The organism is Mesorhizobium sp. WSM4312, from assembly GCF_002294875.1.
Taxonomy (GTDB): Bacteria; Pseudomonadota; Alphaproteobacteria; order Rhizobiales; family Rhizobiaceae; genus Mesorhizobium.
Map to the genome: position 1 here is coordinate 114178 of NZ_NSFU01000002.1, position 57322 is coordinate 171499.

General features: G+C 63.8%; 54 protein-coding genes (2 of these 54 running past the window's edge). 32 read left to right on the top strand and 22 right to left on the bottom strand.

Going from position 1 to position 57322, the window contains the following annotated elements; genetic code table 11:
- Both CK228_RS03835 and CK228_RS03840 read right to left on the bottom strand, forming a co-directional pair.
- Positions 1–853 carry the 5' portion of a peptidoglycan-binding protein gene (locus CK228_RS03835; RefSeq protein ID WP_095786960.1) on the bottom strand. 542 nt of this gene lie to the left of the window's left edge, so the window shows 853 of its 1395 coding nt (coding positions 1–853); it begins with the start codon at positions 851–853; its stop codon lies off the left edge, out of view.
- Between the two features lie 208 nt (positions 854–1061).
- Complete coding sequence (locus CK228_RS03840; RefSeq protein WP_179295802.1) at positions 1062–2615, bottom strand: heme peroxidase family protein; 1554 nt, start codon at positions 2613–2615, stop codon at positions 1062–1064.
- Positions 2616–3070: 455 nt separating this feature from the next.
- On the opposite strand from CK228_RS03840, the gene CK228_RS03845 reads away from it, so the two are divergent.
- Together CK228_RS03845 and CK228_RS03850 are read left to right on the top strand one after the other, a co-directional pair.
- Positions 3071–4429, top strand: a complete 1359-nt coding sequence (locus CK228_RS03845; protein ID WP_245437963.1) for a YcaO-like family protein — start codon at positions 3071–3073, stop codon at positions 4427–4429.
- Positions 4430–4452: 23 nt separating this feature from the next.
- Positions 4453–6519, top strand: a complete 2067-nt coding sequence (locus CK228_RS03850; protein WP_095786963.1) for a BTAD domain-containing putative transcriptional regulator — start codon at positions 4453–4455, stop codon at positions 6517–6519.
- On the opposite strand, the gene CK228_RS03855 is transcribed toward CK228_RS03850, so the two are convergent.
- Both CK228_RS03855 and CK228_RS03860 read right to left on the bottom strand, forming a co-directional pair.
- On the bottom strand, positions 6481–6882 hold the full coding sequence (locus CK228_RS03855) for a hypothetical protein (RefSeq protein WP_095772636.1): 402 nt from the start codon (positions 6880–6882) through the stop codon (positions 6481–6483). The genes CK228_RS03850 and CK228_RS03855 overlap by 39 nt on opposite strands.
- A 2-nt stretch (positions 6883–6884) precedes the next feature.
- On the bottom strand, positions 6885–8624 hold the full coding sequence (locus tag CK228_RS03860; protein ID WP_095786964.1) for a peroxidase family protein: 1740 nt from the start codon (positions 8622–8624) through the stop codon (positions 6885–6887).
- 258 nt (positions 8625–8882) lie between these two features.
- Between CK228_RS03860 and CK228_RS03865 the strand changes: the two genes are divergently transcribed.
- Both CK228_RS03865 and CK228_RS03870 read left to right on the top strand, forming a co-directional pair.
- Positions 8883–9266, top strand: a complete 384-nt coding sequence (locus CK228_RS03865; RefSeq protein ID WP_095786965.1) for a VOC family protein — start codon at positions 8883–8885, stop codon at positions 9264–9266.
- A gap of 53 nt (positions 9267–9319) precedes the next feature.
- On the top strand, positions 9320–9907 hold the full coding sequence (locus CK228_RS03870) for a GNAT family N-acetyltransferase (protein WP_245437964.1): 588 nt from the start codon (positions 9320–9322) through the stop codon (positions 9905–9907).
- An 18-nt stretch (positions 9908–9925) separates the two neighbouring features.
- Here CK228_RS03870 and CK228_RS03875 read toward each other — a convergent pair whose 3' ends face one another.
- Positions 9926–10966, bottom strand: coding sequence for an aminopeptidase (locus tag CK228_RS03875; RefSeq protein ID WP_095786966.1), 1041 nt, complete (start codon positions 10964–10966; stop codon positions 9926–9928).
- 322 nt (positions 10967–11288) lie between these two features.
- Here CK228_RS03875 and CK228_RS03880 point away from each other — a divergent pair, with 322 nt between their 5' ends.
- From CK228_RS03880 to CK228_RS03895, 4 genes are all read left to right on the top strand, one after another.
- Positions 11289–11918: a rod-binding protein gene (locus CK228_RS03880; RefSeq protein ID WP_179295803.1), complete on the top strand. Its 630-nt coding sequence runs from the start codon at positions 11289–11291 to the stop codon at positions 11916–11918.
- Positions 11919–11931: 13 nt separating this feature from the next.
- Positions 11932–12357: a hypothetical protein gene (locus tag CK228_RS03885; RefSeq protein WP_095786967.1), complete on the top strand. Its 426-nt coding sequence runs from the start codon at positions 11932–11934 to the stop codon at positions 12355–12357.
- A 27-nt stretch (positions 12358–12384) separates the two neighbouring features.
- On the top strand, positions 12385–12921 hold the full coding sequence (locus CK228_RS03890; RefSeq protein ID WP_095772630.1) for a hypothetical protein: 537 nt from the start codon (positions 12385–12387) through the stop codon (positions 12919–12921).
- A gap of 182 nt (positions 12922–13103) precedes the next feature.
- Entirely contained in the window at positions 13104–13388 is a 285-nt protein-coding gene (locus tag CK228_RS03895) for an SCP2 sterol-binding domain-containing protein (RefSeq protein WP_019861010.1), read from the top strand.
- Positions 13389–13475: 87 nt separating this feature from the next.
- On the opposite strand, the gene CK228_RS03900 is transcribed toward CK228_RS03895, so the two are convergent.
- Positions 13476–14045 carry an N-acetyltransferase gene (locus CK228_RS03900; RefSeq protein ID WP_095786968.1) on the bottom strand — a complete coding sequence of 190 codons (570 nt, stop codon included), beginning with the start codon at positions 14043–14045 and terminating at the stop codon, positions 13476–13478.
- 151 nt (positions 14046–14196) lie between these two features.
- Positions 14197–15330: an ornithine/lysine decarboxylase gene (gene odc2, locus CK228_RS03905; RefSeq protein WP_095786969.1), complete on the bottom strand. Its 1134-nt coding sequence runs from the start codon at positions 15328–15330 to the stop codon at positions 14197–14199.
- Between the two features lie 541 nt (positions 15331–15871).
- On the opposite strand from odc2, the gene CK228_RS03910 reads away from it, so the two are divergent.
- From CK228_RS03910 to CK228_RS03925, 4 genes are all read left to right on the top strand, one after another.
- Entirely contained in the window at positions 15872–17068 is a 1197-nt protein-coding gene (locus CK228_RS03910; RefSeq protein WP_095786970.1) for an amidase, read from the top strand.
- A 3-nt stretch (positions 17069–17071) separates the two neighbouring features.
- The gene (locus CK228_RS03915; protein WP_095772626.1) at positions 17072–17971 is read left to right on the top strand and encodes a LysR family transcriptional regulator; all 900 of its coding nucleotides are present in this window, start codon (positions 17072–17074) and stop codon (positions 17969–17971) included.
- Between the two features lie 200 nt (positions 17972–18171).
- Complete coding sequence (locus CK228_RS03920; protein ID WP_095772625.1) at positions 18172–18840, top strand: DUF1007 family protein; 669 nt, start codon at positions 18172–18174, stop codon at positions 18838–18840.
- Positions 18837–20078, top strand: coding sequence for a nickel/cobalt transporter (locus CK228_RS03925; protein ID WP_095786971.1), 1242 nt, complete (start codon positions 18837–18839; stop codon positions 20076–20078). The genes CK228_RS03920 and CK228_RS03925 overlap by 4 nt, the downstream gene beginning before the upstream one ends.
- 42 nt (positions 20079–20120) lie before the next feature.
- Here the strand turns inward: CK228_RS03925 and denD are convergent, their stop codons facing one another.
- The 4 genes from denD to CK228_RS03945 all read right to left on the bottom strand — a co-directional run bounded on the left by denD (position 20121) and on the right by CK228_RS03945 (position 23102).
- Positions 20121–21098, bottom strand: a complete 978-nt coding sequence (gene denD, locus CK228_RS03930; RefSeq protein WP_095786972.1) for a D-erythronate dehydrogenase — start codon at positions 21096–21098, stop codon at positions 20121–20123.
- A 12-nt stretch (positions 21099–21110) separates the two neighbouring features.
- The gene (locus tag CK228_RS03935; protein WP_095786973.1) at positions 21111–21323 is read right to left on the bottom strand and encodes a hypothetical protein; all 213 of its coding nucleotides are present in this window, start codon (positions 21321–21323) and stop codon (positions 21111–21113) included.
- An 82-nt stretch (positions 21324–21405) separates the two neighbouring features.
- Positions 21406–22383: a cation diffusion facilitator family transporter gene (locus CK228_RS03940; RefSeq protein WP_095786974.1), complete on the bottom strand. Its 978-nt coding sequence runs from the start codon at positions 22381–22383 to the stop codon at positions 21406–21408.
- A 32-nt stretch (positions 22384–22415) separates the two neighbouring features.
- A complete protein-coding gene (locus CK228_RS03945; protein WP_095786975.1) occupies positions 22416–23102 on the bottom strand; it encodes a GNAT family protein in 687 nt (228 codons plus the stop codon).
- An 83-nt stretch (positions 23103–23185) separates the two neighbouring features.
- Here CK228_RS03945 and CK228_RS03950 point away from each other — a divergent pair, with 83 nt between their 5' ends.
- On the top strand, positions 23186–24370 hold the full coding sequence (locus CK228_RS03950) for a pyridoxal phosphate-dependent aminotransferase (protein ID WP_095786976.1): 1185 nt from the start codon (positions 23186–23188) through the stop codon (positions 24368–24370).
- Positions 24371–24522: 152 nt separating this feature from the next.
- On the top strand, positions 24523–24897 hold the full coding sequence (locus CK228_RS03955) for a YciI family protein (RefSeq protein ID WP_095786977.1): 375 nt from the start codon (positions 24523–24525) through the stop codon (positions 24895–24897).
- A 33-nt stretch (positions 24898–24930) separates the two neighbouring features.
- On the opposite strand, the gene CK228_RS03960 is transcribed toward CK228_RS03955, so the two are convergent.
- The 3 genes from CK228_RS03960 to CK228_RS03970 all read right to left on the bottom strand — a co-directional run bounded on the left by CK228_RS03960 (position 24931) and on the right by CK228_RS03970 (position 27772).
- Positions 24931–25686 carry an SDR family oxidoreductase gene (locus CK228_RS03960; RefSeq protein ID WP_010911332.1) on the bottom strand — a complete coding sequence of 252 codons (756 nt, stop codon included), beginning with the start codon at positions 25684–25686 and terminating at the stop codon, positions 24931–24933.
- Between the two features lie 299 nt (positions 25687–25985).
- Positions 25986–26726: a tellurite resistance TerB family protein gene (locus tag CK228_RS03965; RefSeq protein ID WP_095786978.1), complete on the bottom strand. Its 741-nt coding sequence runs from the start codon at positions 26724–26726 to the stop codon at positions 25986–25988.
- Between the two features lie 116 nt (positions 26727–26842).
- A complete protein-coding gene (locus CK228_RS03970) occupies positions 26843–27772 on the bottom strand; it encodes a rhodanese-related sulfurtransferase (RefSeq protein ID WP_095786979.1) in 930 nt (309 codons plus the stop codon).
- A gap of 191 nt (positions 27773–27963) precedes the next feature.
- On the opposite strand from CK228_RS03970, the gene CK228_RS03975 reads away from it, so the two are divergent.
- Complete coding sequence (locus tag CK228_RS03975) at positions 27964–28602, top strand: 2-dehydro-3-deoxy-phosphogluconate aldolase (RefSeq protein WP_095787130.1); 639 nt, start codon at positions 27964–27966, stop codon at positions 28600–28602.
- A gap of 11 nt (positions 28603–28613) precedes the next feature.
- Here the strand turns inward: CK228_RS03975 and CK228_RS03980 are convergent, their stop codons facing one another.
- Positions 28614–29363 carry an SDR family NAD(P)-dependent oxidoreductase gene (locus CK228_RS03980; RefSeq protein ID WP_095786980.1) on the bottom strand — a complete coding sequence of 250 codons (750 nt, stop codon included), beginning with the start codon at positions 29361–29363 and terminating at the stop codon, positions 28614–28616.
- 130 nt (positions 29364–29493) lie between these two features.
- On the opposite strand from CK228_RS03980, the gene CK228_RS03985 reads away from it, so the two are divergent.
- Positions 29494–30387 (top strand): AraC family transcriptional regulator, encoded by an 894-nt coding sequence (locus tag CK228_RS03985; protein ID WP_095786981.1) that lies wholly within the window; start codon positions 29494–29496, stop codon positions 30385–30387.
- A 101-nt stretch (positions 30388–30488) separates the two neighbouring features.
- On the opposite strand, the gene CK228_RS35170 is transcribed toward CK228_RS03985, so the two are convergent.
- The 3 genes from CK228_RS35170 to CK228_RS04000 all read right to left on the bottom strand — a co-directional run bounded on the left by CK228_RS35170 (position 30489) and on the right by CK228_RS04000 (position 34686).
- Entirely contained in the window at positions 30489–30665 is a 177-nt protein-coding gene (locus CK228_RS35170) for a hypothetical protein (RefSeq protein WP_095772735.1), read from the bottom strand.
- A 177-nt stretch (positions 30666–30842) separates the two neighbouring features.
- Positions 30843–32660, bottom strand: a complete 1818-nt coding sequence (locus CK228_RS03995) for a DUF882 domain-containing protein (RefSeq protein ID WP_245318107.1) — start codon at positions 32658–32660, stop codon at positions 30843–30845.
- 490 nt (positions 32661–33150) lie between these two features.
- On the bottom strand, positions 33151–34686 hold the full coding sequence (locus CK228_RS04000) for a sigma-54 dependent transcriptional regulator (RefSeq protein WP_095787131.1): 1536 nt from the start codon (positions 34684–34686) through the stop codon (positions 33151–33153).
- 159 nt (positions 34687–34845) lie between these two features.
- On the opposite strand from CK228_RS04000, the gene CK228_RS04005 reads away from it, so the two are divergent.
- From CK228_RS04005 to CK228_RS04065, 13 genes are all read left to right on the top strand, one after another.
- Positions 34846–36684, top strand: a complete 1839-nt coding sequence (locus tag CK228_RS04005; RefSeq protein WP_179295804.1) for a M3 family oligoendopeptidase — start codon at positions 34846–34848, stop codon at positions 36682–36684.
- A 361-nt stretch (positions 36685–37045) separates the two neighbouring features.
- Positions 37046–37798 (top strand): proton-conducting membrane transporter, encoded by a 753-nt coding sequence (locus CK228_RS04010; protein ID WP_095772615.1) that lies wholly within the window; start codon positions 37046–37048, stop codon positions 37796–37798.
- A gap of 171 nt (positions 37799–37969) precedes the next feature.
- The gene (locus CK228_RS04015; protein ID WP_095786983.1) at positions 37970–39115 is read left to right on the top strand and encodes an aminodeoxychorismate synthase component I; all 1146 of its coding nucleotides are present in this window, start codon (positions 37970–37972) and stop codon (positions 39113–39115) included.
- Entirely contained in the window at positions 39064–39726 is a 663-nt protein-coding gene (locus CK228_RS04020; protein WP_095772613.1) for an aminotransferase class IV family protein, read from the top strand. The genes CK228_RS04015 and CK228_RS04020 overlap by 52 nt, the downstream gene beginning before the upstream one ends.
- A gap of 13 nt (positions 39727–39739) precedes the next feature.
- Positions 39740–40027 carry a YciI family protein gene (locus CK228_RS04025; protein ID WP_095772612.1) on the top strand — a complete coding sequence of 96 codons (288 nt, stop codon included), beginning with the start codon at positions 39740–39742 and terminating at the stop codon, positions 40025–40027.
- A complete protein-coding gene (locus CK228_RS04030; RefSeq protein WP_095786984.1) occupies positions 40024–40962 on the top strand; it encodes a DUF3445 domain-containing protein in 939 nt (312 codons plus the stop codon). The genes CK228_RS04025 and CK228_RS04030 overlap by 4 nt, the downstream gene beginning before the upstream one ends.
- Positions 40963–41093: 131 nt before the next feature.
- Positions 41094–42539: a homospermidine synthase gene (locus CK228_RS04035; RefSeq protein WP_095786985.1), complete on the top strand. Its 1446-nt coding sequence runs from the start codon at positions 41094–41096 to the stop codon at positions 42537–42539.
- Between the two features lie 182 nt (positions 42540–42721).
- Complete coding sequence (locus CK228_RS04040) at positions 42722–43099, top strand: hypothetical protein (RefSeq protein WP_095772609.1); 378 nt, start codon at positions 42722–42724, stop codon at positions 43097–43099.
- Positions 43100–43289: 190 nt separating this feature from the next.
- Positions 43290–45440: a bifunctional UDP-sugar hydrolase/5'-nucleotidase gene (locus tag CK228_RS04045; RefSeq protein WP_095786986.1), complete on the top strand. Its 2151-nt coding sequence runs from the start codon at positions 43290–43292 to the stop codon at positions 45438–45440.
- 145 nt (positions 45441–45585) lie between these two features.
- Entirely contained in the window at positions 45586–46650 is a 1065-nt protein-coding gene (gene hemH / locus CK228_RS04050; protein WP_095786987.1) for a ferrochelatase, read from the top strand.
- 155 nt (positions 46651–46805) lie between these two features.
- Positions 46806–48017 carry an FAD-binding oxidoreductase gene (locus tag CK228_RS04055; RefSeq protein ID WP_095786988.1) on the top strand — a complete coding sequence of 404 codons (1212 nt, stop codon included), beginning with the start codon at positions 46806–46808 and terminating at the stop codon, positions 48015–48017.
- A 121-nt stretch (positions 48018–48138) separates the two neighbouring features.
- Positions 48139–49089, top strand: a complete 951-nt coding sequence (locus tag CK228_RS04060; RefSeq protein ID WP_095772605.1) for an SPFH domain-containing protein — start codon at positions 48139–48141, stop codon at positions 49087–49089.
- Between the two features lie 20 nt (positions 49090–49109).
- Entirely contained in the window at positions 49110–49574 is a 465-nt protein-coding gene (locus CK228_RS04065) for an NfeD family protein (RefSeq protein ID WP_095786989.1), read from the top strand.
- A 253-nt stretch (positions 49575–49827) separates the two neighbouring features.
- Here CK228_RS04065 and CK228_RS04070 read toward each other — a convergent pair whose 3' ends face one another.
- Positions 49828–50829 carry a KpsF/GutQ family sugar-phosphate isomerase gene (locus CK228_RS04070; RefSeq protein WP_095786990.1) on the bottom strand — a complete coding sequence of 334 codons (1002 nt, stop codon included), beginning with the start codon at positions 50827–50829 and terminating at the stop codon, positions 49828–49830.
- A gap of 207 nt (positions 50830–51036) precedes the next feature.
- Between CK228_RS04070 and CK228_RS04075 the strand changes: the two genes are divergently transcribed.
- Positions 51037–52818, top strand: a complete 1782-nt coding sequence (locus CK228_RS04075) for an outer membrane beta-barrel protein (RefSeq protein ID WP_179295805.1) — start codon at positions 51037–51039, stop codon at positions 52816–52818.
- Between the two features lie 52 nt (positions 52819–52870).
- Here CK228_RS04075 and galU read toward each other — a convergent pair whose 3' ends face one another.
- Positions 52871–53785, bottom strand: a complete 915-nt coding sequence (gene galU / locus CK228_RS04080) for a UTP--glucose-1-phosphate uridylyltransferase GalU (RefSeq protein ID WP_179295816.1) — start codon at positions 53783–53785, stop codon at positions 52871–52873.
- Positions 53786–53988: 203 nt separating this feature from the next.
- On the opposite strand from galU, the gene CK228_RS04085 reads away from it, so the two are divergent.
- Positions 53989–55212: a lytic murein transglycosylase gene (locus CK228_RS04085; protein WP_095787133.1), complete on the top strand. Its 1224-nt coding sequence runs from the start codon at positions 53989–53991 to the stop codon at positions 55210–55212.
- On the opposite strand, the gene CK228_RS35175 is transcribed toward CK228_RS04085, so the two are convergent.
- Positions 55199–55402, bottom strand: coding sequence for a hypothetical protein (locus CK228_RS35175; RefSeq protein WP_179295797.1), 204 nt, complete (start codon positions 55400–55402; stop codon positions 55199–55201). The genes CK228_RS04085 and CK228_RS35175 overlap by 14 nt on opposite strands.
- On the opposite strand from CK228_RS35175, the gene CK228_RS04090 reads away from it, so the two are divergent.
- On the top strand, positions 55338–56570 hold the full coding sequence (locus CK228_RS04090) for a DUF459 domain-containing protein (protein WP_095786992.1): 1233 nt from the start codon (positions 55338–55340) through the stop codon (positions 56568–56570). The genes CK228_RS35175 and CK228_RS04090 overlap by 65 nt on opposite strands.
- Before the next feature lie 31 nt (positions 56571–56601).
- Here CK228_RS04090 and CK228_RS04095 read toward each other — a convergent pair whose 3' ends face one another.
- Positions 56602–57322, bottom strand: the 3' portion of a protein-coding gene (locus tag CK228_RS04095) for a glutamate synthase subunit beta (protein ID WP_095786993.1). The gene runs 734 nt beyond the window's last position; the window shows 721 of its 1455 coding nt (coding positions 735–1455); its start codon lies beyond the right edge, outside the window — the gene reads right to left on this strand; its stop codon occupies positions 56602–56604.

Genomic DNA, 57322 nt, shown 5'->3' on the forward strand with positions numbered 1-57322 from the left:
GCTTCTCGCGAATATCACTTGCGGCGCCATCCGGGCTGGGCTGCAGCTGCCGGTCGATCGCCGCAATCGTAAGAGGATCTGCTAACCCCGTATCGTCCAGTCCGTTTTGTTGTTGAAAGCGCGACAGAGCTGTCCTGGTCAAAGGTCCGCTCCGCCCGTCTTCTACCAATTGCGGGTCTGCCCCCAGAGCGTTCAATGAATGCTGAAGCCAGACGACATCCTTTGCCATCTCATCGTCTGGTTCCAAGCCCGGCGAACCGCCGTTTGAACCGATGCTGATTGTTGGGTCAAGGCTGAGGAGAGCCTTCAAGATCACTGCCGTCCCGAGCTGCGTATCCGCAAAATTGGGGTCGAAAACATGGTCTTTGACATACTTGCCGGCTCGCGCCTCGGGCGGCCCGTACAAGGTGGAGCCACCGTAAAGGTACGGAGAATTCACACCTTTTCCGTGGTAGCCAAAACCATTGAACCCCTCGAGCCTGAACAGAGTTCGCGCAATCCCCCAATCGCTGGCGCCTACAAAGCCCTCCAGCCGCAAAGCGTCCAACGCTCCGTCGACAAAAGCGTTCGGCCCGGTGAATGGCCCACGGCCCTTCGGAACAATGGTGGTACGTTGGCCAAGAGGCTGGCCATTGCCGAGATAAGTGCCGAAATTCAGCGAAGACTCACGGTAGTGACAGAGGCCGACAAACCACCATGGAACACCCGTCCGGCTTTCGATCTGAGCATAAATCGTCTTGCCATCCAGAATGCGCTTGGCTTCCTTTTTGACGACGCTGGCTCGGTTGGATCGGATTTCCAGCCTCTCCCAGTTGCGCTCATATCCCTCTTTATATTCATCAAAGAGTCCCATTGCCCATATCCCCTTCGAGTAGTGATTGACCAAATTCGACTAACGCTAAACCTCCGCCAAACTGGAAAGCCGGGCACACCTTTGTCAGGCGCCGGCAGGGGCGGACATCTCAAGAATCTCCGCCCTGCTTCGCCCCCGCCGAATTGTCGAAGATTGTCACGACATATCCGGTCGTCCCCTGACTTCACCCGCTGCCAAGGACTGGTTGTCACCGGTAGTGAAGCGGCGGCCCCATGCCGAGCCCGTAGGAGACCAGGTCCTTCAGTCTGAAGCCTGCCCCGCTCACAGGCTTCCACAAAGGATCGAGCGACAGGTAAGACCTGCCGTCGCCAAACAGCAATCCGAGGAAGACCTCCGCCACAATCCGGCCGCCCACCGGTCCAAGCTGCGGCGTGGAACGTGTGCCGCCGCCTGTAATCGGGATAGCCATGTTGGTCTTGTGTGTTGCCGCTTCGGCAAGGACATAGGTCCAAAGTGGGCAGTTGTCGGCGAAGGCCTTGCCGTCGCCACCCTTGGCTGTGACGGCATCGATGATCGGGCCTACGACATCACCATCCTCGGGAGCGTCCACAGCCTTGCCGATTATGATGTCCGCATCGGCCAGGGGCTCGATGGCCATGGCACGTGCGACGCTCTGGCCGGACGGCAGGCCGAGGAGCCAGCCCCGCAAGAGATTGCGCTCGCCGAGGGAGGCCGGCGGGTCACCCGCCACAGCTTTCGGCAGATCGTGCAGGAAACCGACGAGGGATGTGTCGATCCTGTAGGCAAATTGCAGCCGACGCACGTTGGCAGGATCTCCAGTCTCGGGATCCGATCCCCCTGCGCGCTTGTCAATGTCGATAAATCGACCCCAGTCCAGGGCGCGACCCGGCTTCATCGTCTGGAAGCCGGTAAGCGCCTCCTCATGCGGCTTGCCGGCGCGTGGGAAGATCGGCAGCAGCTTGTCGTCGTTCAGCCGATAACCGGGCCTTACCATCGAATGGCCAAGCCTGTAGGCGGCGACCGAAAACTCGACTGGCATGAACGGCAGGTTGCGCCAGTGATAGTACCGCAATCGCTTTTGATCGAAGCGGCCGTCCGTCTTGAGTGCGTCAAGGATCGGTTGCGAAACGATCCTGGCGAGGAAGTCATTCACGACAACATACTGGTAGTGGAAGCGGACGAGCTGCTGGACCGCTTCAAAATCCACGCCCGGATTGTCATCGACCATCCGGTTGTGCACGTTGAGCATCAGCCCTTGCAGTTGCGAAACCAGACTGTTTTCATCGTTGCGGGGGTCGCCGATGATTGCGCGTCCGGCGAAGCGCGGCAGATCGTGTCCGGGCTGGCCACCGGCTCCTGTCATTGCATCGCCGTGGCGGAAGCGGCCTTCTTTCGTATACATGTAAGGCTGGTCGGCGGGACCCCGGCCATAGACATTATCCAGATTAAAGCTCGGCGTGCGGAAATCCACCAGCCCATCGGGATCCAGCGATTTACGCAAGGTGCTGACGGGATCGAAGGTGATGTCGTGATCAACGAACTGGCCAAAATAGGTATAGAGGGCAGGAATCCCGCTTTCCTCGGCGTCGAGCCCATCTTTCGGCTCGTCAATATCAGCAGACATGGCGGCGCCGAGCGCCTTGAGGTTGCGACGGTTGTCATCGTCGTTTGCCCCGAACGTTGCGGGTGCCAGATTTCGGAACATGCGGCCGAAGCGGCCTTCGAACAACGGCGATCGTGTCGCATCAATGCCACGGGGCGGGGTGCCATGCGCTGCCATTTTTGATCTCCTGTCTTGTCGAATTTCTGATCCGAGGATGGCCTTGTGTCGACGAAGCCGCTTCGCCCTTCCGAGTGGGCCGCGAGGCACAGGCCGGCCCCATCCGGTCATGGCCCCGCGGCGCCGCTCCCGGGAGGAAACCCGGAATGGGCCTTGTGTCGAAGAAGCCGCTTCGCCCTTCCCAGTGGGCCGCGAGGCACAGACCGGCCCCATCCGGTCATGGCCCCGCGGCGCCGCTCCCGGGAGGAAATGAATTGGCGCCGATTTTCCATCGTCTCGTCCGGTGCGGGTCGTTCAGCTCCGGGGCAGTCGAGATGACGTCTCGGAAACAACCATTAGACCAGCTAGCGTGAAATCAGCGTGAGATGACCGCCATCTTCGGCGCTCGCGTTTTTCAGAGATCGCTTTGCCTTGCCTGCGACGCTTGTTGACCCGATCAAAATCGTGAGGCGAAAGTGGCAGCCAGGAGTGAGAAGGCTTTCTTCAACAGCGAGGATGGTGAATTGACCGCCGCGAATGCGTTTGAACTGGCAGCGCGATTTTGTTCAAAGCCGCAAGATTTGGCACCTGACCAGGCTGCAATGGCACGCGGGTTGCTCACCTCACTTGGGTACTTTGGCTCCCGCGACACAGATCCCGACCCGGTAGTGGTCAACAACCGACAAGGACTACTGTTGGCCGCAGCGAATTTTGGCAATCTGTTCCGCTTGCACGCCCGCCACGCACCGGGGCTGCACTTTTTTGGTGCGCAGGTACATCGCAGTTGGAGAGATTCGGCCTCACCCACTTCGGCGAGCTTCAGCGGTGTCGGCCTCACCCCGGGGCGCGCATTCGAGGCCTGCATCGGCGAGGGCATCGAATATCATAGCGAATGGCAAGTGCCGCACGGGACGACGCACGGCACGCCAGTAGATGGTGTAAGTCATTGGCAGGACATTCGGCTGGCTGAACACCTCGACGATTTCCAGGTGCAATCCGGTTTCGGTGAAAGTGACCGATGGGTGCCCGTGCGCCGGCTGGACGACGGTCGGCAGGGCTATCTGCCCGAGACACTTTTCATTCGCGGCGCAAACCGAAGCGCCTGGGTAACCAGTTGCGGATGCGCCGCAGGGATAACCCACGAGGCTGCCCTGACCTCGGCGCTGCTGGAAGCAATCGAGCGCGATGCGGTTGCCGCCTGGTGGCGCAGCAGGCGCGGCGGCCGGTTGATCGGACTGGAAGCGCTTGCTGGCGCGGGCGTGCTCGATCTGCTTGCGCGGATAAGGCAGGAGAAGCTCGGCAGATGCACCCAGTTTCTCGACATATCGGGTGAGTTTCCCGCGCCTGTAATCGCGGCGCTATCCTTCGACGCGGATGGTCGCGGCCTGGCAGTCGGGCTGGCTTGCAGGCTGGACGCGGGCAACGCCCTGAGGGCGGCGCTGCTGGAAATGTGCCAGATGGAACTGGCTCTCGATCTGGCGGCAATGAAACGCGCAGAACAGGGGGTTGAGAGGCTCGACGAGGTCGACCGCCTGCAGGCGGCGCGCGCCGAGACCCCTGGCGCAATCGACACGGGCCTCGTCTCACACCTGTCCAGTGGCGTGCTGATGCACAAAAATGATGAAAGGGACTTGAATTTCGTATCCTTGGTTGGCGAAATGCTTAAGAAGCAATACCGCATATACGCAGCGGATCTGACCACGCCGATGTTTGACATTCCCGTCGCCAAAGTCTTCGTCCCAGGGCTACAGCCATTTCCGTCGCCGTTCCAGTCGCGTCGGCTTCGTTCCCTCATTGACCAGGCCGGCCCGAGCGGCCGCGCCGATCTTATGTAGACGGAGGCAGTTGCGGGACAACGATGATCGGGCACAACTCCCCAACGAGGACTGCGCCGCTGATCAGTGTCACGACGCTTGACAAGGTAGCGCTGAGCCAATTTGGGCGAGACGTCGCCGTGAGAAACCGCAAATCGCGTGCCGTCCTTGCCTATCTTGCACTGAGCCCTCATGGCTTTGAAACCCGCGAGCGCATCTGCGGCTTGCTCTGGAGTGAATCGGACGAAGCACGAGCGAGGGCCTCGCTTAGGCAAACCGTAGTCGATCTCAAGACCTGCCTGGCTGAAGTCGAAGGGGTCTTCCTCGGAGACCGGCTCAACGTGACGCTGAAGCAGTCGCTCGTCACAGTGGATGTGAGTGAGATCAGGCACGAGCTGAAAGCTGGAAGGATTCCGCCCGTCCTTCTGGAGAGGCAACGTGTCGCAGAAAGCTTTCTCAATGGCCTGGACGACATCGACCCCTCGTTTCGCAACTGGGTCCTCGTCCAGCGGCAATGCCTTCAGGACGAATTTATCTCATGTCTGGAAGCGATGGCCAAGGCCGCGGCAGACTGGCCAGCGCTAAAGCGAGCCGGACAAGCCCTGCTCAATCTCGATCCGACCAACGAGATCGGCTGCCGAGCAGTCATGGAAGCGTCGGCTCGGATGGGCGACCAAGCAACGGCCTTGAGGGCCTATAAGGGGCTTTGGGACCTGCTTGAAACAGAGTTCGACAGCGAACCTTCAGCCGCCACGCAGGCTCTGGTCAGTGACATCAAGCTCGGTACGATCGGGGCCACGGACAGGGGGGCGGTAACCGCGATTGCCGCCGAGGCATTCGGGTCCCAGGCGCAACGGCTGCAAGAGCCCGCCGCCGGCGTGCTGCTGTTCGTGCGGGAGTTCGAATTGGTGAGCGGTTCCGTCCGCGCGCGGAACGCGGTGCAAATCTTCCGCAGTGAACTGGTCGCGTCGCTGGTGCGGTTCCGCGACTGGGCGGTAATGGAATGGGAAGGGCATCCTCCCCGCTTCACCGAGAATGCCTATTGCATCGAGGCCACCGGATTTATCGACGGGCCGGCATTGCGTCTCAGCATGACGCTTAAGCAGCTTGCATCGGGGCGCTACATCTGGAGCGAGCAGTTTGTCATCGAAAACAGCCAGTGGTACCAGACCCAGCAGAGGCTCATCCGCCGCATCGCTGTCGCGCTGGGTGTCAGCATGTCGTCCGAACGGCTGGTTCAGATCGCCAGCATCCCGGACCTGTCGCTGGAGCAGTTCGACCGCTGGCTGAGGGCGCAGGAACTGATCTTTCAGTGGCGCCCGGAGTCAGAGGAGAGGGCCGAGGCTCTGTTCAGATCAATCATCGCGGAGTCACCGCGGTTCGCTGCCGCCTACGCCGGGTTGGCCGGCATCATCAATTCACGGCATCTGATCTTTCCCGGCATCGGCCGGCGACGCGAACGCCACGCAGAAGCGCTGACGTTTGCCAAGCAGGCGACCCAGATCGATCCGATCGATTCGCGAAGCCAACTGCATCTGGCGTGGTCCTACGCCATGAACGGCATTCCGCAGCAGGCGGCCATCAGCTTCCTTCTGGCCTGCGAACTCAATGGCAACGATCCCTGGACCTTGGTCTCCGCTTCTCTCGGGCTTGCCTATTGCGACGATCGCGAGAACGCGCGGCGTATCGCCACTCTGGCGTTGCAGACCGGACTCGGCGTTTCACGCCTGCAATGGAGCTATCAGGCGGGCGTGCGGTTCCTGCTGGGCGACTATGCCGGTTGCGTCGAGGCGGCCGAGCGCGCCGCCGATAGTGTGTCGTACATCGGCGGCTGGAAGGCTGCGGCGCTCGCCTTGCTCGGCAATGAGCAAGCCGCGCATGAAGAGGCCGACCGATTTTTAGCGCAGCTGAAGACGACGTGGTTTGGAGATGAGTCACCGGAGCCGGGCAACGTCGGCACATGGCTCATGGACAGCTTTCCGATCTACAGTCCAGACGCCCTCGAGGCGCTGCGCCGAGGGCTAGCCGGGGCCGGCATTGTCGTCAGCCAGATACCTTTACCAGAGCCCGTTCTATCGGCAGCCCCGAATGGTGTAGTCCGCGATGCGTGAGTAGAAGAAACTGTCGCGGTTGAACGGCACCGTTTCGAGAATCGCATCGAAATAGAATTCCGGAATACCATAGTCGGCCATGCCGCCTTGTTCGGTCTGGAGCTTCTTTTGCGATTGCGTCACTTGATTGTTGGGCGGTAACCGCAGGAAGAAGACGTGGTCGTATCCCTGAACGATCTGGATTTCCTTATAGCGGTCCGGCACGACGACGAGTCCATCGAGTTGGGCCTTGAACTCGGCCAAGTCGCGCGGACGCGTGCTGGGATCCTGTGCCCATTGCACCACCTTGCGGCCGGTCGCCTCGAAGTTAAGGGTTCGGATCGGTTCGGGAAAGGCGTCCAAATTGTCGACGGGGTCAGCCATGTTCAAGCTCCAGGAGTTGTAGGCGGGGTGATAAACCGGGGCCAGGCATCGCCCAGATTGAGCGCGCTGGCGACGAAAAGGATCAGGTCGGCCATTGTTCGCGGGATGCCGGTGGGAAACAGCCTGGCGACGAGGTCCTGCGTAATTGGGTCGTCTTCGATCATGGCGCGCGAGGCCGCGAATCTTGCCATGAAGACATCCCCTACAATCACCGATCCGATGGTACCGAAACACAGCCCGTCCTGTTCGATCGCGGCCTCCAACAACAGCCAGAACAGCAAAGGCGGATTTTCTGCCAGCTCAGTCGCCTCGGCCGCGGTGAAGGCAACGGTCGATCCTTGAAGCCAGGATCGAATAGCCTGGTGCCGTTTCCCGGCATCGCCGAGTAACGGCGCGGTCGCGAGAGCGGCCTGAGGCAATTGTTCGATCAAGGCATCGAGCCTGAGCAGGCCACCAATGGTTCCTCGGACCAGATCGCTGAACAAAAGTCCCGACGCATTCGGATCGGGTAGTGCAGCTCTGTCTGCTTCGCTCAACAGCCCCGCTGTGGCGGGGTCAAGTGGCTTTGAATCGGGGCCGACGCACAGGATCGGCATGCTGTAGGCACTCAGCAGCACTTCGTTGACCGTTGGTCCGATACGCCGACTGAACTGCGGCGTCGAGCCGGCGATCTGGAAGAAATGCGACCAATCGGCGATCCAGTGTTCGGAGACAGGGAATCTATGCGGGCGTGACGAGGAGCGGTTGAGCAACACGTTCTCCAGCCCTTCGCCTTCCGGATGCTGGTCATTGAAGACATAGGAAAGCCTGACCATGGAATGGCCCAAGCGGTATGCCGCGTGGGAAAACTCAATCGGGATGCCTTGCGGCATGTCGACCAGTGGTCTGAACCCGTTCGCGTTGTAGAGGTCCCATATCGGCTTGGCGATGAGGCGCGGCAGCAAATCATTTTGCAGCACATTCCGGTAAATCGCCGTCGTGACGCGGCGTGTCCGGTCGAAAAGATACGCGCCTGCCGGCAGTTCGACGTCCTTTTTGGGTATTCCGCTGCTGCTCAGCGCACCGGCCACGGCATTGTGCAGGTGCAGGAAAAGCGCCGTCATTTGCGCAATGTTGGCGTTGTCGTCGCTACGCTGGTCTGCGACCAGGACATCCGTCCGACCCCTTTCGACTCCATCGCTCAGATCGGCCTGTTGAAAGCGTGGCAAGTCGCGTATGGCAAAGGGACAGGCGCCCGCGGGAATCGCCATGGCGTTCGGTGACGGCGGTGCCATCGGCCCGGTACGCATGAGCGACCTGACCACTTCACCAGGCTTGGCCACGACATACAAACCAGGGTTCGAGAACGGTCCTCCGCCGTAAAGCACGTCGAGCAGGAGTGCCTCCTCGCGTTCGTTGCGACGCTCTGCCTCGTGGGCCGCCAACAAGGGACTGAGCGAGGAATTGCGGATAATGTCGTGTGCGGCGAACTGGGCAAGATAGGTGTATCCTGCCGGAATCCGCTCGTTGGTTTTGTTGCCACCTCCGGCGGATGCCATACTCATCCTGCGCAGCAGCTTGGCAAACAGGCACTGAGTGGCCCAAGGCGTCTCCAGGCCATGATAGAGCTTGGCTTCGTCCGCGCCGGCAGCATTGCCGAAGTTGCGAAACTGCACCTGACGCGGATCGACAGCGCCGGCGATGCCTTGAACACCGCCCGACACGGCCAGCCCGGCGGTAGTCGTGCCGCGATGAGCGTTCATTCCGGTTCTCCCCGTCCCTTGGACCGTATTCCATACGTGTCGTGAAACCAGCGTGAAATGCTACTAATTTCGCGGCGCGCGAGGAAAGTTGACGGCCCAAGATCTGCCGGTCGGCAATGCGCCGCATGGTCGCCGTCCGCCGATCCCCGCCAAGCCTGGAAGCTGCCGTACTGTATCTTTGAACGGCGACATAAACAAAGTGCTTCGTGCCCGCTGGTGACCTTGGCCTCGATTCCAAGCTTCGCTAGAGTTCACGACATGCTGAACGCCATTCACCACGTCGCGCTCATCTGCACCGACTACGACCGGTCGCGACGGTTCTACGTCGAACTCCTCGGCCTCGATCTGATCCGGGAGGTCTATCGGGAGGAGCGACAGTCATGGAAGGCCGATCTGCGGATCGGGTCCGTCCAGCTGGAATTGTTCTCCTTCCCCGCCCCAGTGACGAGGCCGTCCTATCCAGAGGCGACGGGCCTGAGGCATCTGGCATTTGCCGTGGCCAATCTCGATCCCGTAATCATGCGCCTGGAAGCCGCCGGCGTCGCCGTTGAGCCAATCCGCATCGACCCATATACAGATCAACGGTTTACCTTCTTCAGCGACCCGGATGGATTGCCGCTGGAACTCTGCGAAGTCCCATAAGGAACGGGACGCTTTCGCCACCATGCCGGTCGCGGCCTGCCCGCGCCGTTGCATTGGCGCCGCCTCGGGTCGAAAATGCCCCCATGGAAGCAGTCCGATTTCCCAAACTCATGACACCAAGGCTCGTGCTTCGGGCGCCCAGCGAAAGGGATGTCCCGGCATGGTTTGCGCGCGCGACGGATGTCGAATCCGCCTCCCTCGCCGGTGATCCCATTCCCGGCGACATAAGCGCGGGCGAGCGATGGTTGGCCCGCTCGCGTCAGCGGTTCGCCGACGGCAAGGCGATCCAGTGGTCGATGGACCAGACGGGAGTATCGGACGCGATCGGGACGATAACCCTGACCTTCGGCGCAACCGATGCCAAGGCAGCCGCATTGGGATTTGTGCTGGCACGCGCGCATTGGGGGCACGGGCTGGGCAGCGAGGCGGCGCGCGAAGTCCTGCGCTACGCCTTTGAAACCCTGGCGCTTGAACAGGTGACGGCCGAGGCGGCGGCGCGCAATTTCGCGTCGCTGCGGATATTGGCGAAGCTCGGCTTCAGGCATATCGAGAGCTTCATCGATGAGTCCGATGGCGAGCGCTGCGAGCGTTTCGCACTCGACGCGGATATCGGATCGCCACTGTCGACGAGCGACCGCTAGGTCCCGTGCTTGCTCGATTCAATTGCAGGTATTCGCGGCCTTAAGCGCTTCGGCACGGGAGGGTTCGTGCAAATCCGCGATCCGGCGGACAGCAGCGTAGAACCTTGGATAGTCGCCGGAACACAAATCGAACAGATGAAGGAACGCCGGAACCTGTTCACCGTAGACGGCAGTCGCGGCGAGCTTTGCATTGTTGATCGGGGCATCGAACCAGGCATCGTATCCCCGGTATCCGGCCCAGCTTTTGTCGCGCATCTGTCGGTAGCGCATCCGCAGCCTGTCGATCGTGGCTGCCTTGGCAGCCGCCATCTGCTCAGGGGCGCGGGGACTTCCATAGACCTGCCGCAACTCATCCCGCGTTTTCGCGATCAGTCCGAGAAAATCCGCCTGGCGCTTGCGGTTCGTTTCGTAGCGGCGCAACCCGGCGCGATCGCCGGCAGCTCGGAGCCATCTCCTCACACCGCTGGTTTCGACGGAGACCGCGAAAGCCTCGTTGAACGCGGAGTCGTTGTTCACATAGATTTTCTGATGCGCCAGCTCATGAAAGACAAGGCTGGCGATATAGGTGTCGTCCTGACGCAGCATGGTGCTGAGCAGCGGGTCGCTGAACCAGCCCAGCGTGGAGTAGGCGGTGACGCCTGACACATAAACGTCCAGTCCTTGCCGCTGCAGTTCGGCGGCGCTTTCAGCTGCTGATTTCCGGGAAAAGTAACCCCGGTACGGAACGCAGCCGAAGACCGGAAAGCACCATGTTATCGGCGTAAGCGAGAATCGCGGCGCGGCAAAAACGGCAAGGGTCACATCGGCCCGGCCGATGTCGACATAGCTGCGATAGCTGCTGTTGTCGGGCAGCGCCAGTTCTTCCGTGGCAAAGCGGCGTATGGCGCTGGCCGACGTCAATTTGGCGCGCAATGCCTCGGGCGTCGAGGGATCACGGATGAGCCTTCCGACATTTTTCCGCGCGGCCATGATCTGCACGTGGCCCTCCACCGACTGCGCGTAGTAGGAAATGCTGGTGCACCCGGCCAGGCCGGACGCCACAATCACAGCGGCAAGCATTCGAAGAACGCGCTTCACTGTTTGCCCACCGCTTGCCCATCTCCCATGCAGCAAATGTCTCGATCCCGTTCTCAAACAGGCGCACCAATTCCCGTCAAGATGTACAGGGGCAGCGGGCCGGACTTTCGACGTTGGCAGGATTGGCGATGCGGCCATTCGCCTACGGCGTGCCGTGTCCCCCTGGCTGTCGTCAGCTTGCGGGCTGCCGCGGTCATTCGAGAACGGCGGCGGATGCCCTCTCCCGGCCCGAAGCCGACACCTCGTCTCCACCCCACATTCCGCCCCCTCCCCTCGCGCAAGCCTGCCACAAGCTTGTTGAGGCATGGTCTGGCCAAGGAAAACCGGTAAAAGGCGGACTTTCTTGGCGATTTCTCCACCCAGCGACATCGTTATGGATGTCGCCCGAGCTGCCGATCCGATGGATATCGAGGCTGCCCGTGCCGCGCTGACCAGGCGCGCGGGTGGCGCGGCCGGTGCCTTTTCGGTCGACACCTCCGGTTCGCTGGATACCGCGGCGTCGGTCGACGCCGGCTCGATTCTGTCGCGCGCCACGGCTGACAAGGCGGCGGCGACAGCCGATCCGGCCAAGAAATTCAAGAAGTTCGAGGCGATGGTCTTGCAGACCTTCATTCAGAACATGCTGCCCAAGGACACGGAGGGCGTCTATGGCACGGGTCTGGCCGGCGACATGTGGAAGTCGCAGCTCGCCGAGCGCGTTGCCGACGTGATGGCCGAGCGCGGCGGCATCGGCATCGCCAAGTCGCTGCTTGCCGACCACTATATGGACGGCAAGCGCAAGGTGCCGATCGGCCCGGTTTCAAACGGACCGGAAAAGACCGAGATCGATCAGCAGACCCGTCTGTCCAGCTCGCTCGTCCAGGAATTGCAGCGCAAGGCCGCCAGGTCGATGACCGGCGACGAGACAACCATAAAAACAGACATCAAGATCTAGACTGGGAAACACCATGGCCGATTCTTCCGAATTCACTGCCAACCTGCCGGCGCGCACGACCGCGTCGGAGGCTCCGATCCCGTTCGCGCGGCCCGGAAACCTTGCCGCCATCATTGGCCGCATCGAGGAGGTGGTCGAGGAAGAGACCGCCGGCATCCGCAGCGATACCGGCTATGATCTCAAGGCGTCGAACGCCCGCAAGAGCCGCTATCTCTACGAGCTGACCCGCGCCATGAAGGGCGGCAGCGAAGCTGAGTTCCTCGAACAGCACCGCGAGGGCCTGACCCGGCTGCGCCAGAAACTGGCGAAGAACGAGGCGGCGATCCTGGCGCATCTGAGCGCCGTCAATGAGGTCGCCGGCCTGCTGCGCAGCGCCATCCAGCGCGCCGAAACCGACGGCACCTACTCCGCCGGCGAGTTCGGCCGGATGAAAGGTTAGCGCGATGATCTCGGGCTCGGGCTCTGAATGATCAAGATCATCGCCATCGCGGTCTGGGTCTGCGCCGCCACGCTCGGCGCCGTCTTCTATTCGTTCCAGGCAGCCGGTGAACGCGGTGTCGGCGAGAAACCCAAGCCGATGCTGGGCGGGCTGGACTACGTCAAGACCGACGTCATTTCGGTGCCGCTGATCCGCGATTCCAAGATCGGCGGCTATTTCCTGGCCAAGCTCGTCTATACCGTCGAACCGGAGCAGATAAAGAAACTGTCGATTCCGGCCGAAGCGCTCATTACCGACCAGGTCTACAGCTACCTCTACGCCAATCCCCAGATCGACTTCACCAAGAAGGCGACGATCGACCTCGATGCCTTTCGCGCCGCCATTCGCGACACCGTCAATGCCCGCGTCGGCGCGAACCTGGTGCATGAGGTTCTGATCGATCAGGTCAATTTCCTGAGCAAGGACGAGATCCGCGACAACTGGCTACGCCGTCGGCAGGATTCCGACACCGCGGCTGCCGGGACCGTCAAGCCGGCCGAAGCGGACGCGCCGCCAGCCCACTGACCACCGGTGCCCCGACAGGCTACCTGGTGCAGCGATAGGAACCAGCCTCCAGGATTTGCGTTGACGTAAACGTCAACCAGAAGCTATATGCGGCAGCGACCGTGATCGCCAGAGATGCCGCATGGACTTCGGCCAGACCGAAATGCCCTGCGCGACAGGTGCAACCAGACAGGGAGAACAGCGTGAGCGTTCAGGAGATTGCCGAGAAGATCAAGTCGCGCGTGGCCAGCAGCGGGTTTGATCGTTCCGTGAAGTTCGACACCGGCGGCGACGGCGTCATCGTCATCGACGGCGCAACCGTCTCGAACACCGATGCCCCCACCGACTGCACCATCAAGCTCTCGCTCGACGATCTCGATTCACTGATCGCCGGCGACCTGAACCCGACCATGGCGTTCATGACCGGCAAGATCAAAGTCGAAGGCGATATGACGGTGGCCATGGCGCTCAGCCAGTTGATTGGCTGAACACACACGATTACCCGATCGTCAATGGATCGTAAAACGCCGCCGCTTCAGGCGGCGTTTTGTTTGAGGAATAGCGTGGTCGATTCCTCAGGCGGCCAGTGTCGGCGCCTGGGCCTTCAACTTGCGGCCGCAGGCCTTCAGCGTGCCGTGCACGCCGTCGAGCGCACCGTCCACCAGTTCCAGCGCCAGCAGGCGATGCCGCTCATAGGGGCCTGGCATCGCCAGCCGGCCCGTCTTGTCGGCCGAGAAACCGAAGCGTCCGTAATAGGGCGCATCGCCGACCAGCAGGATCGCCGCGTGACCGAGACGCGCCGCCTCGGCCACGGCGTGGCGCATCAGCGCCGAGCCGATGCCGGCATTCTTGAGTGACGGATCGACGGCGAGCGGGCCAAGCAGCAATGCCGGCGGGCCGCCCTCGCCCAACCTGACATCCCACAGCCGCACAGTGCCGGCGACGCCGCCCGACGCGTCGCGCGCGACGAAAGCCAGGCCTTCCGAGGGCCGGCGGCCACGCCGCAGCTTCTCCGACGATTTTTTCCGCCGCATCGGCCCCATGGCACGATCGAGCAAGGCTTCGCGTGCCGCTACGTCGGCGACGGTTTCGGCGACCATGGAGAAGGCCGGCGCATGAGCTACGATTTCAACTGACATTTCCATTTCCGCAATCCCTGGCAAGCGGAGATCTGTTCCACAAGCGAGCCCGGGCGGGCGGCAAGCGCCCACCTGGGATGATCTGATCGGCTCTCGCGCATTTTCAGGCGAAGTGGTATCCGGTTCGCCGTCCGAAAATGCGCCAAATAAAGAACCGTCAGATCACGTAGGATCGGAGAGGCTCGAAGCCGTTGAAGGCGACCGCCGAGTAGGTGGTCGTGTAGGCACCGGTGCCTTCGATCAGCACCTCGTCGCCGATCGTCAGCGACAGGGGCAGTGGGTACGGCGTCTTCTCGTACATCACGTCGGCCGAATCGCAGGTCGGGCCGGCGAGCACGCAAGGCGCGGTCTCCGAGCCGTCATGGCGGGTGACGAGGGGATAGCGGATCGCCTCGTCCATGGTCTCGGCCAGACCGCCGAACTTGCCGATGTCGAGGAACACCCAGCGCACATTGTCATTGTCGGCCTTCTTCGAGATCAGCACGACTTCCGACTTGATGACGCCGGCATTGCCGACCATGCCACGGCCCGGCTCGATGATGGTTTCGGGAATGGCATTGCCGAAATGCTTGCGCAGCGCCGAGAAGATCGCCTGGCCATAGGCCTGGGCCGCCGGCACGTCACGCAAATAGCGCGTCGGGAAACCGCCGCCCATGTTGACCATCTTCAAGACGATGCCTTCCTCGGCCAGCGTCGCGAACACCTTCTTGGCGTCGGCCAGCGCACGGTCCCAGGCGGTCAGGTCGGTCTGCTGCGAGCCGACGTGGAACGACACGCCATAGGCGTCGAGGCCGAGCGCCTTGGCATGGCGCAGCACGTCGACGGCCATGGCGGGCACGCAGCCGAACTTGCGCGACAGCGGCCACTCGGCGCCTTCGCCGTCGGTCAGCACGCGGCAAAACACGCGCGCGCCGGGAGCGACGCGGGCGATCTTCTCGACCTCCTCGACGCAGTCGACCGCGAACAGCCGGATGCCGAGCTGGTAGGCGCGTGCGATGTCACGCTCCTTCTTGATGGTGTTGCCGAAGGAGATGCGGTCCGCGGGCGCACCCGCGTCCATCGCCATCTCGACTTCGGCAACGGAAGCGGTGTCGAAGGACGAGCCCATCGCAGCAAGGAGGCGCAGGATTTCCGGCGCCGGGTTTGCTTTCACCGCATAGTAGATCTTGGAATCGGGCAGCGCCTTCTCGAAGGCGCGGAAATTGTCGCGCACGACATCGAGGTCGACGACGAGGCAAGGGCCGGACGGACGTCGGGTGGCGAGGAAATCGAGGATGCGCTGGGTAGCCATCGGGTTCTCCAAACACGCCTTTCGGCGCGCACAAGGGTGCGGACGCGGGCTGTCGGCCTCGCGAACACGCGGTGGACAAAGGCGGGACGGAAAATCCATGGAACCAGCCGGTGGAGACCCCGGAACCATGAAACGCCGTCTCGCGGCGATGAACCTCGGCCTTGCCCGGCTTCGGTCCGCTTTGTCTGCCTTGGCTTGGATTGGGAGAACCCCGTTCCGCACTGCAGGCAATGAAGGTGTGCCTCTTCAGTAACCCCGGTCTTTGGACAACCGGCAGAGAACCAGAAAGGCCCGCACCGTCGTTGCTTCAAGGTGTCCTCGGTCTGGCGGTTGGCCGCTAAACCGACTGGAGGGGTTGGCTCCAGTTACCTTACCGATTTCCCTCACCATTCGAGGATCGGCGGACACCCACAGGCACGTGCGACTTTGGGCAAGCGCGATATAGGGGCGAAGGATTTCACAATCAATAAAAATCGTATCGCAGGTTGTAAAATTTCCGGCATCGAACAATGTAGGTGCAACCGTATCCGGATATCGAACGATGACAGGCACGCACGGCCCCTACAACGCCTTCCTCGATCTTCGCCAGATACCGGTGGCCCATGCCAACCTCGGCCCGCTCGCCGGCCTGCGGCTGGCTGTCAAGGACATCTACGACGTCGCCGGCTACCGTACCGGCTGCGGCAATTCCAGGAAATTCGCCGAAAGCAATGCCGCCTCGAGCACGGCGCCGGCCGTGCAGATGATTCTGGATGCTGGCGCGCGCTTCGTCGGCAAGACGCAGACCGACGAACTGGCTTTCGCGCTGTTCGGCCAGAACGCGCATTTTCCCTTTCCGGTGAACCCGGCGGCGCCCGACCGCGTCACCGGCGGCTCGTCGTCCGGATCGGCAGCGGCTGTGGCTGGCGGGCTGGCCGACATCGCCACCGGCTCCGACACCGGCGGCTCGATCCGCGCGCCGGCGAGTTTTTGCGGCCTGATCGGGTTGCGCACCACGCATGGCCGCATCGCGCTCGATGGCGCCATGAAGCTGGCGCCAAGCTTCGACACGTTCGGCTGGTTCGCCGACGACATCGAGACCTACGAGACCGTCGGCAAGCTGCTGCTTGGCCGCGACCCGCACCAGCATTCGCTGGACCGCCCGATATCGCTCACCTGGCTGGACGAGATGGTCGCTGGCCCCGCCCTTGCCGAATATGCCAGGATGAAGGCACTGGCGGGTGCGGTTTTCGGTACGCCGGCGACCTCCACCACGCGCTTCAGCTCTTCCCCTGATGAACTCTACTGGTGCTTTCGTCGGCTGCAGGCCAGGGAAGCGTGGGGGGTGCATGGCGAATGGATCACCAGCGGCGAACGCGACCTTGGTCCCGGCGTCGAGGAGCGTTTCGGCTTCGGCCGCGCCGTCGATGACCGCACGGCGCAGGCCGAAAACGTGCGCCGGCTGACCTTCCGCGGTGAACTCAGCGCCCTGCTCGGCAAGGACGGCTTCCTTGTGCTGCCGACCGTGCCGGGTCCGGCGCCCTATGTCGACTCGACGCCGGAGCAGTTCCAGGCCTATCGCGAGCGCGCCCTGCATCTTCTGTGCCTCGCCGGGCTTTCCGGCTTTCCACAGATCACCTTGCCCATCGGTTCGGTCGCCGGCGCACCGTTCGGCCTTTCGCTGCTTGGCCCTTCCGGCAGCGACATTGCCCTGATACGGCTCGGCCGAAAACTTCTCGACGCAGCACAAAAGGCCTGAACCATGGACACACTGACCCGCATGCGCGCCTTCATCGACGTCGTCGAGGCCGAGGGCTTTTCGGCGGCGGCGCGCAAGATCGGCCGCTCCAAGGCGCTGCTGTCGAAATATGTGCGCGAGCTGGAAGACGAACTCGGCGCGCTGCTGCTGAACCGCACGACGCGCCAGTTCTCGATGACCGAGGCCGGCCATACCTATTACCGGCGCGCCTCGGAGATCGTGCGCGAGGTCGACAGCCTGGCGGACGCCGTGCGCGAATCTTCCGGCGACGTGCGCGGCAGGATCAAGGTGTCGGCACCGCGCACCTTTGCCGACGCGCCGATCGGCCAATCGCTGATCGACTTCGCCAAGCAGCACCCCGACATCGTGCTCGACATTCAGCTCGACGACCGCTTCGTCGACCTCGTCGAGGAAGGTTTCGATCTCGCCGTGCGCATCTCACGCCTGGAGAATTCGTCGCTTATCGCGAGACGCCTGGCGCCGTTTTCGATAAAACTCTGCGCTTCTCCCGAACTGATCGCCAAGCATGGCATGCCGACGCGGCCGCAGGATCTCGGCCACATGCCCTGCATCGTCGACACCAATGGCCGCGGGCTGAACAACTGGCCGTTCAAGGGCGACAACAACGATCAGCTGAGCGTCGCCGTGTCAGGTCCGATCGAGGTCAACAGCCCGATGGCGGCGCGCGCCGCCGCCGTGTCGGGACTCGGATTTTGCGTCCTGCCGGATTTCATCGCCGGGCCCGATCTTGCCAGCGGCCGGCTGGTGACAGTGCTCGACGACCGCATCCTGTCCGGCGGCGGCATCTTCGCCGTCTACCCGCACCGCCGCTATCTGCCGGCCAAGGTCCGTGTTTTCGTCGACTTCCTGGTGCAGTGGTTCAAGACGCGTGAGGTCGCTTGACCTGTCCAGGGCTTCTGTTGCGTGCGTGTCGTAGTTCCAAAGCCGCCACGCACTTTTGGCTGACACGCTTTGGGTTTGTGCGTGTCATAAATCCCAAAACCGCCACGCACTTTTGGGTGACACGCACCGGCGGTCCCACTTTCGCCCCCTTTCTGGTAACTTTCGGTTCCTCTCCAAGGCCAAGGGAATCGCGACCGGGAATGCAGCTCAAACGGCACGCAATCATACTGGGTTCGGCCCTGGCGGCGACCTTTGCCGCGACGGAGCCGGCTTACGTGCATCCGCACGTCTTCGCCGAGGCACGCCTGGACGTCATCTTGTCCCCGGATCACCAAAGTGTGAAAGCGCTGCGTCATCTCTGGCGCTTCGACGACCTGTTTTCGAGTACCGTGATGATGGAGTTCGACAAGAATTCCGACCTGAAGCTTGACGACAAGGAGCTGAAGGAGGTCGCCGACACCGTTCATGCCTCGCTCGCCGAGTTCAACTATTTCCAGCTCGTCACGCAGGACGGCAAGGACGTGGCGATGACGCCACCGCCGCATCTGATGGCCAATTTCGACAACGACCAGTTGATCATCCTGTTCGAGTCCGAGCCGAAGGCGCCGATCAAGCTGACCGGCAAAATCGATATCGGCGTCTACGACCCGACCTTCTACACGGCGATCGACTTCACCGAGGATTCCAACATCACGGTCGAAGGCCTGCCGCCGAACTGCACCAGCAAGGTCGTGCGGCCGGATCCGGACGAAGCGATCAAGGAAAACCAGAAGACCCTGACGGATGCCTTCTTCAACGATCCGACAGGCACCGACATGAGTAAGATCTTCGCCACCAAGCTCGAACTGACCTGTCAGCCAGAAGGATGAAGCCAGTGACGAAACCGTCCCTGCGTTTGGCATTCGGCCTGTTGGCCCTCACCTTTGCCGCGATGCATTTCGCCAACGCCGCGCATGCCCAGTCCTCGCTCGGCATCGGCGTCAATGACGGCATGGCCCCCACCACCGGTCCGTTCGCCCACATACTGATGTGGATCAACCTGCGGCAACAGGAATTCTACCGCGCGCTGGCAACGGCCATGAAGGCGATGCGCCAGGACAACAGCAAGCTCTGGCTGCTCGTCGGCCTGTCCTTCGCCTATGGCATTTTCCATGCCGCCGGCCCCGGCCACGGCAAGGCGGTGATCTCGTCCTACATGGTGGCCAATGAAGTGGCGCTGCGGCGCGGCATCCTGTTGTCCTTCGTCTCGGCGCTGCTCCAGGGCCTGACGGCGGTCGCCGTGATGGCGGTCGCCTATTTCGTCCTGCGCGGCACCACGATCTCGATGACCGACGCGGCCTGGTTCATGGAGATCATGAGCTTTGTCTTCGTCACCCTGTTCGGCGCCTGGCTGCTGTGGCGCAAGCTCGGCCCGTCCATCCTGCGCCTGTTCGGCAGGGCGCCCGCCTACAGCCTGTCGGCGGCGCACGCCGGCCATTCGCATGCGGGTCATGCGCACAATGGGCATTCTCACGCGGGTCATTCCCACGCCGGCCATTCGCATGCCGCGCACAGCCATTCGGCGCACGGCCATTCACACGCGCTTCATGGGCAAGGCGACCACGACCATGACCATTCGCACGACCATCACGACCACGCCGCGCATGACCACCATCACGACCATGGCGCGCACGACCATGCGCATCATCATGACCATGCGCATCACGATCACGCCGCGGGCGAGGTCTGCGAAACCTGCGGCCACTCGCATGCGCCCGATCCGGCGCTGCTTTCGGGCGACCGTTTCGACTGGCGCACCGCCTGGTCGGCGGTAGCGGCCGTCGGCATCCGCCCCTGCTCCGGCGCGCTGATCGTGCTGAGCTTCGCGCTGCTCAACGGGCTCTGGCTCGGCGGCCTGCTGTCGGTGCTGGCGATGTCGATCGGAACCGCCATCACCGTCTCGGCACTGGCGACGATCGCGGTGACCGCCAAGAACTGGGCGGTGTATTTCGCCGGCGACGGCCGCATGGGCAACCGCATCCATTCGATCGTCGAGATCGGCGGCGCTGCCTTCGTGTTCCTGTTCGGATTGCTGCTGCTGTCGGCCAGCCTGACGGGCAGCGTTTAGGTCTGTCCTATCCCATTGAAATGGGATGGGGCCGGCAAACTCCTAACCAGGAATCTTGCCGCCCAACTCATCCTCGATATGGGCTTGGATGATCTCGTCAAAACTCTTCTCGGCGCTGAAGCCGAGTTCCCGTGACCGCCGCGCCTCGAAGCGGGTCGGCCAGCCCTTGACGATCGCCCAGATCGTCTCGTCGGGTACCTCGCGGATCAGGCCTGCCGTCTTCGGCCCGGCGATGCGCTCCAGCGCCTCGATCTGCTCGCCGACGGTGACGGCGACGCCCGGCATCGTCAGGTTGCGGCGCGGCCCCACAGTGGCGCCGTCGATCTCGGCTGCATGGATCAGGAAATTCACCGCCGAGCGCGGGCTGGCATGGGTGTGCACGACCGAGCGTGGCACCGGCAGGATCGCCTCATGTCCGCTCAAGGGCTCGCGGATGATGCCGGAGAAGAAACCGGAGGCCGCCTTGTTCGGCTTGCCGGGCCGCACGCAGATGGTGGGCAGGCGGATGCCGATGCCGTCGAAGAAGCCGCGCCTGGTATAGTCGGCGAGCAATGCCTCGCTCATCTGCTTCTGCGTGCCGTAGGAGGTCAGCGGCGTCGGATGGAAGTCATCGGGAATGACATCCGGGAACGGCGCGCCGAAGACGGCGATCGACGAGGTGAAGACGACGCGCGGCGCAAAACCCGCCAGCCGGATGGCGTCGAACAGCGCCCGCGTGCCGTCGAGATTGACGCGGTAGCCAAGTTCGAAATTCGCTTCCGCCTCGCCCGACACGATGCCGGCGAGATGAAAGACGACATCGGGGCGCGACGCGACCAGGCTTTCGGCGGCGCCCGCCTCCGCGAGGTCGCCGGTGTGGGTGCCGATGCTGACGCCCTCCATGGCCGGGGCCTGCGGCGGCACGATGTCGTGCAGATCGAGCGCGGTGATCTTCTCGGCTCGCAGCGTGCCCTCCTTGGCCAACCGGGCGATGAGTTTGCGGCCGACCATGCCCGCGGCGCCGGTGATCAGAATGCGCATGTCAAAATTCCCTTACTTGCCCTGATTTTTGCGCTGGCTGCGCGCGCGCAGCCAGAACACGAGGAAAAACGCCAGCACGAAGACAATGCCGAATATGCCGGCGAGCACGGTCGAAAGGCTGCCCAGTGCCAGCATCACGGTCGGCAGGTAGAACGCCGCGATACCGAAAAGGAGCATGATCCACAGCGCGGCGATGGCGGCACTCCTGGTGTCGCGATCCATCATGCCGCACCGGGACAGCAAGCATTCGTAGGACTGGCTTTCAAAGCTGTGGAACTCCTGAGGCAGGGCCGGTTTCCGACCGGACCTAGTGATGGTGGCTGTGATGCGCGGTCGCATCATGCTCATGCTCATGATCGTGGTCGTGGTCGTCGGCCTCGTCGGCGCATTGGCCGAATTCCGGTTCCACGGTGGCATGGCTGATGCCGTGCTCGCTGGCAAGCCGCTTCTTGAGGGCGCTGACCGCCTTGTGCGCATCGACGCCCTCATCGAGGCAAGCGTGCAGCGTCGCCATGTTGCTCGATCCATCGATCGACCAGACATGCATGTGGTGCACTTCGCGCACGCCCTGGATCGTGGTTTCCAGGTCCCTTGCGATAAGATCGCGGTCGAGGGTTGGCGGCACGCCTTCGAGCAGCACGTGGGCGGCGGCGCGCATCAGCGACCAGGCCGTCGACAGGATCAGCAGCGAGACCAGCACGGACAGGATCGGGTCGATCGGCGTCCAGCCGGTCGCCAGGATAACCAGCGCCGCCACGATTGCCGCCGCCGAACCGAGCAGGTCGCCCAGCACATGCAGGATGGCGCCGCGCATGTTGAGACTTTCGTGGTCGCCGCCATGCAGCACCAGGAAGGAGCCGATATTGACCAGCAGGCCGAGGATCGCCACCACCAGCATCGGGCCGCCCAGCACCGGCGCCGGTGTGAGCAGGCGCTGCCAGGCCTCGTAGACGATCCACAGCGCGATGACGAAGATGGCGATGCCGTTGGTGTAGGCGACCAGCGTCTTGACCCGGCCGAAGCCATAGGTGAGGCGGACGGTCGCCGGCCGCCCGGCAAGATGGAAAGCATACCAGGCAAGGCCGAGCGCGATGGCGTCGGCCAGCATGTGGCCGGCATCCGCCAGCAGCGCCAGCGAACCGGTGAAGAGACCGCCAAGCGCCTCGGCCACCATGAAGCCCGCCGTCAGGCAGGCGGCGATCAGCACACGCTTCTTGTCGGTCGTGCCATGCACATGGACGGCGGCGCCACGATCATGGCCGCTATGGTCGTGGGAATTCGCCAATGGCAGCTCCTGTCATGCGCCCCAAGCCGGACTTAAGCGCCGAATTCCGCGCGACAATTCTCAAGCCGTCGCTTCTGCTGGCCGGCGCCGTCGAAATTGGCCGGGTCGAGCCACGCTACATAGGCTTTGCGCAGGGCCGGCCATTCCTTGTCGATAATCGAATACCATGCAGTATCGCGGTTTTCACCCTTGACGATGAGATGCTGGCGGAAAATGCCTTCGAACTTGAAGCCGAACCGTTCCGCGGCCCGCTTCGAGGGTTCGTTGCGGTTGTTGCACTTCCATTCGTAGCGGCGATAGCCGAGTTCGTCGAAGATGTATTTCATGAACAGGAACTGCGCTTCCGTCGCGCCCGGCTTGCGCGAGATCAGCGGCCCCCAATAGATGTTGCCGATCTCGATGACGCCGTAAGCCGGATCGATGCGCATCAATGTCTGGCGGCCCGCGACCTTGCCGCTGGCCTTGTCGATGACGGCGAAGAACAGCGGGTCTTCGCTCGCCTCGACCTTGTCCAGCCAGGGTTGGAAGGCGGGGCGGGTTTCCGGCGGATAGTCGGGCAGCCAGGCGAAGCGGCCGTCGACATCGGACACGGAAGATGCCTCATAGAGCCCGTCACCGTGCTTTGCGGCGCTCAGCGGTTCGAGCCTGACATAGCGGCCGTCGATCGCCTTGCGCTCGGGTCGCGGACGCGGTTGCCAATCTTTGAGATTTTCCGACACCGAAGACTCCAATCCGTTTGACTTTTGCGGGCCGAAGCTCACAAAAACGCAACCCCACAGTAAGAACCACACGGACGGGAAAAATGCTCCACACGATTTCGGCCTTCGACCGTCTCGGCGAGGAAAATGCCTTCGCGGTGCTGGCGCGGGCGACCGCATTGGCCCAACAGGGCCGCGACATCGTCAATCTCGGCATCGGCCAGCCCGACTTCAAGACGCCGCAGCACATCGTCGAGGCCGCGATCAAGGCGCTGCGCGACGGCCACCACGGCTACACGCCCGCCAACGGGCTTCTGGCGACGCGCGAGGCGGTGGTGCGGCGCACGCTGACCACCACCGGCGTCGAGGTCTCGCCCGAGACGGTGATGATCCTGCCCGGCGGCAAGCCGACCATGTTCGCCGCCATCCTGATGTTCGGCGAACCCGGCGTCGAGATCCTCTATCCCGACCCCGGCTTTCCCATCTACCGCTCGATGATCGAATTCACCGGTGCCGCACCCGTTCCCGTGCCGATGCGCGAGGAAAACGGCTTTGCCTTTTCGGCCGAGGAAACGCTGGCACTGATCACCTCCAAGACGAGGCTCTTGATCCTCAACTCGCCGGCCAACCCGACCGGCGGCGTCACGCCGCGCGCCGAGATCGAGAAGCTGGTCAAGGGGCTGGAGAAGCACCCCGATGTCGCCATCCTCTCAGACGAGATCTACGACGTCATGACCTATGACGGCGAGACGCATTGCTCGCTGCTCGGCTTCCCCGAGATCCGCGACCGGCTGATCGTGCTCAATGGCTGGTCCAAGACCTGGGCAATGACCGGCTGGCGCATGGGCTGGTCGATCTGGCCGAATGGCGACAAGGGCGCCCATCTCTACGACAAGGTGCGCAAGCTGGCGGTCAATTGCTGGTCCTGCGTCAACGCGCCGAGCCAGTTCGCCGGCATCGCGGCCATCGACGGCCCGCAGGATGACGTCGACAAAATGATGCTCGCCTTCGACCGCCGCCGGAAGGTCGTGGTCGAGGGGCTGAACGCCTTGCCCAACATTTCCTGTATCACGCCAAAGGGCGCGTTCTACGCCTTCCCCAATGTCTCGAAGACCGGCTGGAAGGCAAAGAAGCTCGCCTCCGCGCTGCTCGACGACGCCGGCGTGGCGCTGATCGGCGGGCCCGATTTCGGCATTCTCGGCGAAGGCTATGTCAGGCTCTCCTACGCCAACTCCGAGGAAAACATCTTGCGCGCGCTGGAAAGGATCGGGGCGTTCCTGGCCAAGTAAGCTTCGAGGAAGGCCGGAGCCCTTTCCCGGGCGGTTTGCGGTCGGCCGGCATGTCGGTGTCATGATCCGTCGGCAGACTCGCGGCCAAGACTGTGCGTGCATGTCGGGAACGGTTACCGTCCAACGATCAGGATCGGAGTGAGGTTCCTCGGATGTTCTATGCAATCCTTGCCTATCACGTGGAAGATGCGATCAAGGCGCTGACGCCGCAGGAAGATGCGGCACTGATGGCCGAGCTGCTGAAGATCAACGCAAGGCTTCGTGAGGAAGGCACACTTGGACCGTCGGCGCGTCTGGGGGCGACGCAGGATGCCTTCACCCTGCGCGGCCAAGGCGACGGCGTGGTCATCGACGGCCCTTTCGCCGAGACCAAGGAACAATTGCTTGGCCTCTATGTCGTCGACTGCGCCACGCGGGACGAGGCCATCGCGATCGCCCGCGACCTTCGCCGTGTCAATCCGACCGCCGTTTACGAGATCAGGCCCATTCTGCTTTTCAAGCCCGGCGCACCGCTGGCGGGCAAATGAGTCGGCGGCGGAGGCCCTGCCAGCGTCCGCTGCTCACCCACGCCCGACGAACGGCATCTTGGTTGCCATCACGGTCATGAACAGCACGTTCGCCTCGAGCGGCAGGCTGGCCATGTGGACGACGGCATCGGCGACGTGCTGGACATCCATCACCGCTTCAGCGGCGATCGAGCCATTGGCCTGCGGCACGCCGACGGTCATCGGCTGCGCCATGTCGGTCAGCGCATTGCCGATGTCGATCTGGCCGCAGGCGATGTCGTAGGGACGGCCGTCGAGCGCCAGCGTCTTGGTCAGCCCGGTGATGGCATGCTTGGTCGCCGTATAGGGCACCGAGCCCGGGCGCGGCGCATAGGCCGACACCGAACCATTGTTGATGATGCGCCCGCCCATCGGCCGCTGCTTGCGCATAGCACCGAAGGCGGCGCGGGCGCACAGGAACGAACCGGTGAGATTGACGCCGACAATATCGTTCCACACTTCGACCGGGATCTCGTCGATCGGCGTCGACTTGTAACCCATGCCGGCATTGTTGAAGAGCAGGTCGACGCGGCCAAAGGCTTCCGCCACCGTCTCGAACAGATCGTCGACCTCGCCGGCCTTGCTGATGTCGCAGGCGACCGCCAGTGCCTTGGCCTCGGTCCGGCCGGCCTCGACGATCGCGGCATCCAGCACCGCCTTGCGGCGGCCACAGAACACCGTGTTCCAGCCGGCCTTGAGCAGCGCCGTGGCGACGCTCTTGCCGATGCCCGTGCCGGCGCCGGTAACGATGGCGGTTCTTTCTTCGGTCATGGCTGATGTCCTCCGGCAGCGCCGAGCGTGCCCGACTGATTTTCAGGATTTGGCTCAGCAGAAGGCATCGCAAATGACGGCAGCGATGGCAAGCGGACCGCACGAACATGCCTTGAAAAATGCCGCTCGTTTTGCGGAGCAGGCCCCGGCGTGGGCCGACAAAAAGGGCGGTCATTGGCGACCGCCCTGATCTGAACCGGGCTTGGGAGGAGGAAAAGCCGATCCGACTGTGTAGAATCATGCGCTTCCTGAGTTAACGAAAGGTTAACGCCGGAAAGACGGCCTGTCCCGATCTGACCCTACCAGCGTGGATTGGGCGAAGTCCCGGCCGTTGTTGCGGGAACCTTGACTGCCGAAACCGTCGCCTCGACATGGTCGACCAGCGCGTCCGGCAGGCCGAGCCGACCGGCGAGCAGGTCGAGATAGCCGCGCTCGGCGCGCGTGTCGGGATCGATGGTGAGACGCGATGCCGTGTAGAGTTCGAGCTTCTGCGCGTCAGTCTTGGCCTGCGCCACCAGCGCGTCGAGGTCGAGCGGGCTTTCCAGCTCCGCCATCAGGAATTTCTCGGCATCGGAGCCGATCCCCGAAAGACTGAGCTTGCCGGCGATCTTCTTGCGCTCCTCGTCGTCGACATGACCGTCGGCCTTGGCCGCCGAGATCATCGCCCGCACCAGGGTCAGCGTGAATTCATCCTCGCCCTGCGGCGCCTGTGACGGATGGAAGGCGGTGTCCTTGGGTGGCGGCAGCAATTCCGGTTCGCCGGCGGCGGGCGCCTGCTCCGGCGCGTTGCCGGCCTTGTAGTTCTGGTAGGCCTTGTAGGCGAGGCCGCCGATCGCGGCCAGGCCGCCGAGCTTCACCGCCGCACCTGTCACCTCGCGGCCGGCCCCTGTTCCAAGCAGCACGGCGGCCAGCGCACCCGCTGCCAGCGGGTTGTCCTTGGCCATCTGCACAGCCTGGCCCGCCTTGTCGCGGACGGTGCCGCTGGTGCCGGGAATTTGCGAACCGAGCAGATCGTCGAGAAGCTTCTTGGGATCGAACATTCAGTGCCTCCAGCATGTGCCCGGCCGAACGGGCAGGTTTCGAACGCCGAAGACGTAGGTCCCGAAACCTGACATTGCAATGACAGGCCGCCGCTTGCCGGGCTCGCTCTCCCGGATCAGGACCCGATATGCGGCCCCTTGCCCCGCGCCTGCGCAAGCTCCACCTGCCGCTGGCGCTCGGCGTAGCGCTGACGGTCCTCGTCGGTACGAGCGTCGAAGCAATGCGGGCAGGAGATACCTGCGGCATATCTGGGCGATGCCAACTCACTTGCCGTCAGCGGATGGCGGCAGGCACGGCAGAGTTCTGCGTCACCCTCGGCGAGACCGTGCGACACCGAAACCCGCTCGTCGAAGACGAAGCACTCGCCTTGCCACAGGCTCTGCTCGGCCGGAACCTCCTCGAGGTATTTGAGGATGCCGCCCTTGAGATGGAACACATCCTCGAAGCCGAGCGATTTCACGTAGGCGGTCGCTTTTTCGCAGCGAATGCCGCCGGTGCAGAACATCGCCACCTTGCGGCCCTCGAGTTCCGCCCGGTGCGCTTCCACCCAGGCCGGGAATTCGCGAAAGCTCGCGGTGGCCGGATCGACCGCGCCCTGGAAGGTGCCGATAGAAACCTCGTAGGCATTGCGCGTGTCGATCACGATCGTGTCGGGCTCGGAAATCAGCGCGTTCCAGTCGGCGGGCGCGACATAGGTTCCGGCGCTTGTCGCCGGGTCGATGTCCTCGACGCCCATGGTGACGATCTCGCGCTTCAGCCGCACCTTCATGCGATGGAAAGGCATGTCCGTGGCTGCGCTGTATTTGATCTCGAGCCCTGCCAGCCCGTCGATGGCCTCGATATGGTCGATGAGCTCGGCGATCGCTGCTTCGCTGCCGGCGACGGTGCCGTTGATGCCCTCATGCGCCAGAAGCAGCGTGCCCTTGATGCCGCGTCCGCAGCAGAAGGCCGCGAGCGGCGCGCGCAGCCTCTCGAAGGCGTCGAGCCGGGCAAACCGGTAGAGCGCGGCGACGCGAACGGGCTGGGATGGAGCGGACAGTGTCATTGCCAGAGCAACTAGACGCTCGTAAAAGCCGATTCAAGGCGAAACCGGCTTCGGCGCCTGTCATGGCCCTGTCGGGAAAGAGCCGGTAAGCTGTCCGGTGGCGCGTGACATCGCGACGCGACCGCTTTCGTGGACAGGCAAACACCCGTCTGCTAATCGGTTGAAATCACCCCTTGGCAATGGAGAGGCAGATGCCCAGCAAGACCGAAAAACTCCTGTCGCTCCTCAACGGCCAGCCGGTCATCCCGGTGCTGAAGATCGATGATGTCGCCAACGCCGTGCCGTTGGCCCGTGCCCTGGCACGCGGCGGCCTGCCGGCGATCGAGATCACGCTGCGGACCGCCGACGCGCTGGAAGCGATCCGGCGGGTGGCGGCGGAGGTCGAGGAAGCCATTGTCGGCGCCGGCACCATTCTGGACAGCAGGCAGTTCGACGAGGCCGCCAGCGCCGGCTCCCGCTTCATCGTCAGCCCCGGCATCACGCGCGAGCTTCTGGCAGCCGCCGCCGACAGCGAGGTTCCGCTGCTGCCCGGTGCCATCACGCCCGGCGAGATCATGGCCGCGCGCGAGGCGGGCCTGCGCTTCCTGAAATTCTTCCCAGCCGAACAGTCCGGCGGCATCGCCTCGCTGAAGGCTTTCGCCTCGCCTCTGGCCGATGTCAAATTCTGCCCGACCGGCGGCATCACCGGCAAGAACGCCGCCGACTACCTCAGCCTGCCCAACGTCATCTGTGTCGGCGGCTCCTGGGTTGCGCCCGACGACACGGTCAAGGCCGGCAAGTGGGACGAGATCGAAGCGCTCGCACGCGCTGCCAGCCAGCTCAGGAAATAGTCGGTCCCGGCTCACCAGGGCAAGGGACCGTTCTCGTCGAAATAGCCGCCGGTGGGGCCGCCAGCCTCCTGCGTCGCCAGCTGCACGATGACCCCGGCGGCCTGCTGCACCGTACGGCCGCCTCTGTGCGCATTGAGGTCCGTCGCGGTGTAGCCGGGAGCGGCGGCGTTGACCATGATGCCGCGCGCCGACAGCTCCCGGGCGAAGGCCACGGTGACGGCATTGAGCGCTGTCTTCGAGCTGCCATAGCCCATGACATTGGGCGACTGGCTGTTGCCGGCGGCGCGCGCGATCGAGCCGAGATAGCTGCTGACCATGACGATACGGGCAGCGGGCGCTGCCAGGAGCAGCGGCAGCAAGGTCTGGGTGACGCGAACCGGTCCGAAGACGTTGACGTCAAAGGCGGCCTTCATATCCTCAACGTTCTCTCGGCTTGGCGGCCGTTCGTAGCGGCCGTCAGGTCCGAGCGCGTCAACATAACCTGGGGCAATGCCGGCATTGTTGACCAGCACGTCGAGGCTGGAGACCCGCGCCGTCAACGTTCTGGCCGCCGCCGCCACGCTGTCGTCGCTGGCGACGTCGAGAGCGAGCCATTCGACGTCGAGCCCTTCATTGCGCAACGCCCTTGCCGCGGCCTCCCCGCGCTCGGCATCGCGGGCGCCGAGCCAGACCTTGCACCCCATGGCTGCCAGCCGACGAGCGGTTTCGAGGCCGATGCCCTTGTTGGCCCCGGTGATCAGCGCATTCGTTTTCGTCGTCATGTCCACATCTCCTTCTTTGAACCCTAGACATGACGTGCGTCGGGCGATTTGGCGCACCGGATACTCGCGTCCTCTTGCCTAATCCTCTCAACTGGTTGCGCGGCCTGCATGGATCGGCAATGCTGACGACATGAAAGACGCCTTGCAGGAACTGATCGCGATCGCCGGCCGCCATGCGCATGGGCGGCGCACAAGGACGGCCATCCCGCGGATCACGATCGGTCGCAGCGAGGTTCCAACCGCGCCGCTGCCCGAGCTTTGCCAGCCGACGGCGCTGTTCGTGCTGCAGGGTGCCAAGACAGTGCTGATCGGCGATCGCACGCTTCGCTACGGCGCCGGCAGCTATTTCGTCTATGCGGTGGAGACTCCCGCCACCAGCCAGCTGATCGAGGCGAGCAGCGCCTTTCCTTACATGGCCATCGCCTTCGCCCTCGATGTCGGATTGATCGCCAGCCTGCTTATCGACCACAAGCCGGCGGTCGACGGCGACAACTTCGTGACCAACCGGGTGGATGACGAACTGCTCGATGCCTGGCGCCGCATGCTGCGGCTGCTCGACCGTCCGGCCGAAATTCCGGTGCTCGCGCCCATGCTCGAACGCGAGATCGCGTTCCGCTTGCTGCAGGGCCGGCAAGGCGCGAAGCTGCGCCAGCTCGCGCGCGCTGACGGCCGCCTGTCGCAGATCCGCCGCGCCACCGCCTGGATACGATCGCACTACAACGAGCCTATCGATGTGACGGAGCTGGCGGCGCTCGCACATATGAGCAACGCTTCGTTTCACCGCCACTTCAAGGCGGCAACCGCCATGAGCCCGATCCAGTACCAGAAGCAGGTCCGGCTGCTGGAGGCGCGTCATCTGCTGATAGCAGAACCGGGCAGCGCCGCGCGTGTCGCCTTTGCCGTCGGCTATGAAAGCACATCCCAGTTCAGCCGGGAATATGCGCGCCATTTCGGATTGCCGCCGGCGCGTGACGCCGCACGGCTTCTGGCCAGGGGCGAGGCAGCCACGCTGGAGATCGACTAGAGGTCGGAACAAGGACGTAAGCGCTGCATCAGCTGGCACGAAAAAGGCCCGGCCGACTCCCGCCGGCCGGGCCAATTCTCCCGGATCCTATCGGTTCCGGATCAGTGGCAGACCCTGACCTTCTCGGTCACCCTGTGATGGTGCACCCAATGCGTGACCAGCCTGGTCCTGCAGTGATGCTTGCCATTCTTGATGATCACGGTTTCGGCTTGCGATGGAGCGATCGCGGCAGATGCTGCAACCAATGCCAGAACTGACGCCAGTAGAACCTTCTTCATGAATATCCGCAGGTTGGAACGCACCCACGCCAACCCGGAAATGAGGGTGCATTTCCGGCTTCACGAGAAGTTCAGCGATGTGTGATCCCCGGCATCGCGACATCGCATCCGCCGTATCCTGAAAGCAAAAAGCCGCGCTGATTGCCCAGCGCGGCTTTTGCTGTATCTGGCCAGCCGCTACTTCGTCTGGAAGCGAGCGACCGACAGGAACTTGACGGCATTGCCGGTGAAGCGGCTTGGGTCCGGCGCCTGGGCGTCGGTCTGGAAGCCGGCCGTATAGACCTCGCTCGGCGGCGTATGCACGATATTGTAGGCGTAGCCCGGCGCCGTCGTCGCGCTCGAAACGGTGGCGACGTTGTCGCCGCTGGTCAGCGCCCAGCGGGCGGCCTGGGGCGCCGCGGCGACCACCATGGCCCTGGGGCCCGGCTTCTGGTCGCGGGCGGTGGCCCTGGCTTCTTTGCGGGTTGTCTTCACGCCGGCGCCGATCGCTGCGGCCGGATCGGAACCGGCCGGACGGGCGGCAACGGCCTGGCGCGGCGATGCGACATCGACGTAAGACGGATCGTTGAAGGCCGAGCGCGGCTCTTCGGAGAGCGACGCAACCTGATATTGGTCGGCATTGCCGACCTGGGCGTTGGCCTCGTCGAGCACGGCCTTGACGGCGTCCGGCTTGGCCGGCTCGGGCCGTGCCGAGGGCAGCACCGAGAACGCATCAGTCGCGGTCTTCTCCTGTTCGGCCGTATCCGCCAGCGCCATCAGCACATCCTTGCTGGGCGGCGGCGCGAGATCCGCCGGCAGCGTGCGTTCGGGCCGCCATGTCGGCACGGGGATGTTGTTGACGGCAACCTGCGCCGGATCGGCGGCGGCAGCCGCAGCGAGCGCCGCGGGGTCAGCCTTGCCGAACGGCATGTTCGCCGGCGCCTGCGCGGTCGCCACGGCCTGTTCGGTGGTCGTCGTCGCGTCCGCCATGGCGAACGGAACGTTCTCGGGCTGCGCCCCGACATCGGCCTTTGGCCTCGGCGCGAAATCGGGCAGCGGAATCTCCTTGGCCGGCAAGGCGGCGATGATCGTCTCCGGCGTATCCTTTTCCGGGTCCGGTGCCGGTGCCTGTTCGTCGGCAATCTGCGGAACGTTGGCGCGCTGCGCATTCTCGGGCGCCACGATGGCGATGCCCGGCAGGTTGCCGCTCTTGGCGGTCGCCGCCGGCTTCAGGCTTCTGGGCTTGGGCGCGGGAGCGGCCGAAGCGGTCTCGACATCCGCGCTGTCGTCGGCTTCGTCGTCGCCGCCACCGCCGAAGAAAGCGGAAAGGAAGCCGCCGGATTTCTTGCCGCTGCCGCCTGCGCTCGCAAGCTCGACATTGGGCGTACCAGCACCCTTGCGTGCCTTGTAGGCGGCCATCGCCTGCTCATAGCCAGGCAGCGGCCGGCCGTCGCTCGGCACATGCAGCGTCTTGCCGTTGGGGAACAGGCTGACCAGTTCCTGGCGGCTGATGCCGGGCCAGTGGCGCACATTGCCGACATCCATATGAACGAACGGCGAACCGGAGGTCGGATAGAAGCCGACGCCACCGCCCTGCATCTTCAGGCCTATGTTGCGCAGCTTCTTCAGCGGCACGCCGGGAATGTAGAAATCCATCGCCTTGCCGAGCATATGCTGGCTCTTCTCGGCGACACCGCGGCTGCGGCTGCGCAGCATCGAGTTGGTCGCCGGCGAACGGTAGCCGCACACGACCTGGATATAGTCGGTGGCGCCGCTTTCGCGATAGGCCTCCCAGACCAGGTCCAGCAAGCGCGGATCCATCTTGGTCGGCTCATTGCGGCGCCAGTCGCGCAGGATGATGTTGATCTTGCGCAGGCCCTCGGGAACGTAGCGGCCGTTGCGCTTGTAGACGATCTCGGCCTTTTCGTGCGTGTGCAGGTGATAGAGCTTCAGCGAACGTGTTTCGGCGCTGGCGCCGGTGGCCGCCGCGGCAACAAAACCAAAAGCGACAATCACCGCTGTCAGCCATCTCGGCCAGACGCTCAAATGATTATGACGCCCGTTTGTGAGTCGTTCGATTCTGTTCAAATCAAAAGGCCTTGCAGGCTGCCGTTTGTCCCCGGATTTGCCCAAACGGATGTGTCGTTTTCACATCCGAATATCGATCCTAATGGTTAATCATCGCTTATTGAAGCCGAAATGCGGTAACACCATGGCGATATCCCGTCAAAAATCGTTCACAAGGTTTCTTGGTAAACCGCTGGTTTAGATCAGGAATCCGGCTTTGGCCGAACACGATCTGTTACCGTTAGCGTTAATGCGTGAACAGAGCTGTCCACAGGCATGCCATATTCCAGCCGAAACCCCGATAGAGGCGCAATCCTGCCATTGCAAGCTGGTCCCGGCCTTGCGTCGGGAACGTGATCCTGGTTTTGGAAGGGATCCGGCGCGCCCAAGGCGTGGAGAGATTCAGGTCAGGCCGGCCTCACCTGAATATCAACGCACCTTAGGAAGCGAGGCGGTCGACACGGCCCGTCTCCGGGTCGATGCCATATTCCTTGAGCTTGCGGTAGAGCGTCGAGCGTCCGATGCCGAGGCGGCGCGCGACTTCGCTCATCTGGCCGTTGTAATGGTCGATGGCGAGCTTGATCATCTCCAGTTCGACATCGGCCAGCGCGCGCACATTGCCGCGTTCGTCGAGCGCCCGCAGCGTGCCGAATCTGGGCTGAAGCAGGGCCGGCCGATCCGGCTGGTCGGCTGGAGCAGCATCGCCGACCAGGCCCCCCTCATCGCGGAGCTCCGGAGGCGATGGCAGGCGAGGTGCCACGTCGTCCGTTTCGAGATTGACGGTGCCTTCCACCTGCGCGCGGATCTGCGGAAAATCATCGACATCGAGCACGTCGCCTTCACACAGCACCGAGGCGCGGAACACGGCGTTTTCGAGCTGCCTTATGTTGCCGGGCCAGTCATAGGCCTCCAGCACGGCAAGCGCTGCCGGCGAAATGCCTTGCAGGCGATGGCGCGGGTCGGCGGGCGCCACCTTCTCCATGAAATGCGCGACCAGATGCGGAATGTCGTCTCGGCGGTCGCGCAGCGGCGGCACGAAGATCGGGTAGACGTTGAGCCGGTAGAACAGGTCCTCGCGGAACTTGCCGTCCTTGACCTGCTGCAGGAGGTTGCGATGCGTCGCCGAGATCAGCCTGATGTCGACCTTGACGGTCGAACGCCCGCCGACCGGATCGACCTCGCCCTCCTGCACGGCGCGCAACAGCTTGACCTGCACATCGAGCGGCAGGTCGCCAATCTCGTCGAGGAACAGCGTGCCCGAATGCGCTTCGACGAACTTGCCGGTGTGCTTGTCGGTGGCGCCGGTGAAGGAGCCCTTCTCGTGGCCAAACAGGATCGATTCAACCAGATTGTCGGGAATGGCGCCGCAATTGACGGTGACGAAGGGTTTCGAGCGGCGGTCGCCGCTGCCCTGAATGGCGCGCGCCACCAGTTCCTTGCCGACGCCGGATTCGCCTTCGATCAGGATCGGGATGTTGGATCCGGCCGCTTTCTGTCCGAGGCGTATCACCCTGTCCATGGCCGGGCTGTGGGTGATCATGTCCCTGAACGTCAGCAATCCGCCGCGCTTGCGCGACGTGCGCTTGACCTCGCCCTCGACCGCCTCGACCTTGAGCGCATTGGCGATCGAGGCCTGAAGCCTGTCGGGCGACGCCGGCTTGACGACGAAATCGAAGGCGCCGTGGCGCATCGCCGACACCACGGTTTCGATGCCGCCCTGGGCGGTCTGCACGATGACCGGGACGGAGATGTCGCGTTCGCGCATGGCTTTCAGCACGCCAATGCCGTCGAGACCGGGCATGACCAGGTCCAGGATCACCACCACGATGTCGCGGTCGCCAGGCCCGTCGAGCACGGCGAGGCCGGCTTCGCCGCCGTCGACGACGATTGCCGTGTGGCCGAACCGCGTCACCGCCGCCTCGAGCAGCCGGCGCTGCACGGGATCGTCATCGACTATGAGTATGGAACCTGTCATGACTGTCTTGAACTGCCCGCGCCCGAAATCCCCATGGATCATCTTGGCACAGGGTTCTAAATAAGGTTTCAAAAAACCCGGTGAACGAATTCCTTACGATTTGACCGGCTTGCCTGATCCCCTTGATTCTGACCTCATAATTCACAGAAGGTATTGTCGATGCGCATGATGTTTGGTCGGCGGCTTGCGGCACCGGCGTCCGGTCAGGGTGCGGCCGAGCTTGGCGATCTGCCGGAATGGAACCTTGCCGACCTCTATGCCGGCATGGAAGCCCCGGAACTGAAGCGTGACATCGTAAAAGCCGCCGCCGACGCAATCGCTTTCGAGACCCGCTGGAAGGGCACGCTCGCCGCCGAGGCCGGGCGCGGCGGCGCCGGCAAGCTGGGCGAGGCGCTGGTCGCCTACGAGGCGCTGGAGGAGCTGATCGGCCGCATCGTCTCCTATGCCGGCCTGGTCTATGCCGGCAACACCGCCGATCCGCAGCGTGCAAAGCTCTATGGCGACATCCAGGAGAAGATGACGGACGCCAGCGCGCATCTCCTGTTCTTCGCGCTAGAACTGAACCTGATCGACGACGACGCGATCGAAAGCGCCCTCACCAGCGATCCCGCTTTCGGCCACTACCGGCCTTGGGTGCTCGACCTCAGAATGGACAAGCCCTACCAGCTCGAGGACCGCGTCGAACAGCTTTTCCACGAGAAGTCGATCACCGGGCGCGGCGCCTGGAACCGGCTGTTCGACGAGACGATGACCGACCTTCGCTTCGACGTCGACGGCGAGGAACTGACGCTGGAGCCGGCCCTCAACCGCCTGCAGGATGCCGATGGCGAAGTGCGCCGCCGGGCCTCCGAGGCGCTGGCTGCGACTTTCCGCAAGAATTTGCGCACCTTCACCCTGATCACCAACACGCTGGCCAAGGACAAGGAAATTTCCGACCGCTGGCGCGGCTTCGAGGACATTGCCGATTCCCGCCATCTCGCCAACCGCGTCGAGCGCGGCGTGGTCGACGCGCTCGCCACCGCGGTGCGCGAGGCCTATCCGCGCCTGTCGCATCGCTACTACGCGATGAAGGCGCGCTGGCTCGGCACGGACGTGATGAACCATTGGGACCGCAACGCGCCGCTGCCGGAGACCCCGCAATCGGTGATCGGATGGGACGAAGCGCGCAACACCGTGCTGTCCGCCTATCAGCGCTTCTCGCCCGAGATGGCCGAGATCGCGCGCACCTTCTTCGACCGCAACTGGATCGACGCGCCGGTGCGCCCGGGCAAGTCGCCAGGCGCCTTTGCCCATCCGACCGTGCCGTCGGCCCACCCCTATGTGCTGCTCAACTACATGGGCAAGCCGCGCGACGTGATGACGCTGGCGCATGAACTCGGCCACGGCGTGCACCAGGTGCTGGCCGCCGGCCAGGGCGCGCTGATGGCCTCGACGCCGCTGACGCTGGCCGAGACGGCGTCGGTCTTCGGCGAGATGCTGACCTTCCGCTCGCTGCTCGAGCAGACCACCGACCGGCGCGAGCGAAAGGCCATGCTCGCCCAGAAGGTCGAGGACATGATCAACACGGTGGTGCGCCAGATCGCCTTCTACGAATTCGAGCGCAAGGTGCATGCCGAGCGTCGCAACGGCGAACTGACATCCGACAGGCTCGGCCAGTTCTGGCTGGAAGTGCAGGCCGAAAGCCTCGGCCCGGCGATCAAGCTGCGCGAGGGTTACGAGGTATTCTGGACCTACATCCCGCACTTCATCCATTCGCCGTTCTACGTCTATGCCTATGCCTTCGGCGACTGCCTGGTGAACTCGCTCTACGCCGTCTACCAGAATGCCGAGCGCGGTTTTCAGGACAAGTATTTCGAGATGCTGCGCGCCGGCGGCACCAAGCATCATTCGCAGCTTCTGGCGCCCTTCGGCCTCGACGCCACCGACCCCGCCTTCTGGCAGATCGGGCTCGGTGTCATCAGCGGCCTGATCGATGAACTGGAAACGCTCGACGGCTGAGACGCCTCTCGCTTGCAAAGAACAGTTTAGCCGGAATGCATGTTGGGACGGCACTGTTCTTTCGCTAAATATTTGTTCTTGAAGAACTCTAGGCGGAAGTTTTTCCCATAGCTTTCCACAAGCTCTATGATAGCCTTCGCCGCAAGCTCAGCCGGAGCCTACGCGGATCGGCGAGGGGAGATCTCAGCCGGCCGTGACGCTCAGGCGAACGCGACAACGGCCGTTGGCCATGGGCTTGAGAAGCCGATCGCCGACAGCTCGAACCGAAGCCGGCTGTTCTGCGAACCCGCGGAACCTTCACCGAGTAGTCCATCGCCGAAGGTCATGACCCACGGCAGACGGATCTGACTGGAGAGAGACAATGGGCACTTTTTTCTACGTGGTCCTGGCGTTCCTTGTAGGCGTTTTGGTTGGCTGGTTCATCTGGGGTCGCCTGCGTGGTGAGCTCGACGGTTTGCGCGGCGACCTCGACCGCACCCGCGGCGAGCGCGACAAGCTGCGTGCCGACAGCGACCGCCTGACCGGCGAACTCAATGCATGCGGCAAGACCCGCGCCGACCTCGAGCGCCAGTTGCGCGACGCGCAGACGGGTGGAGCAAAGGCCGCCAGTCAGCCGCCGGCCGCCCTGATGTCAACGCCGGCGGCCGCCAAATCCGCTCCGACAGCGGCCAAGGCCGCGCCTGCCAAACCAGCAGCCAAGGCTGCACCGGCGAAAGCCACCGCCACCAAGTCGGCTGCACCGAAGCCCGCGGCCGCCAAACCCGCGGCCTCCGCCGCTTCCTCGGCAAAGAGTTCGGCCGCGCCCAAGCCGGCAGCCGCCAAGAAGGCCGCACCGGCGGCAGCCAAGCCTGCGGCTGGCAAATCAGACAATCTGCGCCGGCTGATCGGTATCGGCCCGGTCAACGAGAAGCTGCTCAAGGCGCAGGGCGTCACCACCTTCGCCCAGATCGCCGCCTGGACCGCAGCCGACATCAAGCGGATCGAGGACGTGATGAATTTCGACGGCCGCATCGCCCGCGAACGCTGGATCGACCAAGCCAGGCTGCTCGCCGCCGGCGACGAGAAGGAATTCGCCAAGCAGTTTCCGACAGCCGGAACCGCCAGCAACACCTGAGCGCCAGAGACAGATCATCAAGCCGGCGGGGTCACAGGCCTCGCCGATTTCTTTTTTTGGCAGGCAAGGCCGCCACGAGGTCGGCTTTGAGTGGCAAGGTGCCGTTCCCTCGATTGCACGCGAGCGGCCCCCCATATAGAGCGATCGACGGCTTCATCGATCCCGGTCCCCATGTCCCTGCCCGCCGCCATTTTCCGCAACGACGAAAGCGCGCGTCAGCTCGTGTTCGACCGGCCGGCCGATATCATCGTCGCGCATGAGGCCAGGGATTTCGGGCCGGCGCTGGAAGCGGCACAGGCCGCGCACGACGCCGGCAAATGGCTGGCCGGCTATTTCTCCTACGAGGCTGGTTATCTGCTCGAACCGAAACTCGTTCCCTTGCTGCCGCGGGGACGTCGCGCGCCGCTGATCTGCCTCGGTGTCTTCGATGCTCCGGTCGAAGAAGCGGTGCCGCCGCGCGATGCGGCAACCCCGAACGGCCCGATCTTCGATGCGCGGGCGGCCTGGTCATTCGAGGATTATGAGAAACGCTTCTCGCGGCTGCACCAGCACGTCAGGCAGGGCGACTGCTACCAGGGCAACCTGACCTTTCCGGTGCAGGCGCAATGGTCGGGCGACCCGCTTGCCGCCTTCGATGCGCTGACCGAACGCCAGCCGGTGAAGTACGGCGCACTGGTGGGGCTGGGCGATCCGATCGTGCTGTCGCGCTCGCCCGAACTGTTCTTCGAGATCAATGCGGCTGGGATGATCGAGACGCATCCGATGAAAGGCACGGCCCCGCGCGGCGCGACCAAGACCGAGGACGAGCGGCAGAAAACCTTCCTGCGCAATGACGAGAAGAACCAGGCCGAGAACCGGATGATCGTCGATCTCCTGCGCAACGACATCTCGCTGATCAGCGAGGTCGGCACGCTGGAAGTGCCGGAACTGTTCCGCATCGAGAGCTACCCGACCGTCCACCAGATGGTGAGCGACGTCAGGGCGAAGCTGCTGCCGGGCCTTACCATCCGCCAGGTGTTTGCAGCACTGTTTCCCTGCGGCTCGATCACCGGCGCACCGAAGATCCGCGCCATGGAGATCCTGCACGACCTGGAGGGCGCGCCGCGCGACGTCTATTGCGGCGCCATCGGCTGGATCGCACCCGGGGGCACGATGCGCTTTTCCGTGGCGATCCGCACCATCTCGCTCTTTGCCAGCGGCGAGGCCGTCTACAATGTCGGCGGCGGCATCGTCTTCGATTCGACGCCTGAGGAGGAGTATCAGGAGTGTCTGCTCAAAGCCCGCTTCGCGACGGGGACACCGCCGATTTCGAGCTGATCGAGACCATGCGCTGGCAGCCCGAGACGGGCTTCCTGCGCTTCGATCGCCACCTTGCGCGCCTCTATGGCTCGGCGGCGGAGCTTGGCTTTGCCTGCGATCCACAGAAGATAGGCGCCGTGCTGGGCAAGGCGGTCGACGGCGCCCGAACCGCCATGCGCACGCGGCTCGCCTTGGCGCGCAACGGCGACGCGACGGCCTCGGCACAGCCCTACGAACCGCTCGCCGCCGACAAGGTCTGGATATTGCGGCTGGCGCGGACACGGCTCGATTCGCAAAACACGCTGCTGCGCCACAAGACCAGCCGGCGCCAGCTCTACACCCATGCCCGTTCCGAGTATCTCGTCACCCAGGCCGACGAAGTGCTGCTGGCCAATGAGCGCGGCGAAATCTGCGAAGGGACCATCACCAATGTCTTCGCCGATTTCGGCGACGGCGTGCTGGCAACGCCACGGCTCGATTGCGGCCTGCTGCCTGGCGTATTGCGCGCCGAGCTTCTGGATGAAGGCCGGGCGGGAGAAGCGATCTACAGCTACGACGATCTGAAGTCGGCCAAGGCACTCTTCGTCGGCAATTCGCTGCGCGGCCTGGTTCCCGCAAAGTTGGTATGACTAGGAGAACGCCATGTTCGTCGTTTCGCTGAACTACAAGGTGGCCCTGACCGAGATCGACCGCTTGCAGGCAGCGCATGTCGAATGGCTGAAGGCCTGCTACGCGGAGGGCATCTTCATCGCTTCCGGGCCGAAGAAACCGCGGACCGGCGGCATCATCATCGCGCAATGCCCACGCGAGATCCTCGACGCCAGGCTGGCGGCCGACCCCTTCGCCAAGGCGGGCGCCGCGGACTACGAGGTCACCGAATTCCTGGCCAGGATGACCGCCGCCGGTCTTGACGCTTTCAAGGAAGCATGAGCTTGGTCGAGGCCCTGCCCACCCACACCCCTTATGACGGCTCCTCGAAGCTGTTCAACATCGGGCTGAAGCCGCTCGACCCGGCAAACTGGATCGAGGTCGACGGCTATCTCCTGCCCTATCTCGCCGAGAAGCGCCGGCTTTATGCCGAAATCCCCGAACGGGTTTTCGTCGAGGAGGACGGCACCAGGGAAGCCCAGCAGGAAGTGCTCGGCTTGCTCGGCGCGTATCTGCCGGAGCGATTTCCGCGCACCCATCGCCGCAGCGATGCGGGCGTCGAGATCGTGGGCGCTGTGAACCACCCTGCCTTGCCTCCGGGTCTTGCCGACGCGCCACTGGTCGCGGCCTCGCTGCTGGTCCAGGAAGACCTGATCCTGATGCGGCGCGACGACAGCGGCTGGCGGCTCGCCGCCGGCTCGCTGTGCTTTCCCTCGTCCTGGTCGCTGCTCGAAAAATTCGGCAAGCCGCTGCAGCAGATTCACCAGCCCGTGCCGGGTTTCGGTCCGGGAACGCGTCCCGCCGAATTGATCAACCGCATGTTCGACGGCCTGCAGGGACAGGCGGTCGAGCGCTTCAACTGGTCGATCCAGGCCGACAATGTGCTCTACCATCCGCTGTCCAACGTCGAGCGCATCGACCGTGCCACCAACCGGCCGACGCGCTTCCCCGACGGTGATGTCAAGACGCACGCCTTCATCCGGGTCGAACGGCAGACGCTGCGCAAGCTGCCGTCCTCGCGCGACATCCTGTTCACCATCCGCATCCATCTCGACTCGCTCGCCGTGCTGGCGCGGCACCCGGATCGGGCGACGCTGGCACTGTCCTTTGCCGCCCAGCTCGAGGCGCTCGATCTCGACCAGCTCGACTACAAGGGCCTGACATCCGACCGCGACGGGCTGATCATGGTCCTTAACCACATGGCCAGGGACGGCTAGCCACGGGTTGGCGCTTTTCGCTGGTTTATGACAATGATCTGTGATGTAGCGCATGACCGTCGGGTGAAAATGCCCGGGTTTTGCGGGTGTTTGCCCGGCTTTTGCATGTGCCTGAAGGAGTGCTCGATAAAATGGCGAATGAAAACTGGCCCGTTTACGGTGAGATCACCGGCCCGGTGGTGATGATCGGCTTCGGCTCGATCGGACGGGGGACGCTGCCGCTCATTGAACGCCATTTCAAGTTCGACAAGTCGCGCATGACGGTCCTCGACCCACGCGACACCGACCGCACGCTGCTCGACGAGCGCGGCATCGCCTTCGTCCAGGAAGCGGTGACCGAGAAGAACTACAAGAAGCTTCTGACGCCGCTCTTGACCAATGGCGGCGGCCAGGGCTTTTGCGTCAACCTGTCGGTCGACACGGGCTCGGTCGATCTGATGCGTCTCTGCCGCAAGCTCGGCGTGCTTTACATCGACACCGTCGTCGAGCCGTGGCTCGGCTTCTATTTCGACGCCAAGGCCGACAATGCCAGCCGCACCAACTATGCGCTGCGCGAGGCGATGATCAAGGAAAAGCGCGACAAGCCCGGCGGCGCCACCGCCGTCTCCACCTGCGGCGCCAATCCCGGTATGGTCTCGTGGTTCGTCAAGCAGGCGCTGGTCAACCTCGCCACCGATCTTGGCCTTGAGTTCTCGGAGCCGGCGCAGGAAGACCGCGAGGGCTGGGCCAAGCTGATGAAAAAGGCCGGCGTCAAGGGCATCCACATCGCCGAGCGCGACACCCAGCGCACCAAGAAGCCGAAGCCGATGGATGTGTTCTGGAACACCTGGTCGGTCGAGGGCTTCATCTCCGAGGGCTTGCAGCCGGCCGAACTCGGCTGGGGCACGCATGAGAAGTGGATGCCGAAGAACGCCAAGAAGCACAAGCACGGCTCCAAGGCCGCGATCTACCTGGAGCAGCCCGGCGCCAACACGCGCGTTCGCTCGTGGTGCCCGACGCCGGGAGCGCAATACGGCCTGCTGGTGACGCATAACGAGTCGATCTCGATCGCCGACTTCTTCACCGTTCGCTCGAAGAAGGGCAAGGTGCAGTACCGGCCGACCTGCCATTACGCCTACCATCCCTGCAACGATGCGATCCTGTCGCTGGACGAGATGTTCGGTGCCGCCGGCAAGCCTCAGCCGGTGCACCACGTGCTCGACGAGAACGAACTGGTCGACGGCGTCGACGAACTCGGTGTCCTGCTCTACGGCCACGACAAGAACGCCTACTGGTTTGGCTCGCACCTGTCGCTGGGCGAGGCGCGCAAGCTGGCGCCCTATCAGAACGCCACCGGCCTTCAGGTCACCTCGGCGGTTCTGGCCGGCATGGTCTGGGCATTGGAAAATCCCGATGCCGGCATCGTCGAGGCCGACGAGATGGACTACAAGCGCTGCCTGGAAGTCCAGTCGCCCTATCTCGGACCGGTCGAAGGCCATTACACCGACTGGACGCCGCTCGACCGACGCCCGGGCCTCTTCCCGGAGGACCTCGACCGCAGCGATCCGTGGCAATTCCGCAACATCCTCGTCCGATAGCATCCTGCGCACCATGCGCCATTGCCTTGCAATCGCCCGGAAATCGGGCGATTGAAGAGATGCGGCCTGGGGCAGCGCACGTCTTGCGGGACGCACGCCCGTTCCAGCACTTTGGACGTTCGCATCGTGCCTCTCAAAATCGAAACCGATTTTTGGGCCGATGCGTTTGGAGAGGATTTAAGATGACTATTGCGCGCAAAGTTCTTTCGATGGGCGTGGCGGGTTCCTTTGCCATGATCCTCGCCGCCTGCACCACAGGCGGTCCCGAGGCACCGCCGATGGCGGCCACGCCGAAAGGCGTCGAGGGTTCCTGGATTGATGCCAAGGGCACCGGTCTGTCGACCTTCACCGGCGGCAAGTTCACGACCGTCGCCACCGACACCGGCCAGAAGCTGTCCGATGGCAGCTACACGATGACCGGAGCCACATCGGTCGAGATCAACGGGACGTCGCTGATCCGCCAGACGCCGGTCAGCTTCAACTGCCTGCTGATCTCCACCAGCCAGCTGAACTGCACCAGCTCGTCCGGCCAGAACTTCGTGCTGACGCGACGCGTCTGAACGAGCGAACGCTGGACTCATCGAGGATGGCGGCCGATTGGCCGCCGTCCTTTTTTTGCGCCTGCAAAGAGTGGCGGCATTTCCGCTTGCGTCAGCCGAAACGCGATGGGAACATGGTCAAAACATGGCTGTTACACCCCAGTCAAGCAAGGGTGCTAAACGCCTCTGATCAGCCTACCGGGAGACGAAGATGAAGAAGCTTGCCGCCATTGCCGCCCTGTCCGCATCGACGCTTGGCCTGTCGGCCGGCGCATCCTTTGCCGACTACACATTGAACATTTTGCATTTCAATGACTGGCACAGCCGCATCGAAGGCAACAACAAATATGAGTCGACCTGTTCGGCCGACGAGGAGACCAAGGGCGAATGCATCGGCGGCGCCGGCCGGTTGATCACGGCGATCGCTCAGGAGCGCAAGAAGCTCGAAGGCCAGAACGTGCTGCTGCTCAATGCGGGTGACAGTTTCCAGGGATCGCTGTTCTACACCACCTACAAGGGCACCGTGGAGGAGGAATTCCTCAATCAGATGAAACCCGACGCGGTGACGCTCGGCAACCATGAATTCGACGATGGCGAGAGCGCGCTGGTGCCTTACCTCGACAAGGCGATGTTCCCGATCGTCAGTGCCAATGTCGTGCCCAACGACAAGTCCGGCGCGGCCGGCAAGATCAAGCCGTCGATCGTCGTGGATGTCGGCGGGCAGAAGATCGGCATTGTCGGCGCCGTCACCAACGATACGCCCGAACTCGCCTCGCCCGGTCCCAACATCGCCATTGCGGACGACGTCAAATCGATCACCGCCGAGGTCGAGAAGCTCAAGGCGCAAGGCGTCAACAAGATCATCGCCGTGACCCATATCGGCTATAACAGGGAACGCGACATCATTGCCAAGATCCCGGGCATCGACGTGGTTGTCGGCGGCCACAGCCATACGCTCTTGTCGAACACCGATCCGAAGGCGGCAGGCCCCTACCCGACGATGGTCGACAACCCGGACGGCTACAAGGTGCCGGTGGTGCAGGCGGCCTCCTATTCGAAATATCTCGGCGAGTTCAAGGTGGTGTTCGACGACAATGGCGTCGTCAAATCGGCCAGCGGCGACCCGATCTTTCTCGACAAGTCGATCACACCCGATCCCGCTGTGCTCGCCCGCATCAAGGAACTCGGCGCGCCGATCGAGGCTTTGAAGAACAAGGAAGTGGCCGAGACCACCGACGTCATCGACGGCAGCCGCGAGAATTGCCGCGCCAAGGAATGCGCGATGGGCAACCTCGTCTCCGATGCCATACTCGACCGCGTCAAGGGACAGGGCGTCGAGATCGTCATCTCCAATGGCGGCGGCCTGCGCGCCTCGATCGACAAGGGCACCGTCACCATGGGTGAGGTGCTGACCGTGCTGCCGTTCCAGAACACGCTGGCGACCTTCCAGATTTCGGGCAAGGACCTGGTCGCCGGCCTCGAAAGCGGCCTCAGCCAGATCGAGGACGGCGCCGGGCGCTTCCCGCAGGTGGCGGGCCTCAAATACGCCTTCGACAAATCGGTCGCGCCCAATGCCGGCCGCGTCAAATCCGTCGAGGTCATGGAGAACGGCGCCTGGACGCCGATCAAGCCCGACAAGGACTATCTCGTCGCCACCAACAATTACGTGCGCCAGGGCGGCGACGGCTACAAGGTCTTCGCCGAAAAGGCCAAGAACGCCTACGACTACGGCCCCGGTCTCGAACAGGTCGTGGCCGACTATCTCGGCGCCCACCGACCCTACACGCCCAAGCTCGACGGCCGCATCACCGAGATCGCCGCGACCGTCGCGGCGGCCCCGGCGGCGGAACCAGCCAAGCCTGCAGAGCCGGCAAAGCCAGCCGAGGCAACTCCGGCCCCCGCGCCGGCGGAACCTGCCAAACCGGCCGAGGCCGCGAAACCGGCTGAACCGGCAAAGCCCGCGGAAGCGGCACCGGCAATGCCTGAACTGCCCGCGAACTCAGGCGATATCGCCAACACGCCGCCGGCCGTATCGACGGAGAATGCACCTGCGCCACCGGCCCCGCCGGCTCCCGCTGCTCCGGCACCTGCACCAGCCGAGCCGGCAAAGCCGGCCGAGGCCGCCCCTGCACCGGCAGCGCCGGCCCCGGCGGAACCTGCCAAGCCGGCAGAGCCGGCAAAGCCCGCTGAAGCCGCACCAGCAACGGGCAGCCATGTCATCGTTACCGGCGACACCTATTGGGATCTGGCCAAGAAGGCCTATGGCGACGCCACCAAGTGGAAACTCATCTACGAGGCCAACAAGGGTCAAAGGCCGCATCGGCTGATGCCCGGCGCGACGCTGACCATCCCGGCGAAGTAACCTCACTTCGCCTCTTCCATCCAACACCCGCCTGGGAAACCGGGCGGGTGTTCTGTTTTCAGCTGGACACGCGTTAAGGTGCGGCCAGACGCGGCATTGAAAGCCCGTGCAGGATGATTAGGTTCGCGCCTCCTGGAGGACCGCTATGACGTTCACAACCGCTGTCGATCCCAAAGCCGCGAAGGCCCTCGGCCCACTGCCGGCCGGGCATCCGCCGGTCAAGACCGGCAAGATCGGTGTCATGCTGATCAATCTCGGCACGCCTGACGGCACCGACTTCAAGCCGATGTGGCGGTATCTCAGGGAATTCCTGTCCGATCCGCGCGTCATCGAACTCAACAGGGCGATCTGGTATCCGATCCTCTACGGCCTGGTGCTTACATCGCGGCCGAAGAAGTCCGGCGCCAACTATGCCCGGATATGGAACCAGGAAAAGAACGAGTCGCCGCTGCGCACCTACACCCGCGCGCAGGGCGAAAAGCTGGCCGAGGCGTTGCGCGACCTGCCCGATGTCGTCGTCGACTGGGCGATGCGCTACGGCAATCCTTCGACCGCGAGTGTCGCCGAAAGGCTGGTCGCGCAGGGCTGCGATCGCATTCTTTCGTTTCCGCTCTACCCGCAATACTCCGCGACGACGACGGCCACCGCCAATGATCAGCTGTTTCGCGCCTTGATGAAGATGCGCGCGGCACCCGCCATCCGCAGCGTGCCGCCTTACTATGACGAGCCCGTCTATATCGAGGCGCTGGCGCGTTCGATCGAGCAGAATATCGCGACGCTGGATTTCGAGCCGGAAGTGGTCATTGCCTCATACCACGGCATCCCAAGGCCCTATTTCGAAAAGGGCGACCCCTACCATTGCCATTGCCTCAAGACGACCCGGCTGTTGCGCGACAGGCTCGGCTGGGACGAAAAGAAGCTGATCACCACCTTCCAGTCGCGCTTCGGCGCCCAGGAATGGCTGCAGCCCTACACCGACAAGACGGTGGAGAAACTCGGCAAGGACGGCGTCAAATCCATCGCCATCGTCAATCCCGGCTTTTCCGTCGACTGCATCGAGACGCTGGACGAAATCGGCCGGGAAGCGGCCGAGACCTTCCATCATGCCGGCGGCAAGAACTTCGTGCATATCCCTTGTCTCAACGATAGCGCCGAGGGGATGGCGGTGATCGAGGCGATGGTGCGGCGCGAACTGTCCGGCTGGGTCTAGGAGAAATTCCAGGAAAAGTGTGAAACGGTTTTCCCGGGAAAAGCGCATAGCGCTTTCCCTTGGGAATTTCGTCAACCAGAGTTGGAGCGGCTCGCCGCTCTGACACCGGAACAAGGGCCACTCCGGAGCGTTGAGCAGTTCCTCCGGAGAATTCGATGCCCCGCAAACTCGACCTCAGAACTGGCCGGCCCGTCTGGTCCGCCTATCGGGCGCCTGCCGTGCCGACGGACAGGTTGACCCGCGACGTCAAGACCGATGTGCTGACCATCGGTATGGGCATCAGCGGCGCCATGACGGCCGAGGCGCTGACGGCGGACGGTCATCAGGTGACCTGCATCGACCGGCGCGGGCCGCTGAAAGGCTCGACCGCGGCGACCACGGCGCTGGTCCAGTTCGAAATCGACCAGCCGCTTTCCGTGCTCTCGAAGATGATCGGCAGGATCAAGGCACAGCAGACCTGGCGCCGCTCGCGGCTCGCCGTTTCCAACCTGGCCGGCCGCATCGAATATCTCGCAATCGACTGTCGCCTGCGCCGCACCCCGTCGCTCTATCTGGCCGGCACGCTGCTCGGACCGTCGGAACTGCGTGAGGAAGCCGAAGCGCGGCGACATGCGGGCATTGCGGCCGCCTATCTGACGCCGCAGCCGCTGGCGCAGACATTCGGCATAGACCGCGGCGGCGCCATCCTCAGCCATGGCAACATCGCGCTCGACCCGCGCAAGCTGACGGCCGGCTTGCTGCTCAAGGCGCTGGAGCGCAAGGCACGGCTTTACGCTCCCGCCGAAGCGACGGCGATCGAGGACAATGCCGATGAGGTGGTCGTGACGACAAAGGACGGCCCGACCATCACCGCACGGCATGTTGTCCTGGCCACCGGCTACGAACTGGTCGACATCGTGCCGGCGGCCGCCCACCGGATCATCTCGACCTGGGCGATCGCGACACGCCCGCAGCCGCGAAAACTCTGGCCGGGTCCGGCGTTCATCTGGGAGGCGTCGGACCCGTATCTCTACATGCGCTCCACGGCCGACGGCAGGGTCATCTGTGGCGGCGAGGACGAGGATTTTGTCGACGAGACGCGGCGCGACGGAATGATAGCCGACAAGAGTGCCCGAATTGCCGAAAAGCTGGGCCAGGTGTTCCCGCATCTCGACGTCAGGCCTGAATTCGCCTGGACCGGCTCGTTCGGCACAACCAGCACCGGCCTGCCCTATATCGGTGCCGTCCCCCGGCATCCGCGCATCCATGCAGTCATGGGTTACGGCGGCAACGGCATCACCTTCTCGCGCATCGCTTCCGAAATTATTTCGGCTTCGATCAAAGGGATGACCGACATCGATGCGGAGCTCTTCGCCTTCAACCGCTGAGTGCAGAGCAACAAACAATCCTTCATCACCTGATTGTAACGTTCCTGAAACACACTTAAGTCTTTGGTGAAGTCGGCTGCGCGGGAATGGCTCTCGCGGCCCGCTTCTGAGGGAGAGCCAAATGGATTTCAGTGGTTTCGATATTGCGGTCGTTGTTCTTGTCGCGCTTGTCGTGCTGGTGCTGTTCAAAGGCATCAAGACAGTTCCCCAAGGCTACAACTATACGGTCGAACGTTTTGGTCGTTACACCAAGACACTGAGCCCCGGCCTCAACATCATCACGCCGTTCGTCGACCGCATCGGCGCCAAGATGAACATGATGGAGCAGGTGCTCGACGTTCCGAGCCAGGAAATCATCACCCGCGACAACGCCATCGTCGGTGTCGACGGCATCGCCTTCTACCAGATCCTCAATGCGGCGCAGGCCGCCTACCAGGTTGCCGGCCTGCAGAACGCCATCCTCAACCTGACGATGACCAACATCCGTACCGTCATGGGCTCGATGGACCTCGACGAGCTGTTGTCCAACCGCGACGCCATCAACGAGCGCCTGCTGCGCGTCGTCGACGAGGCGGCGCATCCGTGGGGCATCAAGATCACCCGCGTCGAGATCAAGGACATCAACCCGCCGGCCAACCTCATCGAATCGATGGGTCGCCAGATGACCGCCGAACGTAACAAACGCGCCCAGATCCTGGCCGCCGAAGGCCTCAAGCAGTCGCAGATCCTCGAGGCCGAGGGTCGCAAGGAGGCCGCCTTCCGCGACGCCGAGGCGCGCGAGCGCTCGGCCGAGGCCGAGGCCCGCGCCACCCAGGTGGTGTCGGAAGCGATTTCCAAGGGCGACGTGCAGGCGCTGAACTACTTCGTCGCGCAGAAATACACCGAGGCGCTGGGCAAGATCGGCACGGCCACCAACAGCAAGATCGTGCTGATGCCTTTCGAGGCGTCGTCGCTGATCGGCTCGCTCGGCGGCATCGGCGAGATCGCCAAGGAAGTCTTCCGCAGCGAGGGCACGACCGGCGCTCAAAGGCAGGCCGCGCGCCCGCCAGTTGTGCGCCCGAGCGACAACTGAGTCCGCAGGAGCTCACTCCCATGTTCGATCGCATCATTTCCGAACTCGGTCCGTGGAACTGGATGGTTCTGGGCTTCGTGCTGCTGGTGGTGGAGGTCATCGCGCCGGGCTTCTTCATGCTGTGGATCGGCATCGCCGCGCTCATCATCGGCGCGGTGTCGCTGCTGATCTGGGATGCGGCGATCTGGAGCTGGCAGGTCCAGGTCCTCGCCTTCCTGGCGCTGTCGCTGGCTTCAGCCTTCGTCGGCAAGAAACTCATGGGCGGACGCGACCAGCCGACCGACCAGCCGCTGCTCAACCGGCGCGGCGCCCAGATGGTCGGCCGCATGGCGACGCTTGCCGAGCCGATCAAGGACGGCCGCGGCCGCATCAAGCTCGGCGACACGCTATGGCGCGTCTCCGGCCCGGACCTGCCCGCCGGCACGCAGGTGCGCGTGACAAGTGCCGCCGACACGGACCTGGAACTGACGGTGGAGCGCGTCTGAGTTTCCAGACGGCGCCGGTGCGAAAGATGTGTTGAGATCCAGGACAGGCCGAGCCGGAGTCGAAGACGGGCGCGAAGCGACCAAACAAGGCGGGTTCCGAGAACCGGAGCGGAGCGTACTTAAGTACTTGAGCACCGGCCTAACCCGGCCGTAGCCCTAGTAGCGACGATCCCTCTTGAGTGCTTCGGCCGGCGAAGGCCGGAAGCGCAGGTATCAGCCGTTTGCAACCGGCCTCACCTGAATATCGGCATGCCTAGGCAGCGCCGATGCGCAGCAGGTCGTGGAAATGCACCACGCCCAGCGGCATGTTGTTCCTGGTCACCACCAGCGCGCCGATATTGTGCTCGTTGAGCAGCGCGATCGCCGTGCCGGCTAGCGTCTGCGGGTCGACCGTCTTGGGCGTGCGGGTCATCACCTCGTCGACGATGACGTCGGCCAAATTGCGGTGCAGGTTGCGCGCGACATCGCCGTCGGTGATGATCCCGGCCAGTTCGCCATTGGCGTCGACGATCAGCACGCAGCCGACCTTCTTCTGCGACAGCGTCATTACCGCTTCCGGCATCTTGGTGCCGAGCACGGCCAGCGGCATCTGGTCGCCGACCCGCATGATCTCGGAGACCATGGTCAGATTGGCGCCGAGCTGGCCGCCGGGATGGAAGGTGCGGAAATGGTCTGGCGTGAAACCCCGCGCCTCGAGCAGCGCGATCGCCAGGGCGTCGCCGATGACCAGCTGCAGCAGCGTCGACGTCGTCGGCGCCAGCCCGTGCGGACAGGCCTCCGGGGTGCGCGGCAAAAGCAGCACGACGTCGGCGGCGCGCGCCAGCGCCGATGTCTCGCCTGACGTGACGGCGATGAGCGGAATGGAAAAACGCCTGGAATAGGCGACGATGCCGAGCAGCTCCTTGCTTTCGCCTGACCATGAGATGGCGATGATGGCGTCGTCCTTGGCGATCATGCCGAGATCGCCATGGTTGGCCTCGACGGGATGGACGAAGAAGGCCGGCGTGCCGGTCGAAGCCAGCGTCGCCGCGATCTTCGAGCCGATATGGCCGCTTTTGCCGACGCCGGTGACGATCAGCCGGCCTTCGATCTTCGAAATCATACCGACGGCCTGCGCGAAAGGCGCGGCCAGTCCGTTCTCGAGCGCCTCGGCAAGGGCGGCGATGCCGGCCTGCTCGGTCGTCACCGTTCTCAGTGCCGAATCGATCGACGCTTGCCTGTCCAGGGGCTTCTTATCGAGGGATCTCGCATGCATGGATGATGCGATTAGCGCGTTGCCGCCCGCCTGTCCAACAGAAATGCCGCTGGCGCCCAGGCCGCAGAGGCTTCGGACAGGTCACGGGATCGGCAAACAGCGGCACTTTAACCGGCCGAACGATCGCCGCCTCAACCCTCCATTAACCATCCCCATTTACGGTTCGGTAAGTATGGCGCGCACAGCGCCGCGCAAGCAGTGGTGGCGATGTCCGGGGCCCAGCCAGAGAAATCAAGAGGACGACAGGGCAAGGCGGTCTGCGCCTTGTTGCTGGCGACCAGCATGTTTGCCTTGTTGCGCCCGGGGCAGCTTCATGCCCAGGAAACCGAGCTGCGCGGCGAGGTGTCCGAATCGGCGATCCTGTCCGACCAGCAGCGCAAGGCAAAGCAGCTCGCCCTTGCCACCCAGCGCCAGCAGCAGTCGGCCAACTCTGCGCAGGACGATGCGCCGCCGCGCACCTATTTGCCGGCCAGTGCCGGCGCTGTCCCTGACGACACGAACACCGATGCCGCCACCGGCAGCATTTTCGATCCGCCGCAGGCGACCGACGACACGGCTACCGACAATCCGACGCCGCCCAAGCCTCGTCGCCGTCCGTCGAGCGCCGGCCAGAACGCGGCGGACCAGGACAAGACCAAGGCGGACCCCAAGGCGACCGGCAAGTCGAAGAAAAAGAAGAAGGCGACCACTGCGACCACGGACGCCACTCAAGCCGCGACCGACGATGCCGACGGCGCGGACCAGGAAGCGGCCAACCGCCGTGCCCTCACCGTCGACAGCGCCGACAGGCAGAAGCTCGACCCCGGCGCCGAACGCACCGCCGCCATCGAAGGCCAGAACAAGAAGGCCGAGGAGGATCCGTTCCAGCCCACCGGCGTCAAATGGGGTTCCTTCGTCATCCGCCCGTCGATCGAACAGGGCATGACCGCCACCACGAACGGCGATTCGAGCAGTGCCGGCACCTCGGCGCTGCTGTCGGAGACGGCGTTGCGCTTTACCGCCGTCTCCGACTGGCGCGAAAACGCCGCCACCATCGACGGCTACGGCCTGTTCCGCGAGACGGTGTCGGGCTACCGGGTTCACGATGCGCAGGGCCGCATCGAAGGCCAGCTCAATATCGACCTCGACAACGAGCTGCGCGCCATAGCCAAGCTCGGCTATGAGGCCGTGCCTGAAACGGCGTCCTCGCCCAACGCCATTGCCGGCGTCAGCACCCAGCCGCTGCGGCAGACCATCGACGGCAGCCTTGGCGTCGAAAAGGCCGTCGGCAAGATGCAGTACACGTTGACCGGCGCGGTCTCGCACGACTTCTACGGCGACGCCGAGCTTTCGGACGGCACCACGCTGTCACAGAAGGATCAGGACAACACGCTCTACACGGCGACCCTGCGCACCGGCTACGAAATCTCCCCGGTCCTCACCCCGTTCAGCGAAATCGAGGTCGGCCGCCGGGCCTACGATCAACGCATCGACAATGAAGGCTTCGAGCGGTCCTCGACCCGGCTCGGCGCCCGCGCCGGTCTGCAACTCGATATGGGCGAGAAGCTCTTCGGCGAGTTCTCCGCCGGCTGGCTGAGGGAAGCGATCGACGACAAGAGCCTGGAGGCGATTTCGGGCGCCACCGTCAACGCCGATCTCAAATGGTCGCCGGAACGCGGAACCACGATCGGCCTGACCGGCAAGACCACCGTCGAGACCACCACGACGGCGGGTGAAAGCGGCGATATCCTCTATTCCGGCCGCTTGACGGCCGAACGGCAGATCCGTGCCAACCTTACCGCGAATGCGGCTCTGGGGCTCGACTGGCGCGACTATGTCGGCATCGAGGGCCATGACAGGATCCTGAGCGCCGAGACCGGGCTGACCTGGTGGCTGAACCGCTATGCCGGCCTCACCGGCCGGGTCAGAACCGAAAAGCTGACCAGCAACCTGCCCGGCCGCGACTACACCGCCAACAGCATCTACCTCGGCCTGAAGGTGCAGCGCTGAAACACGCCTGCGCAGGGGCGGTCAGCCGCTCGCGCTGGCATGACCCATCCAGTTAAGATACCGCGACTCGCCGATCCGATGGCGTCATCTCGTCGAGAAGCGTGCGGATGACGCCGGCCATGTTCTCCTTCATATCGCTGCGCCACAGCGCGAAGGCGACATTGGCCTCGACAAAACCCTCCGGCGATCCGCAGTCGAAGGTGCGGCCCTGATAGTGGTAGCCGTAGAAGGCCTGCTGCTTTTCCAGCTTCAGCATCGCATCGGTGAGCTGGATTTCGTTGCCGGCGCCCTTTTCCTGGTCCTCGAGGATGTTGAATATCTCGGGCTGCAGGATGTAGCGGCCATTGATGTAGAGATTGGACGGCGCCGTGCCTGTCTTCGGCTTCTCCACCATCTCGGTGATGCGGAAGCCGTGATGCGTATCCTCGCCACGGCCGACAATGCCGTATTTGTGAGCCTCCGCCGGATCGCATTCCTGCACGGCAATGATGTTGTTGCCGGTTTCCTCGTAGAGCTCGACCATCGATTTCATGCAGCTCTTTTCCGACTGCATGATCATGTCGGGCAAGAGCAGCGCGAACGGCTCGTCGCCGACCAGTTCGCGCGCGCACCAGACGGCATGGCCGAGTCCCATCGGCACCTGCTGGCGCGTGAAGCTGGTCTGCCCCGGCGCCGGCTGCAACCGCTGCAGGCGGGCAAGCTGCTCGTCCTTGCCGCGCTGGGCGAGCGTGTCATAGAGCTCGAACTGGATATCGAAATGGTCCTCGATGACCGCCTTGTTGCGGCCGGTCACGAAGATGAAATGCTCGATGCCCGCCTCGCGCGCCTCGTCCACCACATACTGGATGACCGGCCGGTCGACGACTGTCAGCATTTCCTTGGGAACAGCCTTGGTGGCCGGGAGGAACCGCGTGCCGAGACCGGCGACCGGGAAAACTGCCTTGCGAACTCTCTTCATGCTTTCAATTATCCGTTTGCTGGCCGGCTTCGCAATCCCTGTCCCGCGACATTTTCACGCCGGAATTGAAGATTAGTGGGAGCGGGTGAGGGAAATTTCCACCGGTTAAAGCATCGAGGTGTCTTTTCGTTCCAGGAGACACCTATGGTAAACTAATTCCTAACCCGGTTCGGCGATGAATGGTCTTTCCTGAGACAGAGAAGGAGGAAAACATGTCCGTTCGCAATGCCGCAAAACGTTTCACCAGCGTCATGACGGCCGCCAGCCTCTCGCTCGCTCTGTTGATGCCTGCCGGACCCGCTTTCGCCGACGCCGGTTTCCGCCAATGGGTCGCCGGCTTCCGCGCCACCGCCGTGGCCGGCGGCGTTTCCGGCGCTGTCTACGACCAGGCTTTCCGGGACATCAAGGAGCCTGATCCGGTGGTGCTGGAGAAGGCACGCACACAGCCCGAATTCACGGCACCCGCCTGGGACTATTTCGACAACCGCGTCCACGACCAGTCCGTCGCCGTCGGGCAGCAGATGGCGAAGAAGTGGAAGCCGTGGCTGGACAGGATCGAGGCGCGGTTCGGCGTCGACCGCTACATTCTGCTCGCCATCTGGTCGATGGAATCTAACTATGGCGAGATCCTCAAGCGCGACGACATCATGCGCAACGTCATCCGGTCGCTGGCGACGCTGGGCTATGGCGATCCGAAGCGGTCGAAATATGCCGGCACCCAGCTGGTCGCAGCCCTGAAGATCCTGCAGACCGGCGACATCGATGAAAGCCATCTGATGGGCTCCTGGGCCGGCGCCATGGGCCAGACCCAGTTCATCCCCACCAGCTACCAGCACTATGCCGTCGACATGGACGGCAACGGCAAGCGCGACATCTGGAATTCCATCCCCGATGCGCTGGCGACATCAGCCAATCTGTTGAAGAAGAATGGCTGGCAGGCCGGCAAGACCTGGGGTTACGAAGTCACCATACCGGCCGGCAAGCTGCCGGGCGGAGCGAAGTCGCTGGCGCAATGGCAGGCGCTTGGCGTCGTCAGGGCCAGCGGCAAGCCGTTCAAGAACCTCACCGACAAGGCGACGCTGAAAGTGCCTGACGGCCGTGGCGGGCCAGCCTTCCTGATGATCCGGAATTTCTCGGTCATCAAGGCCTACAACAACGCCGACAAATATGCCCTGGCCGTTGGCCTTCTTGCCGACGAGATCGCCGGTGGCAACGGCCTTGTCCAGGACTGGAAGCGGCCCTTCACCAAGCTCACCTTCGAGGAACGGCAGGAGCTGCAGAAGCGGCTTTCGCAGCACGGGCTTTACGACGGCAAGTTCGACGGCAAGATCGGTGACGGCTCCAAGACCGCCATCATGGCCTATCAGGCAAAGGTCGGCTTGAGCCAGGACGGCTACCCGAGCATGGAAGTGCTCAAATGGCTCAGGCAAAAATAGAGCCGGCCACGGCGCCGCGCGTATTTTGGGCGCGCATATCCAGGCGCCATGGCACTTTGAACTTGCGCCCGGCCGCAAAACCGGCTCCGGTTTGCCGGACCAGGCGCAAGGGGATGGAGGAGTGATTGGTTTCGGCCGCGCGTATCGCGATCCTTGCTCGTCGCACGCCGATCCTTTTTCTGGCGATCATCTTGTTGGCGATCGGCGCCGCCGGCGCCTTCCATGTGCCGGCCATGGCGCAGGAGCAGCCGCAGCAAGATCGTGGATGGTCGTTGCGTGACCTTCTGTTTCCGCGCCGCAGCGAGCGGGTCGAGCCGCCGCTCGACATCCAGAAGGCAAGACCGAAGGCCAAGGCGAAAAAGCGCGCCCCGCGTCCGCCCGCGGAGCCTGAAACCCCCGTGGTCGAAAAGGCGCCGGACGCCCGCACCGTGCTGGTGGTCGGCGACTTCATGGCGACAGGTCTTGCCGAGGGCCTGGACACCGCCTTCGCCGACAATCCAAGCGTCAGGATCGTCGTGCGCAGCAATGGCTCGTCGGGCTTCGTGCGCGATGATTTCTACAACTGGCCCGAACAGATCAAATCGCTGATCGAGACCGAGAAACCGGCCGCGGTGGTCGTCATGCTGGGCTCCAACGACCGCCAGCAGATGAAGGTGGGGGACGTGCGCGAGCAGCCCCGGTCCGAGAACTGGACCAAGGAATACGAGCGCCGCACCGACGAACTCGGCAAGGCCATTGCCACCGCCAAGGTGCCTTTCCTGTGGGTCGGCATGCCGGCCTTCCGGGTGCCGAAGATGACCTCCGACATGCTGGCCTTCAACGACATTTACCATCAGGCCGCCGAAAACCATGGCGGCGAATTCGTCGATGTCTGGGATGGTTTCGTCGACGAGAACGGCGCCTTCGTCACCAACGGCCCCGACATGAACGGCCAGCCGGTGCGGCTGCGGGCCGATGACGGCATCAACGTCTCCAAGGCCGGCAAGCGCAAGCTCGCCTTCTACACCGAAAAGCCGCTGGCCAAGATCCTGGGCCTCGCCGCGCCCGGCAGCGTGGCCCCGGCGACGGCACCGGCCGGCGCGCCCGTCGAGGCACCGGCGCCGGCCGCGGCACCCATTGTCATCGACCGCACCGCACCCATGCTGCTCAGCGACCCGGCGCTCGACGGCGGCACCGAGCTGCTCGGCGCCGCCCCGCCGGCAAACGCCAATCCGGCTCTTCCCGGGGAGCGACTGGTGATCGAAGGCAAGGCGCCGGAGGCCGCGCCCGGCCGCGCCGACGATTTCTCCTGGCCGCCGAAGGCAGAGCCGCCAGCGACAGCCGCGGCGACAGACACGACGACGGCGATCACCCCTTAGTCACGCAGGACTCTTGAGATCGTCCCGCAACTCAGCGGGGCAATACGCTCGTCCCCATCAGCGCTTCATCGATCGAGCGCGCCGCCTGGCGTCCTTCGCGGATCGCCCAGACGACCAGCGACTGGCCACGGCGCACGTCGCCCGCCGCATAGAGCCGGTCGACGCTGGTCTTGTAGTCGCGATCATTGGCCTCGACATTCCGCGAGCGGCGGCTGTCGGTGACGATCTTCATCTCGCCCTCGAGTTCCTTCGCCACGCCCACCATCGCCGGTCCGGCAAAGCCAATGGCGATGAAGGCGAGATCGGCGCGGATGACGAATTCGGTGCCGGCGATCGGCTTGCGCTTGTCGTCGACCTCGCAGCATTTGACGCCGGTCAGTTGGCCGTCCTCGCCGATGAATTCGAGCGTCGCCACCTGGAATTCGCGCTCCGCACCCTCGGCTTGCGAGGACGAGGTGCGCATCTTGGTCGCCCAGTAGGGCCAGACCGCGAGCTTGTCTTCCTTCTCGGGCGGCTGCGGGCGGATGTCGAGCTGGGTGACGCGCACCGCGCCCTGGCGGAAGGCGGTGCCGACGCAGTCGGAGGCGGTATCGCCGCCGCCGACGACGACGACATGCTGCCCGCCGGCGATGATCGGGTGCGACGGCCACGCCACCGACTGGATCGGCTCGCCGCCGACGCGGCGGTTCTGCTGCACCAGATAGGGCATGGCATCATGCACACCGCCGAGATCGTCGCCCGGAATGTTGGCC

Excerpts from the sequence above, each read along its gene's own strand:
- CK228_RS03840 (WP_179295802.1), bottom strand. The coding sequence starts at position 2,615 with ATGGCAGCGCATGGCACCCCGCCCCGTGGCATTGATGCGACACGATCG.
- CK228_RS03850 (WP_095786963.1), top strand. The coding sequence starts at position 4,453 with ATGATCGGGCACAACTCCCCAACGAGGACTGCGCCGCTGATCAGTGTC.
- CK228_RS03855 (WP_095772636.1), bottom strand. The coding sequence starts at position 6,882 with ATGGCTGACCCCGTCGACAATTTGGACGCCTTTCCCGAACCGATCCGA.
- CK228_RS03860 (WP_095786964.1), bottom strand. The coding sequence starts at position 8,624 with ATGAACGCTCATCGCGGCACGACTACCGCCGGGCTGGCCGTGTCGGGC.
- CK228_RS03865 (WP_095786965.1), top strand. The coding sequence starts at position 8,883 with ATGCTGAACGCCATTCACCACGTCGCGCTCATCTGCACCGACTACGAC.
- CK228_RS03875 (WP_095786966.1), bottom strand. The coding sequence starts at position 10,966 with ATGCTTGCCGCTGTGATTGTGGCGTCCGGCCTGGCCGGGTGCACCAGC.
- CK228_RS03880 (WP_179295803.1), top strand. The coding sequence starts at position 11,289 with ATGGTCTGGCCAAGGAAAACCGGTAAAAGGCGGACTTTCTTGGCGATT.
- CK228_RS03885 (WP_095786967.1), top strand. The coding sequence starts at position 11,932 with ATGGCCGATTCTTCCGAATTCACTGCCAACCTGCCGGCGCGCACGACC.
- CK228_RS03890 (WP_095772630.1), top strand. The coding sequence starts at position 12,385 with ATGATCAAGATCATCGCCATCGCGGTCTGGGTCTGCGCCGCCACGCTC.
- CK228_RS03900 (WP_095786968.1), bottom strand. The coding sequence starts at position 14,045 with ATGGAAATGTCAGTTGAAATCGTAGCTCATGCGCCGGCCTTCTCCATG.
- odc2 (WP_095786969.1), bottom strand. The coding sequence starts at position 15,330 with ATGGCTACCCAGCGCATCCTCGATTTCCTCGCCACCCGACGTCCGTCC.
- CK228_RS03910 (WP_095786970.1), top strand. The coding sequence starts at position 15,872 with ATGACAGGCACGCACGGCCCCTACAACGCCTTCCTCGATCTTCGCCAG.
- CK228_RS03915 (WP_095772626.1), top strand. The coding sequence starts at position 17,072 with ATGGACACACTGACCCGCATGCGCGCCTTCATCGACGTCGTCGAGGCC.
- CK228_RS03920 (WP_095772625.1), top strand. The coding sequence starts at position 18,172 with ATGCAGCTCAAACGGCACGCAATCATACTGGGTTCGGCCCTGGCGGCG.
- CK228_RS03925 (WP_095786971.1), top strand. The coding sequence starts at position 18,837 with ATGAAGCCAGTGACGAAACCGTCCCTGCGTTTGGCATTCGGCCTGTTG.
- denD (WP_095786972.1), bottom strand. The coding sequence starts at position 21,098 with ATGCGCATTCTGATCACCGGCGCCGCGGGCATGGTCGGCCGCAAACTC.
- CK228_RS03935 (WP_095786973.1), bottom strand. The coding sequence starts at position 21,323 with ATGATGGATCGCGACACCAGGAGTGCCGCCATCGCCGCGCTGTGGATC.
- CK228_RS03950 (WP_095786976.1), top strand. The coding sequence starts at position 23,186 with ATGCTCCACACGATTTCGGCCTTCGACCGTCTCGGCGAGGAAAATGCC.
- CK228_RS03955 (WP_095786977.1), top strand. The coding sequence starts at position 24,523 with ATGTTCTATGCAATCCTTGCCTATCACGTGGAAGATGCGATCAAGGCG.
- CK228_RS03960 (WP_010911332.1), bottom strand. The coding sequence starts at position 25,686 with ATGACCGAAGAAAGAACCGCCATCGTTACCGGCGCCGGCACGGGCATC.
- CK228_RS03965 (WP_095786978.1), bottom strand. The coding sequence starts at position 26,726 with ATGTTCGATCCCAAGAAGCTTCTCGACGATCTGCTCGGTTCGCAAATT.
- CK228_RS03970 (WP_095786979.1), bottom strand. The coding sequence starts at position 27,772 with ATGACACTGTCCGCTCCATCCCAGCCCGTTCGCGTCGCCGCGCTCTAC.
- CK228_RS03975 (WP_095787130.1), top strand. The coding sequence starts at position 27,964 with ATGCCCAGCAAGACCGAAAAACTCCTGTCGCTCCTCAACGGCCAGCCG.
- CK228_RS03980 (WP_095786980.1), bottom strand. The coding sequence starts at position 29,363 with ATGACGACGAAAACGAATGCGCTGATCACCGGGGCCAACAAGGGCATC.
- CK228_RS03985 (WP_095786981.1), top strand. The coding sequence starts at position 29,494 with ATGAAAGACGCCTTGCAGGAACTGATCGCGATCGCCGGCCGCCATGCG.
- CK228_RS35170 (WP_095772735.1), bottom strand. The coding sequence starts at position 30,665 with ATGAAGAAGGTTCTACTGGCGTCAGTTCTGGCATTGGTTGCAGCATCT.
- CK228_RS04000 (WP_095787131.1), bottom strand. The coding sequence starts at position 34,686 with ATGACAGGTTCCATACTCATAGTCGATGACGATCCCGTGCAGCGCCGG.
- CK228_RS04005 (WP_179295804.1), top strand. The coding sequence starts at position 34,846 with ATGCGCATGATGTTTGGTCGGCGGCTTGCGGCACCGGCGTCCGGTCAG.
- CK228_RS04010 (WP_095772615.1), top strand. The coding sequence starts at position 37,046 with ATGGGCACTTTTTTCTACGTGGTCCTGGCGTTCCTTGTAGGCGTTTTG.
- CK228_RS04015 (WP_095786983.1), top strand. The coding sequence starts at position 37,970 with ATGTCCCTGCCCGCCGCCATTTTCCGCAACGACGAAAGCGCGCGTCAG.
- CK228_RS04025 (WP_095772612.1), top strand. The coding sequence starts at position 39,740 with ATGTTCGTCGTTTCGCTGAACTACAAGGTGGCCCTGACCGAGATCGAC.
- CK228_RS04030 (WP_095786984.1), top strand. The coding sequence starts at position 40,024 with ATGAGCTTGGTCGAGGCCCTGCCCACCCACACCCCTTATGACGGCTCC.
- CK228_RS04035 (WP_095786985.1), top strand. The coding sequence starts at position 41,094 with ATGGCGAATGAAAACTGGCCCGTTTACGGTGAGATCACCGGCCCGGTG.
- CK228_RS04040 (WP_095772609.1), top strand. The coding sequence starts at position 42,722 with ATGACTATTGCGCGCAAAGTTCTTTCGATGGGCGTGGCGGGTTCCTTT.
- CK228_RS04045 (WP_095786986.1), top strand. The coding sequence starts at position 43,290 with ATGAAGAAGCTTGCCGCCATTGCCGCCCTGTCCGCATCGACGCTTGGC.
- hemH (WP_095786987.1), top strand. The coding sequence starts at position 45,586 with ATGACGTTCACAACCGCTGTCGATCCCAAAGCCGCGAAGGCCCTCGGC.
- CK228_RS04055 (WP_095786988.1), top strand. The coding sequence starts at position 46,806 with ATGCCCCGCAAACTCGACCTCAGAACTGGCCGGCCCGTCTGGTCCGCC.
- CK228_RS04060 (WP_095772605.1), top strand. The coding sequence starts at position 48,139 with ATGGATTTCAGTGGTTTCGATATTGCGGTCGTTGTTCTTGTCGCGCTT.
- CK228_RS04065 (WP_095786989.1), top strand. The coding sequence starts at position 49,110 with ATGTTCGATCGCATCATTTCCGAACTCGGTCCGTGGAACTGGATGGTT.
- CK228_RS04070 (WP_095786990.1), bottom strand. The coding sequence starts at position 50,829 with ATGCATGCGAGATCCCTCGATAAGAAGCCCCTGGACAGGCAAGCGTCG.
- CK228_RS04075 (WP_179295805.1), top strand. The coding sequence starts at position 51,037 with ATGTCCGGGGCCCAGCCAGAGAAATCAAGAGGACGACAGGGCAAGGCG.
- CK228_RS04085 (WP_095787133.1), top strand. The coding sequence starts at position 53,989 with ATGTCCGTTCGCAATGCCGCAAAACGTTTCACCAGCGTCATGACGGCC.
- CK228_RS35175 (WP_179295797.1), bottom strand. The coding sequence starts at position 55,402 with ATGATCGCCAGAAAAAGGATCGGCGTGCGACGAGCAAGGATCGCGATA.